This window comes from Hymenobacter gummosus (genome assembly GCF_003970915.1).
In the GTDB taxonomy this organism is placed as follows: Bacteria; Bacteroidota; Bacteroidia; order Cytophagales; family Hymenobacteraceae; genus Solirubrum; species Solirubrum gummosum.
On sequence record NZ_RXOF01000002.1, the window covers coordinates 170,328 to 226,956 of the forward strand.

At 66.4% G+C, this 56,629-nt stretch carries 49 protein-coding genes, 1 other RNA gene and 1 riboswitch (1 of these 51 running past the window's edge); of the genes, 25 read left to right on the forward strand and 25 right to left on the reverse strand.

From position 1 onward, the window contains the following. From dgt to EJV47_RS04065, 5 genes are all read right to left on the reverse strand, one after another. Positions 1-706, reverse strand: partial view of a dGTP triphosphohydrolase gene (gene dgt, locus EJV47_RS04045; protein ID WP_126691864.1) — the 5' portion only. 695 nt of this gene lie to the left of the window's left edge; 706 of the gene's 1,401 nt are visible here — the first part of the coding sequence; its start codon is at positions 704-706; the stop codon falls past the left edge of the window. A 31-nt stretch (positions 707-737) separates the two neighbouring features. Beyond that, the gene (locus EJV47_RS04050) at positions 738-1,058 is read right to left on the reverse strand and encodes a hypothetical protein (RefSeq protein ID WP_126691865.1); all 321 of its coding nucleotides are present in this window, start codon (positions 1,056-1,058) and stop codon (positions 738-740) included. A 17-nt stretch (positions 1,059-1,075) separates the two neighbouring features. After that, positions 1,076-1,552 (reverse strand): DUF6705 family protein, encoded by a 477-nt coding sequence (locus tag EJV47_RS04055; protein WP_126691866.1) that lies wholly within the window; start codon positions 1,550-1,552, stop codon positions 1,076-1,078. 184 nt (positions 1,553-1,736) lie between these two features. Continuing rightward, the gene (locus EJV47_RS04060; RefSeq protein WP_126691867.1) at positions 1,737-2,057 is read right to left on the reverse strand and encodes a hypothetical protein; all 321 of its coding nucleotides are present in this window, start codon (positions 2,055-2,057) and stop codon (positions 1,737-1,739) included. Between the two features lie 184 nt (positions 2,058-2,241). After that, positions 2,242-2,931 carry a DUF1361 domain-containing protein gene (locus EJV47_RS04065; RefSeq protein ID WP_126691868.1) on the reverse strand — a complete coding sequence of 230 codons (690 nt, stop codon included), beginning with the start codon at positions 2,929-2,931 and terminating at the stop codon, positions 2,242-2,244. 207 nt (positions 2,932-3,138) lie between these two features. Between EJV47_RS04065 and EJV47_RS04070 the strand changes: the two genes are divergently transcribed. Both EJV47_RS04070 and EJV47_RS04075 read left to right on the forward strand, forming a co-directional pair. Next, positions 3,139-5,169 carry an ABC transporter substrate-binding protein gene (locus EJV47_RS04070; RefSeq protein ID WP_126691869.1) on the forward strand — a complete coding sequence of 677 codons (2,031 nt, stop codon included), beginning with the start codon at positions 3,139-3,141 and terminating at the stop codon, positions 5,167-5,169. A 333-nt stretch (positions 5,170-5,502) separates the two neighbouring features. Continuing rightward, positions 5,503-7,389 (forward strand): DUF4153 domain-containing protein, encoded by a 1,887-nt coding sequence (locus EJV47_RS04075; RefSeq protein WP_126691870.1) that lies wholly within the window; start codon positions 5,503-5,505, stop codon positions 7,387-7,389. 68 nt (positions 7,390-7,457) lie between these two features. Here the strand turns inward: EJV47_RS04075 and EJV47_RS04080 are convergent, their stop codons facing one another. Both EJV47_RS04080 and guaA read right to left on the reverse strand, forming a co-directional pair. Further along, the gene (locus EJV47_RS04080; protein WP_126691871.1) at positions 7,458-7,940 is read right to left on the reverse strand and encodes a hypothetical protein; all 483 of its coding nucleotides are present in this window, start codon (positions 7,938-7,940) and stop codon (positions 7,458-7,460) included. A 271-nt stretch (positions 7,941-8,211) separates the two neighbouring features. After that, positions 8,212-9,744, reverse strand: a complete 1,533-nt coding sequence (guaA, locus tag EJV47_RS04085) for a glutamine-hydrolyzing GMP synthase (protein ID WP_126691872.1) — start codon at positions 9,742-9,744, stop codon at positions 8,212-8,214. A gap of 213 nt (positions 9,745-9,957) precedes the next feature. On the opposite strand from guaA, the gene EJV47_RS04090 reads away from it, so the two are divergent. The 9 genes from EJV47_RS04090 (at position 9,958) to EJV47_RS04130 (ending at position 16,568) form a co-directional block, all read left to right on the forward strand. Then, on the forward strand, positions 9,958-10,695 hold the full coding sequence (locus EJV47_RS04090; RefSeq protein WP_126691873.1) for a hypothetical protein: 738 nt from the start codon (positions 9,958-9,960) through the stop codon (positions 10,693-10,695). Positions 10,696-10,782: 87 nt separating this feature from the next. Continuing rightward, positions 10,783-11,640, forward strand: a complete 858-nt coding sequence (locus tag EJV47_RS04095) for a T9SS type A sorting domain-containing protein (RefSeq protein ID WP_126691874.1) — start codon at positions 10,783-10,785, stop codon at positions 11,638-11,640. 439 nt (positions 11,641-12,079) lie between these two features. Further along, an RNA gene (gene ffs, locus EJV47_RS04100) (signal recognition particle sRNA small type) lies at positions 12,080-12,177 on the forward strand. A gap of 138 nt (positions 12,178-12,315) precedes the next feature. Next, complete coding sequence (locus tag EJV47_RS04105) at positions 12,316-13,206, forward strand: T9SS type A sorting domain-containing protein (RefSeq protein WP_126691875.1); 891 nt, start codon at positions 12,316-12,318, stop codon at positions 13,204-13,206. A 184-nt stretch (positions 13,207-13,390) separates the two neighbouring features. Next, positions 13,391-14,047: a fructose-6-phosphate aldolase gene (gene fsa, locus EJV47_RS04110; protein ID WP_126691876.1), complete on the forward strand. Its 657-nt coding sequence runs from the start codon at positions 13,391-13,393 to the stop codon at positions 14,045-14,047. Positions 14,048-14,136: 89 nt separating this feature from the next. Continuing rightward, positions 14,137-14,340 carry a fructose-6-phosphate aldolase gene (locus EJV47_RS04115; RefSeq protein WP_126691877.1) on the forward strand — a complete coding sequence of 68 codons (204 nt, stop codon included), beginning with the start codon at positions 14,137-14,139 and terminating at the stop codon, positions 14,338-14,340. 114 nt (positions 14,341-14,454) lie between these two features. Next, positions 14,455-15,162 (forward strand): cell division ATP-binding protein FtsE, encoded by a 708-nt coding sequence (locus tag EJV47_RS04120; protein WP_126691878.1) that lies wholly within the window; start codon positions 14,455-14,457, stop codon positions 15,160-15,162. After that, complete coding sequence (locus tag EJV47_RS04125) at positions 15,162-15,653, forward strand: hypothetical protein (RefSeq protein WP_165903611.1); 492 nt, start codon at positions 15,162-15,164, stop codon at positions 15,651-15,653. Before EJV47_RS04120 ends, EJV47_RS04125 begins: the two co-directional genes overlap by 1 nt. 18 nt (positions 15,654-15,671) lie before the next feature. After that, a complete protein-coding gene (locus tag EJV47_RS04130; protein WP_126691880.1) occupies positions 15,672-16,568 on the forward strand; it encodes a glycosyltransferase family 2 protein in 897 nt (298 codons plus the stop codon). Between the two features lie 185 nt (positions 16,569-16,753). On the opposite strand, the gene EJV47_RS04135 is transcribed toward EJV47_RS04130, so the two are convergent. Further along, a complete protein-coding gene (locus tag EJV47_RS04135) occupies positions 16,754-17,659 on the reverse strand; it encodes a hypothetical protein (protein ID WP_126691881.1) in 906 nt (301 codons plus the stop codon). 230 nt (positions 17,660-17,889) lie between these two features. On the opposite strand from EJV47_RS04135, the gene EJV47_RS04140 reads away from it, so the two are divergent. The 5 genes from EJV47_RS04140 to EJV47_RS04160 all read left to right on the forward strand — a co-directional run bounded on the left by EJV47_RS04140 (position 17,890) and on the right by EJV47_RS04160 (position 22,875). Next, a complete protein-coding gene (locus tag EJV47_RS04140; RefSeq protein ID WP_243650999.1) occupies positions 17,890-19,062 on the forward strand; it encodes a DegT/DnrJ/EryC1/StrS family aminotransferase in 1,173 nt (390 codons plus the stop codon). A gap of 247 nt (positions 19,063-19,309) precedes the next feature. After that, on the forward strand, positions 19,310-20,149 hold the full coding sequence (locus EJV47_RS04145) for a M48 family metalloprotease (protein WP_126691883.1): 840 nt from the start codon (positions 19,310-19,312) through the stop codon (positions 20,147-20,149). A 383-nt stretch (positions 20,150-20,532) separates the two neighbouring features. Continuing rightward, entirely contained in the window at positions 20,533-21,579 is a 1,047-nt protein-coding gene (locus tag EJV47_RS04150) for a Gfo/Idh/MocA family protein (protein ID WP_243651001.1), read from the forward strand. 6 nt (positions 21,580-21,585) lie between these two features. Beyond that, the gene (locus EJV47_RS04155) at positions 21,586-22,110 is read left to right on the forward strand and encodes a hypothetical protein (RefSeq protein ID WP_126691885.1); all 525 of its coding nucleotides are present in this window, start codon (positions 21,586-21,588) and stop codon (positions 22,108-22,110) included. Positions 22,111-22,131: 21 nt separating this feature from the next. Further along, positions 22,132-22,875 carry an EcsC family protein gene (locus EJV47_RS04160; RefSeq protein WP_126691886.1) on the forward strand — a complete coding sequence of 248 codons (744 nt, stop codon included), beginning with the start codon at positions 22,132-22,134 and terminating at the stop codon, positions 22,873-22,875. Positions 22,876-23,138: 263 nt separating this feature from the next. Here EJV47_RS04160 and EJV47_RS04165 read toward each other — a convergent pair whose 3' ends face one another. Both EJV47_RS04165 and EJV47_RS04170 read right to left on the reverse strand, forming a co-directional pair. Continuing rightward, positions 23,139-24,671: an alpha/beta hydrolase family protein gene (locus tag EJV47_RS04165; RefSeq protein ID WP_126691887.1), complete on the reverse strand. Its 1,533-nt coding sequence runs from the start codon at positions 24,669-24,671 to the stop codon at positions 23,139-23,141. A 99-nt stretch (positions 24,672-24,770) separates the two neighbouring features. Next, positions 24,771-25,733 (reverse strand): fasciclin domain-containing protein, encoded by a 963-nt coding sequence (locus EJV47_RS04170; protein ID WP_207895823.1) that lies wholly within the window; start codon positions 25,731-25,733, stop codon positions 24,771-24,773. 253 nt (positions 25,734-25,986) lie between these two features. On the opposite strand from EJV47_RS04170, the gene EJV47_RS04175 reads away from it, so the two are divergent. The 3 genes from EJV47_RS04175 (at position 25,987) to EJV47_RS04185 (ending at position 29,981) form a co-directional block, all read left to right on the forward strand. Then, positions 25,987-26,874: a hypothetical protein gene (locus EJV47_RS04175; protein ID WP_126691889.1), complete on the forward strand. Its 888-nt coding sequence runs from the start codon at positions 25,987-25,989 to the stop codon at positions 26,872-26,874. Between the two features lie 205 nt (positions 26,875-27,079). Further along, a riboswitch (SAM riboswitch) is annotated at positions 27,080-27,193 on the forward strand. Between the two features lie 306 nt (positions 27,194-27,499). Continuing rightward, positions 27,500-28,984, forward strand: a complete 1,485-nt coding sequence (locus tag EJV47_RS04180; RefSeq protein WP_126691890.1) for an amino acid permease — start codon at positions 27,500-27,502, stop codon at positions 28,982-28,984. Positions 28,985-29,084: 100 nt separating this feature from the next. Next, on the forward strand, positions 29,085-29,981 hold the full coding sequence (locus tag EJV47_RS04185; RefSeq protein ID WP_126691891.1) for a CPBP family intramembrane glutamic endopeptidase: 897 nt from the start codon (positions 29,085-29,087) through the stop codon (positions 29,979-29,981). Here EJV47_RS04185 and EJV47_RS04190 read toward each other — a convergent pair. The 8 genes from EJV47_RS04190 to EJV47_RS04225 form a co-directional block, all read right to left on the reverse strand. Then, the gene (locus tag EJV47_RS04190) at positions 29,970-31,451 is read right to left on the reverse strand and encodes a lipopolysaccharide biosynthesis protein (RefSeq protein WP_126691892.1); all 1,482 of its coding nucleotides are present in this window, start codon (positions 31,449-31,451) and stop codon (positions 29,970-29,972) included. The genes EJV47_RS04185 and EJV47_RS04190 overlap by 12 nt on opposite strands. Positions 31,452-31,542: 91 nt before the next feature. Then, the gene (locus EJV47_RS04195; protein ID WP_126691893.1) at positions 31,543-32,925 is read right to left on the reverse strand and encodes a DUF7033 domain-containing protein; all 1,383 of its coding nucleotides are present in this window, start codon (positions 32,923-32,925) and stop codon (positions 31,543-31,545) included. 9 nt (positions 32,926-32,934) lie between these two features. Continuing rightward, a complete protein-coding gene (locus EJV47_RS04200; RefSeq protein ID WP_243651002.1) occupies positions 32,935-34,242 on the reverse strand; it encodes a glycosyltransferase family protein in 1,308 nt (435 codons plus the stop codon). Beyond that, on the reverse strand, positions 34,242-35,285 hold the full coding sequence (gene pseI / locus EJV47_RS04205; protein WP_126691894.1) for a pseudaminic acid synthase: 1,044 nt from the start codon (positions 35,283-35,285) through the stop codon (positions 34,242-34,244). Before pseI ends, EJV47_RS04200 begins: the two co-directional genes overlap by 1 nt. Before the next feature lie 360 nt (positions 35,286-35,645). Beyond that, positions 35,646-36,227 carry a GNAT family N-acetyltransferase gene (locus tag EJV47_RS04210; protein ID WP_126691895.1) on the reverse strand — a complete coding sequence of 194 codons (582 nt, stop codon included), beginning with the start codon at positions 36,225-36,227 and terminating at the stop codon, positions 35,646-35,648. Between the two features lie 29 nt (positions 36,228-36,256). Then, a complete protein-coding gene (gene pseG, locus EJV47_RS04215) occupies positions 36,257-37,309 on the reverse strand; it encodes a UDP-2,4-diacetamido-2,4,6-trideoxy-beta-L-altropyranose hydrolase (protein WP_126691896.1) in 1,053 nt (350 codons plus the stop codon). Positions 37,310-37,336: 27 nt separating this feature from the next. Beyond that, positions 37,337-38,077 carry a cytidylyltransferase domain-containing protein gene (locus tag EJV47_RS04220; protein ID WP_126691897.1) on the reverse strand — a complete coding sequence of 247 codons (741 nt, stop codon included), beginning with the start codon at positions 38,075-38,077 and terminating at the stop codon, positions 37,337-37,339. Next, positions 38,062-38,859: an SDR family oxidoreductase gene (locus EJV47_RS04225; protein ID WP_207895824.1), complete on the reverse strand. Its 798-nt coding sequence runs from the start codon at positions 38,857-38,859 to the stop codon at positions 38,062-38,064. The genes EJV47_RS04220 and EJV47_RS04225 overlap by 16 nt, the downstream gene beginning before the upstream one ends. A 196-nt stretch (positions 38,860-39,055) precedes the next feature. On the opposite strand from EJV47_RS04225, the gene EJV47_RS04230 reads away from it, so the two are divergent. Then, a complete protein-coding gene (locus EJV47_RS04230; RefSeq protein ID WP_126691898.1) occupies positions 39,056-42,058 on the forward strand; it encodes a T9SS type A sorting domain-containing protein in 3,003 nt (1,000 codons plus the stop codon). A gap of 78 nt (positions 42,059-42,136) precedes the next feature. On the opposite strand, the gene EJV47_RS04235 is transcribed toward EJV47_RS04230, so the two are convergent. Both EJV47_RS04235 and pseC read right to left on the reverse strand, forming a co-directional pair. Continuing rightward, positions 42,137-43,027 (reverse strand): aldo/keto reductase, encoded by an 891-nt coding sequence (locus EJV47_RS04235; protein WP_126691899.1) that lies wholly within the window; start codon positions 43,025-43,027, stop codon positions 42,137-42,139. Beyond that, a complete protein-coding gene (gene pseC, locus EJV47_RS04240; protein ID WP_126691900.1) occupies positions 43,024-44,193 on the reverse strand; it encodes a UDP-4-amino-4,6-dideoxy-N-acetyl-beta-L-altrosamine transaminase in 1,170 nt (389 codons plus the stop codon). The genes EJV47_RS04235 and pseC overlap by 4 nt, the downstream gene beginning before the upstream one ends. 238 nt (positions 44,194-44,431) lie before the next feature. Between pseC and EJV47_RS04245 the strand changes: the two genes are divergently transcribed. Further along, positions 44,432-46,150, forward strand: a complete 1,719-nt coding sequence (locus EJV47_RS04245; RefSeq protein WP_126691901.1) for a T9SS type B sorting domain-containing protein — start codon at positions 44,432-44,434, stop codon at positions 46,148-46,150. 84 nt (positions 46,151-46,234) lie between these two features. On the opposite strand, the gene pseB is transcribed toward EJV47_RS04245, so the two are convergent. Then, on the reverse strand, positions 46,235-47,254 hold the full coding sequence (gene pseB / locus EJV47_RS04250) for a UDP-N-acetylglucosamine 4,6-dehydratase (inverting) (protein ID WP_126691902.1): 1,020 nt from the start codon (positions 47,252-47,254) through the stop codon (positions 46,235-46,237). Between the two features lie 213 nt (positions 47,255-47,467). Here pseB and EJV47_RS04255 point away from each other — a divergent pair, with 213 nt between their 5' ends. Beyond that, positions 47,468-49,336, forward strand: coding sequence for a hypothetical protein (locus EJV47_RS04255; protein ID WP_126691903.1), 1,869 nt, complete (start codon positions 47,468-47,470; stop codon positions 49,334-49,336). Between the two features lie 22 nt (positions 49,337-49,358). Here the strand turns inward: EJV47_RS04255 and EJV47_RS04260 are convergent, their stop codons facing one another. Further along, on the reverse strand, positions 49,359-49,832 hold the full coding sequence (locus tag EJV47_RS04260) for a hypothetical protein (protein ID WP_126691904.1): 474 nt from the start codon (positions 49,830-49,832) through the stop codon (positions 49,359-49,361). Between the two features lie 36 nt (positions 49,833-49,868). Beyond that, a complete protein-coding gene (locus tag EJV47_RS04265; protein WP_243651003.1) occupies positions 49,869-51,173 on the reverse strand; it encodes a glycosyltransferase family 4 protein in 1,305 nt (434 codons plus the stop codon). A gap of 112 nt (positions 51,174-51,285) precedes the next feature. On the opposite strand from EJV47_RS04265, the gene EJV47_RS04270 reads away from it, so the two are divergent. Both EJV47_RS04270 and ffh read left to right on the forward strand, forming a co-directional pair. Next, positions 51,286-51,669, forward strand: a complete 384-nt coding sequence (locus EJV47_RS04270; RefSeq protein ID WP_126691905.1) for a hypothetical protein — start codon at positions 51,286-51,288, stop codon at positions 51,667-51,669. Between the two features lie 45 nt (positions 51,670-51,714). Continuing rightward, on the forward strand, positions 51,715-53,055 hold the full coding sequence (ffh, locus tag EJV47_RS04275) for a signal recognition particle protein (protein ID WP_126691906.1): 1,341 nt from the start codon (positions 51,715-51,717) through the stop codon (positions 53,053-53,055). 110 nt (positions 53,056-53,165) lie between these two features. Here the strand turns inward: ffh and EJV47_RS27900 are convergent, their stop codons facing one another. After that, positions 53,166-53,729 carry a hypothetical protein gene (locus EJV47_RS27900; RefSeq protein WP_165903612.1) on the reverse strand — a complete coding sequence of 188 codons (564 nt, stop codon included), beginning with the start codon at positions 53,727-53,729 and terminating at the stop codon, positions 53,166-53,168. Positions 53,730-53,747: 18 nt separating this feature from the next. Further along, entirely contained in the window at positions 53,748-54,224 is a 477-nt protein-coding gene (locus tag EJV47_RS04280) for a nucleoside deaminase (protein WP_126691907.1), read from the reverse strand. Between the two features lie 185 nt (positions 54,225-54,409). Between EJV47_RS04280 and EJV47_RS04285 the strand changes: the two genes are divergently transcribed. Then, entirely contained in the window at positions 54,410-56,278 is a 1,869-nt protein-coding gene (locus EJV47_RS04285) for a CHRD domain-containing protein (RefSeq protein WP_126691908.1), read from the forward strand. The last annotated feature ends 351 nt before the right edge of the window (positions 56,279-56,629 follow it).

Consider the following 56,629-nt stretch of genomic DNA (forward strand, 5'->3'; position numbering starts at 1 on the left):
CCTGGAAGCGGGCGGCTTCGGCCTGGAAGTAGCCGCCTTTCCGCTCACTGGCCCCGCCGTGGCGGTCGGCCTCGGGCAGCAGGGAGGGGCGCGGGTACTTGGTGAAGGCGCCGAGGGTGGCGTAGGTGAGGCCTAGGCCGGCGGTGCCGGTGCTGTGGGCGGCGTAGGTGTGGGTGAGGACGCGGAAGCCGGCGGCGTTGCCCTCAAAGCGCTGCAAGTCGGCGCGCTGGGCGGCGGTGAGGGTGCGCACGAAGGGCTCGGCGGCGGGGCTGAGGAAGTAGGCCGAAATGGCGTCCTCGCCGGAGTGGCCGAAGGGCGGGTTGCCGATGTCGTGGGCCAGGCAGGCGGCGGCCACGATGTCGCCGCAGTCGGCGTCGAAGTAGGGCAGCTGCTCGGCCAGCTCCTCGTCGGCTTCCATGAGCAGGCGCCCGCCCAGGCGGCCCAGGGAGCGGCCCACGCAGGCCGTTTCGAGGGAGTGGGTGAGGCGGGTGTGCACGAAGTCCGTCTCGGGCAGGGGCATGGTCTGGGTGCGGCGCTGCAGGCGGCGGAAGGCCGAGCTGAACACGACCCGGTCGTAGTCCTGCACGAAGGCCCCGCGCACCGGGGCGGTATCGGAGACGATGTGCAGCTGGGGCTGCTGGGGGTAGCGGCGGCGCGAGAGCAGCCGCGGCCACGACATGGATTCGGGGGCGGAGGCGAGGTGCATGGGAGGGGCAAGATACGCAGGGCGGGGCGCCTCACCCCCCGGCCCCTGCTCCAAAGGGAGGGGGAGCCGGACGAGTAACGGTTGCCACCGTTTCGACCAGGTGAATCAGTGCCAGTTGGCCCTGTACCGTTACCGTCTGGCAGTACACGTTGAGTACGCCGTCGAGGCTGACGGGGGCTTCCTCCGCCAGCCTCTTTTGCAACTGCTGCCAGGAAGCCGAATCGAGGCCGGGAATTAGCTGATAGTCCAGCTGGGCCGCCCATTGCTGCAGAGCTAGGTGCGCGTCGGGGGCTGAAACCTGGGCTACGTAGTTGCCGCCGCGGTAGTCGAGCAGGGCGGTGTAAAGGGGCATAGCAGAGGGTACAGCGTTTATTCCACCCGCGTCAGCTCGAAGCGTTCGGGCAGCTGAAAGCGCCGGGGCCGGTTATCGTTGATGCGGACGGTTTCCAGCTGTTCGAGCTGGGTCCAGCGCAGCAGGTTGCCGTTGCTGGCGTCGGGGCGCAGGGCGGCTTTGACGTGGTTGTAGCCGGCCTGGTCCTGAAAAATCACGTGCTGCTCGCTGCTGGGCCGCACGAAGCCGAACGGGGAGCCGCCCTGCCGGGGCCGGGCGCAGGTTTCGTCGACGACCCGGCCGCGGCGGGTGAAGCGGTAGCAGCCGAGCATGACGGGGTAGGGGCTGGGCTTGCCGTCGGGCAGCAGGTAGTTGCGCACCTCGCGCAACTGAATGCGGAAGACGGTAGAATCGGTGCGGTATTCCCAGGCGCCCACGTAGGGGTTGGGCGTTTGGGCCGGCGCGGGGCCGAAGGGCAGCAGCGCGGCCCAGCTAAGGGGGAAAAGAAGCAGCATTGGGGAGAAACCGGGGAAGAGACGGTGGGCGTCTTCCACACGGATTTCCGGGGCCTGAGGTTGCTGCCGGGGTGGGCGCCTCACGGGACCCCCACGGGGCACGGCCCCCTCTCCGAAAAAGGAGAGGGGGAGCCTGACGACTGGGTTATGGGTAGGGGCGTAGAGAAGGGAGGAACCGTTGGGGTTACAAGGTATACTCCAGATAGTAGGCCCGCTGCTGTTGGGCGTCGTACCAGATGTACTGAAACCACCGGCCCTGCTCGGTGCGCCAATGGGCGGTCAGGCCCCGCTCGGCCCCGGCGGGCCACCAGGCGAAAGGCTGCAACAGGCCGGACGGGTCGGCGCGCACGGAGTCGGGGCGGAGGTGGTTCTGTGCCACGAGCTGCCGGAACGTAGCCGGGCGGCAGCGGAAGGAAAATAGGTACTTCGAATCGGCGCCCAGCTCATCGGCAAAGCAGTAGAGCTGCTGCACGTCGGGCGGGCAGGGCAGGTTTAGGTGTTCCATGAACCGCCGGCGGTTGAAGCGGGTATCGGGCTGGTCGGCGTCGTAGTGGTGGAACAGCCGGTCGGTGAGGGTGCGGGTGGTTTCAGCCAGCCGGTGCTTTAGCCGGCCGCAGCCCGTGCTGCCAAGAGCAGGGCGCTGCCCAGCAGCCCGATGGTCAGTCGGCGGTGAATCGGGAACATGGTCATTACTCCTCCGCTGCCACCTGCAGCCGCCCGAGGGCCCGCACGGTGAGGTAGCCGAGCAGCAGGAACACGCCCAGCAGCAGGGTCACGCCCCAGGCGCGGGGGTGGTGGGCCGGGCGCAGCAGGGTGTCGAGGATGTCGTAGGCCAGGGAGAAGGGGTTGGTGACGATGTCCCAGCTGTTCCAGCGCAGGAAACGGCCCAGGTACACCCCGTAGGCGCTCAGCATCAGCGTAAAGGTGCTGAAGGCCCAGCCGGCGGCCCAGCTCAGGCGCTCCTCCACGAAGCGCTGCATATCGAGCAGGGAGGCGTAGCCGAGCATGAGTCCGTTCCAGGCGGCGGTGAGAATGAGCGTGAGGTCGTACCAGCGCGGGCTGCCGGGGTACTCGCCCAGGTGCAGCAGGTCGGTGAGGATGTAGGGCGCGTTGGGGAAGAACAGCAGCCAGAGCGCGCCCACCGGCAGCAGCCAGCGGCGGCGCGTCTCGGGCGTCATCAGGCCCAGCAGTAGGGTAAGGCCCAGCGGAATGGCGGCCAGGAACAGGTTCCAAAGCAGGAAGACGAAGGAGACGCGGTGGGTGAGAAATACCCGGAATACGATGAGGGCCAGGCTCAGGGCCAGGGAGGCGCCGAGGATGAGCACCAGGCCGAAGCGCTGCCGCTGCTGGGCCGAAACGGTAGGGAATAAGGTGGTCATAAGGGGTAGTAGGGGTTGGGCGAGGCGGCTTAACGCGCCGGGGCCGGTGAAACGTATGGCGGGGCCCGCTAAAATTAAGCCATAACGCCAGCCGGGCAAGCCGCCGGGCGCGGGGGCTGAATCATGGCCCCGCCCAACTACGTACCTTTGCCCGCCGGGCCGTCGGGTAACGGCCCGCTTGTCCTCCCCGTTGACCACTTTTCCCCTATGCGGTCCTCTCTCGCGTGTGCATTGCTGCTGACGGCGCTGGCCGGCCCGGTCCGGGCCCAGCAGCCGACTCCGGCCAAACTGACTACCGCCAAGCCGGCGCAAACCAAGCCCACCGCCCCGCCGGCTAAGCCGGCGGCTACGCCCGCCAAGCCCGCTACCACCGGCACCGCGCCCAAGCCTGCGGGCACCACCGGCACCAAACCCGCCGCGGCCACGCCCGCCAAGCCCGGCATGACGAGCCCGGCCAAGTCCGCAACCGGCGCGGCGGCCAAGCCCGGCACCACCACGCCCGCCAAGACCCCGGCGGCTACCCCGGCCACCTCCGCCGCGGCTACGGCCAACCCGCCCGCGCCCAAGCCCGCCGCCAAGCCCGCCCCGCCGCTGCCGGCTAATCTTGGTTCTCAGGACCCCGACACCCGCTACCGCAACGGCAAAACCCTCATCGACCAGGGCCGCAACGACCTGGCCCTGGAGGAGCTGCTGCCGCTGACCGCGCCCAGCGCCAAGTACCGCCGCGGCCCCGAGGCGGCTTACCTCTACGCCGTGGCCGCCAGCCGGGCCCGCAAGTGGGCCGAGGCCGAGCAGATGCTCAACCTGCTGCGCAACGAGTACTCCCAGTGGCCCGGCCTGCCCGAGGCGCTGTTTCTGCAGGGCCAGGTGTCCTTCGAGCAGGGCGACACCGACAACGCCCTGAAGGTGCTGGGCCAGCTGCCGCCCACGCAGCTGCGGGCCCAGCGCGTGGCCATGGAAACCAGCTACCTGGCCCGCCTGCGCGACAAGGCCCTCTGGCAAAACCTGGTGCGCCGCTACCCCCAGGACACCACCCTGGCCCGCGCCTACGCCGAGCAGCTGGTCTTCGGCGGCCTGTACACCGACGCCGACCGCGGGCAGCTCGACCAGCTAGTGCAGCAGTACGGCCTCGACCGCACGCGCTACACCCCGCGGCCCCGGCCCCAGAAGAAAAACAGCTACAACGTGGCCGTGCTGCTGCCCTTCGAGTTCGACGACCCGAGCTGGGAAACGCGCCGCCGCCTGCAGTTCGTGACGGACCTGTACGCCGGCCTGAAGCTGGCCCAGGACTCATTGCAGCGCGAAGGGCGGCTGCTCAACCTCTACGCCTACGACACCGGCGCCGACACCCTGCAGCTCAAGCAGCTCCTGCAGCAGCCCGAACTGGCCGGCATGGACCTGATTATCGGGCCGGTGTATAAGTCGGGCGCCAAGATTCTAGCCCGCTACGCTCAGCAAAACCAGATTGTGGCCGTGAACCCCCTCTCGCAGGACGGGGCGCTGGTGCAGGACAACGCCTGGTACTACCTCTTCGAGCCGAGCACCGCCACCCAGGGCCGGGCCGCGGCCGAGTACGCCTACCGCACTTTCGCCGGGGGCCGCCCGGCCGTCATCTTCCACGAAGACACTAAGGACGAAGCCGCCTTTGCCGAGGCCTACAAGAAAACCTACGAGGCCCTGGGCGGCAAGGTGCTGGCCGTGCGCCGCATCGACTCCGACAACCCCGAAAGCCTCAACGCCGGCTTCGGCGGGCTGGACCTGAAAAGCGCCGGGCACCTTGTGGTGGCCTCCGACCACCGCAAGGCCGGGCCCTACGCCCTTAGCCTGATGCAGAGCCAGGCCCTGACCATGCCGCTGATTGCCTACGCCTCCTGGCAGGAAAACCCCAGCATCAGCCTCGGCCAGCTCGACCGCCGCGACATTCACTTCCTGCAGCCCAAGTACCTCGACCCGCTGGCCCCCGGCGTGCGGCGCTTCCGTCAGCTCTACACCCAGCAGCAGAACATTCCGCCCTCGGTGTTTGCCGCCTCGGGCTTCGAGCTGATGTACTACTTCGGCTCCCAGCTGCACCAGAACGGCCCCGCCTTCCAGCAGCCCCTGGCCAATTCCGGCCCCGTGTCGGGCATGCTGTTCCAGGGCATCGGCTACCCCCAGCAGGCCCACGACAACCAGTACGTGCCCATCACCAAGCTGGAGCGCCTGGAAGTGCAGGTGCAGAACCCGGTGGGGATTCGGTGATTTGGTGAGTTGGTGAAATGGTGAGTTTGACGTTCTGGCTGCGCGACAAGCTCAGTACTGGCCTCCCGAACACCAAACTCACTATTTCACCACCTCACCATTTCACCGCCTAAACGGCCCCGGCAGCATCTGTTGCCGGGGCCGTTTAGCTTTGGGGCTGATAAATCGGGTGCCGGAGCCGTCCGGGCGGCTCATTCTTCGCCGCTCACCGGATGCGTAACCGGCTCGTAATACCGCGCCGGTTGTGTTGTTTTGATAACGTTCCGATATAGCTGTCAGAGTTGCGCCGTTTGAACGGCCACTCACCATTTCACTATTTCACCATCTCACCGGATGCGTTTACCCTCCGTGCAAGCGGCGCTGGCCACGGCCGCCGCGGTGCTGCGCCGCTTTCCGCTCACCCTGCTCTGGGCCTTCGTGCTCGGCGGCGCGGCTATCCGCCTGATTCACTTCGACTCCGACCGCATACCCAACAACGAGCCCGCTTGGGCGTTTCCGGTGCTGTCGACGGCGGGGCTGGGCCTCTCGCTCACGCTGGCCCTGGCCTTGATGGCCGAGCGGTACCGCTGGACCGCTGCCGCCCGCTGGGGGGCGCAGGCCGGGGGCGCCGCCCTGCTGGCCGCCTGGTACGCGCTGGCCCCGACCGAGCCCGACCTCAGCTGGGGGCTGCGCCTGTTTCTGCTGGGGCTGGGGCTGCACTTGGTGGTGGCGGCCGGGCCCTACCTCTCGGAGCTGCGCCGCCGGGCCGATACGCCGGGCTTCTGGCGCTACAACGAGACGCTGTTTCTGCGCTTCCTGCTGGGCGGAGTGTACTCCGGGGTGCTGTTCGTGGGCTGCGCCCTGGCCCTGGTAGCCGTCAAAAAGCTGTTCGACGTGGATGTGCCGGAGTATTGGTTCGGCTACCTGTTCGTGACGCTGGGCACCGTGTTTAATACCTGGTTTTTCCTGGCCGGCGTGCCGCAGGACTTCGCCGCGCTGGAAGCCGAAACCGGCTACCCCAAGGGCCTGAAGCTGTTCACGCAGTTTGTGCTGCTGCCGCTGGTGGTGCTCTACCTGGCCATCCTCTACGCCTACCTGGCCCGCATCCTCGTCACCTGGACGCTGCCCCAGGGCTGGGTGTCGACGCTGGTGCTGGCGCTGGCCGTGGCGGGCATCTTCGCCCTGCTGCTGATTCACCCCATCCGCCACGCGGCCGAAAACGCCTGGATTCGCACCTTCGCCCGCTGGTTTTACCGGGCGCTGTTTCCGCTGCTGGGGCTGCTGGCCGTGGCCATCGGTACGCGGGTGCGGGCTTACGGCATCACCGAGGAGCGGTACTTCGTGCTGGTGCTGGCGGGCTGGCTGCTGGGCATGGCGGTGTACTTCCTCTGGCGGCGCGGGCAGGGCATTATCTGGATTCCGGCCTCCCTGGCGGTGGTGGCGTTCCTATCAGCCGGCGGGCCCTGGGGCGCCTTTGCCGTGGCCCAACGCAGTCAGCTGGCCCGCCTGCGCGCAACGGCCACCCAGTACGGCCTGCTCACCAACGGCCGCTTCGACGCCCGCCGCGCCGCCCAGCTGCCGGATGAAGCCCGGCGCCGCCTGTGGTCCGGCTTCGACTTCTTCGTCGACCGGCGCGAAACGGCGGCGCTGCAGCCCCTGTTCACCGCCCGCCTGGCCCTGCCCGATTCGCTGCGGGGCAAACCCCGCTGGTGGCAGAAGGAGGAGCTGCAGGAGCAGCTGGAGCGGGCCACCGGCATTACCCGCTACGGCACCGCCGAAGACGGGACAACCACCGTGCGGTGGCACACCTTCCAGCTCCGCAACCCGCAGGTGTGGCCGCTGGGCCCGGGCCGCTACTGGCTGAACGGGTTGGACATGCGGTACGGGCAGTCCGGCGACCAGCAGCTCGGGACGGCCGCGCTGCCCGAAGGCACCTTCCGCCTCCAGGCCAGCCGCTACGGGCGGCAGCTGCAGCTCCAGCAGCTGGCCGCCGATAACCGCTGGCGGCCGCGCATCACCCTGCAGCCCGGTCGCCTGGCCGATTCGCTGGTGGCGGCCCACTCCGCGCCGGGCGAGGTAGAGCCTAATAAGGAGCTGCCCGCCGCCACGCTCACCCTGCGCGGCCAGCAGGGCCCGCTGCGGCTGCAGGTGTTTCTGCGTCAGCTCAATCACCGGCAGCAGGATACCCAGCGCGTGGAGCTGCACTACGAAGCCCAGGCCCTGCTGGAATTCGCCCAGTAGCCGTCAGCCCGACGCCCGCAACTGAAAAAGGCCCCCGGCAACAAGTGTTGCCGGGGGCCTGTATACTATCAGCCAGCAGTGGGCAGCCGCACGGCCCGGGGCGCCGCCGACCACGCGGCGGCCCGGGGCAGTTCGGCCCAACCCGGCCGCTGCGGCGCCTGCAGGCCCAGGCCGTTGCCGTTGTCCGGCGGCAGCGGGTCCGAGAGCTGGTCGGGCAGCAGGCTCAGCTGCGAAGGCGTGAGGGCGCGTTGCCGCTCCTGCTCGAAGAGCACCTGCACCTCGTGCAGCAGCACCGGCCGCACCGGGCTGTCGGGGGCATATTCGCGCAGTACTTGCTCGCGGCGGGTCAGCAGGCGTTCCTGGGCGTGGCGCAGGCGCACGTACTCCGCCTCGTTGAGGTGGGCAACGGCAATGAGCGGGTGCACCTCGCGGGTGGCCTCGTAGGCTAGCTGCAGGTAGTGGGGCGGCTGCTGCCCCTGCAAGTAGGAGGTCTGCGCTGCGGCGGGCACGCCGATGCCGCCCAGCAGCAGCAGGGAAATGAATCGTTGCATTAGGTGGTGGTAAGGGGGTGGAAGCAGGGGCACCGGTAGTCGGATTGCACCGTGCCAAGAATAATACTGTCGGCCAAACCGTGAATCTTCGCTGATTTGTTTCCTGAATCGGGAAAAATTTCCCGATTTGGGATAACTGCGTAGCGCCGCGCTTCCACCCCAATTCCTCCTCATTGCTCGCAAAAAAAGGCCGCTCCGGGGCTGGAGCGGCCTTTTTTTGCCGAAACAAAGGCGCAGGTTTTTCGGGGGGCGTCCGTATTTATTCGGGGGACTATTCCCACTCAATCGTCGCTGGCGGCTTCGACGAAATGTCGTAGACCACGCGGTTGATGCCGCGCACCTGGTTGATGATGCGGTTCGACACCTCGGCCAGGAACTCGTAGGGCAGGTGGGCCCAGTCGGCGGTCATGCCGTCGACGCTGGTGACGGCGCGCAGGGCCACTACCTGCTCGTAGGTCCGCTCGTCGCCCATCACGCCCACGCTCTGAATGGGCAGCAGGATGGCGCCGGCCTGCCACACCTTCTCGTAGAGGCCGTGCTGGTGCAGCGCGTCGATGAACACCGCGTCGGCGGCCTGCAGCAGGCGCACTTTCTCGGCGGTGATGTCGCCCAGGATGCGGATGCCCAGGCCGGGGCCGGGGAAGGGGTGGCGGTGCAGGATGTGGTGGGGCAGCCCGAGCGTTTCGCCCACTTCGCGCACCTCGTCCTTGAAGAGCATGCGCAGCGGCTCCACGATTTTCAGGTTCATCTGCTCCGGCAGGCCGCCCACGTTGTGGTGGCTCTTGATGGTCACCGCCGGGCCCTTCACCGACACCGACTCGATGACGTCGGGGTAGATGGTGCCCTGGGCCAGCCACCGGGCGCCCTCCACCTTGTGGGCTTCGCGGTCGAACACCTCAATAAAGGTGCGGCCGATGGCCTTGCGCTTCTGCTCGGGGTCCGAGAGGCCCTTCAGCGCGTCGTAGAAGGCCTCCGAGGCGTCCACGCCGGTCACGTTCAGGCCCAGGCCCTGGTAGGAGTGCAGCACGCTCTCGAACTCCTCCTTGCGCAGCAGCCCGTTGTTGACGAAGATGCCGTGCAGGCGCGGCCCGATGGCCCGGTGCAGCAGCAGCGCCGCCACCGACGAATCGACGCCGCCCGAGAGGCCCAGGATTACCTGGTCGTCGGGGCCGATGGTGCGCTGCAGCGCGGCCACCGCCGTGTCCACGTAGTGCTCGGGCGTCCAGTCCTGGGCGCAGTGGCAGATGTCGACCACGAAGTTGCGCAGCAGCTGCTTGCCCTGGGTGGAGTGCGTCACCTCGGGGTGAAACTGGATGCCGTAGGTGGGCTGGCCCTGGATGTGGTAGGCGGCCACGGCCACTTCCGGGGTGCTGGCAATGATGTCGTAGCCGGCGGGCAGGGTCTTAATCGTGTCGCCGTGCGACATCCACACCTGCGAATCCAAGCTCAGCCCGTGCATCAAGGGCGACGCCTGCTCGATGTGGTGCAGGCGGGCGCGGCCATACTCGCGGATGGTGGCCGGTAGAACTTCGCCGCCGCCCTGCTGGGCCAGCAGCTGGGCCCCGTAGCACACGCCCAGCACCGGCACCCGGCCCAGGTACTTCGAGAGGTCGGGGTTGGGCGCCTCCGGGTCGCGCACCGAGCAGGGCGAGCCCGAAAGCACAACGCCCCGGATATCCTCAGTGAGGTCCGGGGCGTGCGTGTATGGATGAATTTCGCAGAAAACGTTCAGCTCGCGGATGCGCCGCGCAATGAGCTGGGTGTACTGCGACCCAAAATCTAGAATCAGAATCTGTTGAGGCATGGGCAAAGGTAGGGCCGCAAACCCTTGCCATCCAAGCCGCCGCCCGGGCCGGCCAGTAGGGCCGGGGCCACCAGCGGGCCGGAGTTGCACCCGGATAAGCCCGGCTTACACTTTCCCGCTAAATACTGCTAAACGCTGATATAGAGTTGCTTTGAATAGGTGGAATTCGCTTTCTTACACCAACGTCCTGAATACTGCTCTCCCCTTACCTGCGTGCAAAAACTTTTACTCCTACTGCTTCTGGCGGCTCCGGCCGCGTATGCCCAGCGCCCCGATGCCCCCCGCGCCACGCCCGTGGCGCGCCCGGCCTGGCAGGGCGGCCTGCTCCTCGGCCACGACTTGTTTCGCGTCACCAACCAGCGCCCCGGCTTTGCGGTGGGCCAGTACCGGGTGGTGCCGCGCATGAGCACCCCGTCGCAGGGCTTCCGCATCGGCTTTTGGGGGCGCTACAACTTCGGCGCGGGCCGCCGCTGGCTGCTGCAGCCCGAGCTGAGCTACTCCCGCAACCAGAGCTGGCACCACGTCACCAATAATGCTCCTCCGCCCCCGGCCGGCGCGCCCGCCACCACCGATTTCGCGGTGATGTCGACCGGGCAGGACTGGCAGCGGCTCAACCTGGCCCTGCCCGTGGGCTACCGCCTCACCGGGCGCTGGCTGGTGCTGGGCGGCCCGGTGCTGGCCTGCCGCATTCCTACCGCCTACGAGCGGCTCGACCAGGATTATTCCCGCCGCATCGTGGGCAGCATCAACCACAGCATGCGCCGCACGGGCCTGGCCTGGCAAGCCGGCGTGGGCTACGAGGTAGGGCGCGTCCTGCTCACGGCCCGCTACGAGCGCAGCGTGCTGCGCGTGGCCCAGCGCATCGAGCTGGATGGCGAGCAGTACCCGTTCCGGCACTTCGCCACGCAGGTGAGTTTCGGCATGGCGCTGCGGGTGGCGCCGCTGCGGTAAGTGGGGATTGACGCGCCTTGAGGCCCGCCGGGGATTTCGTGCGTAGTTTTCAGGCCACCTATTGCACACCCTGCTTTTCCGCCCCCCATGCACAAACCTTTACTCCTCTGGGCCGGCCTCGGCCTACTGGCTCCCGCGGCCGTACACGCGCAGGTGGTTACCGTCAGCGTCGGCACCTCGTCCTCGGTCCTGAGCCCCATCAACCACAATGCCCCCTACCAGGCGCAGGAGTTTATCTACCTGCAAAGCCAGCTCAACCAGGCCGGCTCCATTACCCGGCTGGCCTTCGAAAAGGCCAGCGGCAGCGACACGAACCCGATTACCAACACGGTTATCTACCTGAAAACCGTCGCCGCCACTGCCTTTACCACCGGCGTGCTCGACACTACCGGCTACCAGCGCGTGTGGGCCGGCTCGTTCCCGAACGCGGGCACCTCGGGCTACCAGGAAGTCACGCTGCGCACCCCCTTCCGCTACAACAACACCGATAACCTGGCCCTGCTCGTCATTCGCAACAACGGTAACGTGGCCTCTTCCTCCGCGCGGGCCCTGTGGCGCTACGACTTCATCAACACCCGTAACTCATGCCGGCGCTACTCCGGCGCCAACCCGCTGAGCGCCGCCACCTCCCTGGCCCAGACCGACGTGCTGGTAAACCTGCGCCTGACTTTCGGTAACCCCACGGCCTCGGCCAAGGAGCACTACCTCAGCGCCTCGCAGCTCTACCCCAACCCGGCTAAGACCGAGCTTTACCTGGCGGCCGAGCAGCCCGCCCGCCTCTGGGTGAGCGACCTGGCCGGCCGCACCGTGCGCGCCGCCCAACTGCTGCGCCCGGTAGGGGGCCGCATCAGCCTGCCCGTGGCCGAGCTACCGGCGGGCGTGTACCTGCTGCACCAGCAAGCCCCCGATGGCACCGCTATTACCCAGCGCTTCGTGCGCGAGTAGTGCCCGGCAAGTGGGCCCGGTGCCGCAAGTCCGGCTCCGAAGCCGGGTTTAAGCCGCTGCCCAGACTGGCGCCGCTGCGTTGCCACTCCTTGCCTGATTATGCCAGGAGTGGCAACGCAGCGGCGCGGTACTTTTTTGTGGTGTATGCGGGCACGACCAGCGTCGGCAGCTGTGCCTGAGTGCCGCGCACCCGGTGGAAGTGATGGTTGCGGATGGGGTGGGGTGGTTGGTCCGGCCCGGGGCGGCAGCCCGTGGGCGGGCAGATCAGCCTTTGCGGAGCCGATTTGCCTGCCGGGAATTATTATTTGCGCCCCCGCACGGCCAATGGAGCCGTTATCATTCAGCCGTTTGTGGGCAACTAACCCGCGAAAGGGCCGCTCAGAACAAGGTTTTTTGCGCTGACACTTGTTTTAGCTCTGGGCGCCGCCTTATCTTTGCACCGGCGAATCAGTACGACCAGCTCCCGCTGAACTCCCCCAGGACCGGAAGGTAGCAAGGGCAGGCGGTTGTAGCGGTGCGATACTGGTTCGCTTTTTTTTGCCCCTGCCATAGCGGTAAGCCGGGTTTCTGGCGCAGAGTCCGTATCTTAAGGTACCACGGCGGCACGGCTTTCGGGCCGGCCCCCCGGCCCGGGCAGGACTAGCCTGCGCCTCGGCTACCTAAGATCGTACTGCTATGCTGCTCCCGCTGAGTGCCCGCGCCCTGTGCTTATCCATGGCCTGCTCGCTGGGCCTTGCTCTGCAACTGCGCGCCCAGGGCGGCGGGCAAGCTACGTTTGGCACCGATACGGGACCGGAAGTGGTAGTTAACCACGCCGACGCCAACGGCGTGTACGAGGCGCTGTATCTGCGCAGCGCCTTTCGCAGCATCACCCAGGGCGGGCATATTGTGCAGCTGGCCTTCGATAAGGGCAGCGGCACGGATACCAGTCCGCTCACCAACGTGGTGCTGTACCTGCGCAACGCCAACGGCTTTAACGGCGGCACGCTGGACACCACCGGCTACCAGCGCGTGTTTCAGGGCAGCTTCGCCAATACCAGCAGCGCCATTCAGACCGTGCGCCTGGACCGCTCCTTTTACTACGACTATGCGGGCGGGCTGAGCGTGCTGATTCTGCGCCGCGGGGGCAACGTCAACAACGTAGCCGGGCAGCGGGCCTTGTTCCGGGGCGGCTTCGGCCAGGGGCAGGCCACCGCCCGCGCGGGCAGCGGCGCCGCGGCGTTTCCCGCGGCCAGCACCGTGCTGACTACCTCCACCACGGTGGCTAATCTGGCCGTGTTTTACGGGCCGGCCACGGCCGCGCGCCCGGCCCGGGCGGCACTGGGCACCCCGCCAAGCCCGCAGCCTGCTACCGACGTAGTAGCGCTGGATTTGCCCGATCTGGCCGGGGGGCCGGTGCGCGCCCAGCTGACCGACGCCTGCGGCCGGGTGGTGACGCCGCCGCGCGCAGTAGCCGCCCGCGGGCAGCGCTGGGAGCTGCCCCTGGCCGGCCTGGCGCCGGGCCTGTACCTGCTGCAGCTGCGCAGCGGCCAGCAGCACACCACTTGGCGGGTGCTGAAGCAGTAAGACCTTCTAAGAAGAAGGCGGGCAATTATTTCGGCCGACCGGCGTCGATGCCGATGAGGTGAAGGTGGGCTCTAGCGGCCATAACCGAAGGAAAGCGGAGCTAAAATCCGGGTAATCCTCAACATCCGCCCTAATCCGTGATTAGCTTTGCGCCACATTTCGTTTCAAGCGTTTACTTCCCCGGATGAAATTTTTCATTGACACCGCCAACCTGAAGGACATTCAGGAAGCCGTAGAGCTGGGTGTGCTCGACGGCGTAACCACCAACCCCTCGCTGATGGCCAAGGAAGGCATCGGCGGCGTGGACAACGTGATGGCCCACTACAAGCGCATCTGCGAACTGGTGGACGGCGACGTGTCGGCGGAGGTGATTGGCACGACTTACGAGGAGATTATCCGCGAGGGCGAGGCCCTGGCCGAGCTGCACCCCAACATCGTGGTGAAGGTGCCCATGATCCGCGACGGCGTGAAAGCCATCAAGTACTTCTCGGAGAAAGGCATCAAAACCAACTGCACGCTGATTTTCTCGGCCGGGCAGGCCCTGCTGGCCGCCAAAGCCGGCGCTACCTACGTGTCGCCCTTCGTCGGCCGCCTCGACGACATCGGCCACGACGGCGTGCAGCTCATCGAGCAGATTGTGCAGATTTTCGGCAACTACGGCTACCCCACGCAGGTACTGGCCGCCTCGCTGCGCCACGTGCCGCACCTGATTCAGTGCGCCGAAGTGGGCGCCGACGTGGTAACCTGCCCGCTCAACGTCATCACCGGCCTGCTGAACCACCCCCTGACCGACAAAGGCCTGGCCACCTTCCTGGCTGACCACAAGAAAGTAAATGGCTAAATGGTTATAATGGCTGAATGGTTGGTTGTTCAACGACTCGTGTGAACAACCGGCCATTTAGCCATTTAACAGTTTGACCATTCCTCCCGATGTACATCATCAAAGTCAAAGGCAAGGCGAAGATTCCGGACTACATTCAGCTGCGCGACGCGGATTTCGTGCTCATTGCCTACTTCCGCGCCGACCGCCCGCTGAAGGACTTGCACCGCTACGGGTTGGAAGGCAAGGAAACCGAGTTGGCCGCCGTTATTGAGCAGCTGGAATTCGGCAAGCTGCAGCCGCTGAACATCTAGAGTATTAGGAGCTTGGGGTCTTGGGGGCGTGGTACACCAAGCTCCCAGGGCCCCAAGCTCCTTTTGCTGACGTAAGGGCTCCAGAACCCAGGACCCTAAGCCCCCACGCCCCCAATGGAAACTCTCCCCGCCGTAATTGAGCTGCGCGACGCGCGCATCATGCAGGACTTTCACACCATCCTGCAGGGCGTGACGCTGGAGCTGGCGAAAGGAGAGTTTGCCTACCTGGTGGGCCGCACCGGCTCGGGCAAAAGCTCCCTGCTCAAGACGCTGTACGCCGATTTGCCGCTGCCCGAGGGCATGGGCACGGTGGTGGGCTACCCGCTGCAAAAGCTGGCCCCGGCCAAGGTGCCCTACCTGCGCCGCAAGCTGGGCATCGTGTTTCAGGACTTTCAGCTGCTCTACGACCGGAGCGTGGCCCAGAACCTGTTGTTTGTGCTGCAGGCCACCGGCTGGCGCGACGGGGCCAAAATGAAGCAGCGCGTGCAGGACGTGCTCATGCGCGTGGGCCTGAGCAGCGTCACGACCAAGATGCCGCACCAGCTCTCGGGCGGGGAGCAGCAGCGCGTGGTCATTGCCCGGGCTCTGCTCAACGAGCCCGCCCTGCTGCTGGCCGACGAGCCCACCGGCAACCTCGACCCGGACGTGACCGACGGCATCATGCGGCTGTTCCTAGAAATCAACAATGCGGGCACGGCCGTGCTCATGGCCACGCACAACTACGAGCTGATTCACCGCTACCCCAAGCGCGTGTTCCGCTGCGAAAACGGCCGCGTCAGCGTCATCGACAACGAGGCGCTGCGGGTGAAAGGCAACTGGTAATGGCGGCTCCGAAGCGGCTGATGGCCGTGGCAACCTACGGCGCGACCGGGCTGCTCGGGGCCTTGCTGGTGCTGGCGTATCAGCGCCTGGAGCGGTGGACCTGCGCTGAGGCCCGGCCCATGAATACCCCGTCGCACTCGTTCGTGGAGCTGCAAAGTGGCGTGTCGCGCGGCAACGTGGCCGCCTACCACGAGCTGCGCACGGCTTACCTGGATATGGAGCCGGGGGCTTTTCTGCCCTGGGCGCTGCTGATGGCCAACCGCCACCGCTACCGGCCCGCTTACCTCGACGTGTACTACGCGCTGGATGGGCCCGTTGATAGCAGCAGCGTGGCCCGGCACTGGCTCAGCATCGACCCCGATACGCGCCAGCTGATGCGGCACTACCTGCGCAAGGCCGCCGGGGCCGGCGACGCGACGGCGCCCAAAATCCTGGCGGCGCTGGATAGCCGGGAAAAGCTCGGCCCCGCGCCGCCCGATACCGCCAACTAACTTCAAACCGCGCTGCCCGTGTCGTCGCAGGGACTTTCCGTGCTGATTCCGGTGTACAACTGGCCCGTGCGGGGGCTGGTGCAGGCCTTGCTGGCGCAGATGCCCGCCTGGCCCGGGCCGGTGGAAATTCTGCTGCTCGACGACGGCTCGGCGGCGGAGTACCAGGCGCAAAACCAGCCGCTGAGCGGCCTTTCCGGGGTGCAGTACCGCGAATTGGCGCAGAACGTGGGCCGCGCTGCCATCCGCAATCAGCTGGTGGCCTGGGCCCGGCACCCCTGGCTGCTGCTGCTCGACAACGACTCCTCCGTGCCCGATGCCGACTTTCTGCGCCGCTACGCCGCCGCGCTGCCCCAGGCGCCGGTGCTGGTGGGCGGCACTTGCTACGAAGCCCAGCCGCCCGCCGAGGCCAGCCTGCGGCTGCGCTGGCACTACGGCCGGCAGCGGGAGCAGCGCCCCGCCGCCCGACGCCAGCACGACCCCTACGCCCAGCTGACCATCAACAACCTGCTGATCCGGGCCGAGGTGTTCCGCCGCTTCGGCCTCGACGAGACGCTGACGCGCTACGGCCACGAGGACACCAAGTTTGGCTGGCGCCTGCGCGAAGCCCGGGTGCCCGTCGTGCACCTCGACAACCCCGTGCGCCACGACGGGCTGGAGCCGACCGAGGTGTTTCTGCGCAAAACCCACGACGCGGTGCGGAACCTGGCCGCCCTTTACCGCGCCGAAGGCCTGGGCACCGATTCGCGCCTGCTCCAAACGGCCCTGCGCCTGCGGCGCCTGGGCCTGGCCGGGGCGGCCCGCGCCGCGCTGCACGCCGCCGCGCCGCTGCTGCTCCGCCGCATCCTCAGTCCCGCCGCCCCCGATTTGCGCGCCTTCGACCTGCTCAAGCTCGGCTGGCTGCTGCAGGAGCTATAAAAAGGCGGCGCCACGACTTTAGGAGTCGTGGCGCCAGCACGCTTACTAAGCATTACGCCAGCCTTGACCAGCCGCTTAAAAATAATGGTGCCACAGCTTCGAGCCGTGGCACCACTGGGAACGAGATTCGTCCGCTAAGCCGAACGAAACGAAGTTCAGCGAAGCTAATCCGCCGAAATCCGGGATTAGTCGTTGTCGGTGTTTTTCACCTCCGACTTCACTTCCTTGTAGCCTTCCTTGGTTTTCTCGCCTACTTTCTTGGCGGCGTTACCGATTTTCTGACCGACGGTCTTGCCGGCGTCTTTCACGTCGGAGGCGGTGTTGCTGGCGGCCTGGCCTACTTTGCTCCGCTCGTCGCGGGTTTCCACTTCGGCTTCGCGGGCTTCGCCTTTCACGGCTTCGGCGCCCTGCTCGGCGCGGATGGCCGTTTTATTGGCCGACTTGATGCCGGCGTACTTCAGCTTTTCCTTCTGGATTTCGGCCAAATCCTTGGCCGGAATGTCGCCCTTCACCTTGTCGTAGGCTTCATCGAGGGCGCGCCACTCCATGTTGATGTACTGCCAGTCTTCCAGGTCGTACTTGCCGGCGTTGTCGTTGACGTTCTTCACGAACGACTCGTAGGTCTGGCGGGCATTGGCGGCCGTAATCTGGGCGGCGGCGTTCGAGGCGGTGTAATACTTGCCGGGCTTGGTGGGCATGGCGGCCGCTCCGCCGGCACTCATCGAGCCGCTGCCGTAGGCGGTGCTACGCTTGTCGTAGGCGGTGGTGTAGCGGGTTTTCAGCTGCTCGTACTCGGTTTTGCGGGCCTCATCCCAGCTGTTCATGTTGGCTTCGGCGGCGGCTACCTTGGCGTCGTAGTCGTTTTTCAGCTGGGTGGTTTCTTCGTCCCATTCGGCCTGGGTTTTGTTGCCCACGGCTTCAGCGTTGGCCTCGGTGTTGGCCACGAAGGTTTTGAAATCCTCGTAAGCCTGGTCGGTTTCGGCGGCGGCTTCCTGCTGGTCGGCGCGGTTGCAGCTGGTGGTGGTCAGCGCCGTGCCGCTGCTGAGCAGCACCAGGGCCAGGGCGTGGAGGGCAAAAGACTTTTTAAGCATGGTCGTAGCTAGGTTACGGTGGGGAAGGAATGAGCCCGCAGATTGCGGCAGCGGGCATTTGGGGCGCTAAACGCAAGCCCTACATAGCAGGTTACGCATACAGCGGCCGGGGCGGCTGGTTTTTTTGGCATTTTGCCGGTCCAAACCGGGCCGCCGCTACTGTTGGGCTACCCGCCCGCCTATCTTTAGGCCCGTTTCCCGGTCTGCGGGCCATTTTCTGCTTTGCTGTCGTGCCTGATTTTTCGCCCTTGTCCGCGCCGCCCGCGCCCATCCGTCTGCTCGATTTGCCCGCCCAGCACGCCCCTATTCAGGCCGAGCTGGATGCGGCCCTGCGGCGGGTGATGCAGGAAGGCGCCTTCATTCAGGGGCCCGACGTGCAGCACTTTGCCGCCGAGCTGGGCCACTTCCTCGGCGGGGCCCACGTGGTGCCCTGCGCCAACGGCACCGACGCCCTGCAGCTGGCCCTGATGAGCCTGGATCTGCAGCCCGGCGACGAAGTCATCGTGCCGGCCTTCACCTACGTAGCTACGGCCGAAGCCGCCGCCGTGCTGGGTTTGCGCCCCGTGCTGGCCGACGTCGACCCCGCCACGTTCAACCTCGACCCGGCCGCCGCGGAAGCTGCCATCGGCCCGCGCACCCGCGCCATCCTGGCCGTGCACCTCTACGGGCAGTGCGCCGACCTGACGGCCCTGCGCCAACTGGCCGATAAGCACGGTCTGGCCCTTATCGAGGACAACGCCCAGGCCATCGGGGCCACCTGGCAGCAGGCCGACGGCGCGCTGGCCTACGCCGGCACGGTGGGGGAGGTAGGCACCACTTCGTTTTTCCCCTCCAAAAACCTCGGCTGCCTGGGCGACGGCGGCGCCCTGCTCACCCGCGACGCGGCCCGCGCCACCGCGCTGCAGGAGCTGGCCAACCACGGCCAGCCCCGCGGCCGCAAGTACCTGCACGCGCGCATCGGCCTGAACTCCCGCCTCGATACCCTGCAGGCCGCCCTGCTGCGCGTGAAACTGCCCCAGCTAGCTGCCTGGACGGCCGCCCGGCAGCGCGTAGCCGCCCGTTACGACGCCCTGCTGGCCGCGGTGCCCGGCCTGCACATCCCAGCCCGGCAGCCGGGCAGCACCCACGTCTTTCACCAGTACACCCTCACGCTCGACGCCGAAACCCGCCGCGACGCCCTGCAGCAGCACCTGCAGCAGCGGGGCGTGCCGTCGGTGGTGTATTACCCGGTGCCGGTGCACTTGCAGCCCGCCTATGCCCACCTGGGTTACCGCGCCGGGCAGTTTCCGGTGGCCGAGCAGCTCTGCCGCACGGTGCTGTCCGTGCCCATTCACCCGGGCCTGACCGACGAGCAGGTGGCCTGCGTGGCCGAAGCGGTGAAAACCGGGCTGGCGCCGGTTTAGCGAAACGAAGTGGAGCGTAACCGGTGCCCAACATAAGGCAGGCTTTCAGCCTGCGGGCGGCGCCCGAACGAGCGGCCCCGGCCCGTCGCCACAACGCTGCACTCAGGTTGAAAACCTGCTTTATTTCGGGCACCGGTTACGCCGTCTTCGACGGCTAAACCGGCGCCAGCGGCCGATTTGCCTTCTGCCTAATACCGTTTTTTCTTCGTGCCGTAGAAGGCAACTACCGCACCTTTTCCTCCGAATTATGTCCCGCCGTTTCCTGACCCTTGCCGTGGCCCTGACGGCTGCGGCCGGCCTGAGCGCCGCCATTATCAAGCCCGCTGCCACGCCCGAGCCCATCGAGCCCGCGCAGGGCTTCAACATCTTTTCCGTCGACCAGGACGTGGCGCTGGGCAACCAGGTGGCCCACCAGACCGACTCCATGTACCAGGCCAAGGGCCAGCTGATGGCCCGCAGCAACAATGCCCGCGCCTACCAGCTCCTCGACGCGGTGGTGAAGCGCGTGCTCGACAACGGCAACCTGAAATACCGCACCCAGTTTCCCTGGGACGTGAAGCTTATCAAGGACGACGCCACCCAAAACGCCTTTGCCACGCCCGGCGGGCACATTTACGTGTTTACGGGCCTGGTGAAATTCCTCGATAATGAAAGCCAGCTGGCCGGCGTGCTGGGCCACGAAATTGCCCACGCCGACCGCCGCCACAGCACCCAGCTGCTGCAGCGCCAGTACGGCATCGGCATGCTGGCCAGCGTGGTGCTGGGCAAAAACCAGGGCATGCTGGCCCAAATTGCCAACGGCCTGGCCGGCGTGACCTCGCTCAAGTTCAGCCGCACCTTCGAGCAGGAAGCCGATAAGTACTCCACCATCTACCTGAACGGCACCAAATACTACGCCTGCGACGGGGCCGCCGGCTTCTTCATCAAGGCCGAAAAGCAGGGCGGCGGCAATCCGCCCGAATTCCTGAGCACCCACCCCAACCCCGGCTCCCGGGTGCAGGCCATTCAGGGCAGCGCCCGGCAGCTGGGCTGCACCAACCGCAACCCGGGCAACAACAACTTCGCGGAGCTGAAGCGGCTGCTGTAACCGGTGCAGCGCGGTTGTGAACTATTCAAGAGAAATCGAAAAATAGTCTACACAAAAGGGCCCTGAGCGTGTGGACTATTCTTCGATTTCTCCTGAATAGTCCACACGCTTGTCCTAATAAAATGCCCCGGCCGCGTAGCGGTGCCACGTCAATAGCACAGGAAAAGAAAGACCGAGCTCCGTAGGAGCGGCACCTTGCCTGCGCGGACAGAGTGCCGCTCCTACGGAGCTCGAAACATTCTTATCTACCGGTTTGGCTATTGATGTAGTGCCCCTACGCGGCTGGGGCAGTTGGCGGGAACAGCATCCAAGGCTTGGGGCGGTAAGGTGTCCGGACCATCGTAGTTGACCGCGCATCCGCCGCTTTTTTCGCAGCTTGCGGCGTGTTGTCTCCCGACCTCCATTCCGCTTCCGCCGGGCCCGTCCGCTTCGTTATCTGCGGCGTGGGCCACATCGGCCGCCGCCACGCCGCGCTGGTGGCCCGCCACCCCGGCGCCCAGCTCACGGCCCTGATTGATACCAACGAGCAGCTGCGAGCCGGCCTCGAAGCCGAGTTTGCGGGCGTGCCCTTCTTCGCCTCCCTCGACGACTACCTCGCCCACGGCCCCGCGGCCGACGTGCTGACGGTGGCCACGCCTAATTACCTGCACGCCCCGCAGGCCCTCCGGGGGCTGCGCCACGGGCTGCACGTGGTGGTCGAAAAGCCCATTGCCCTGCGCAAAGCCGACGCCGAAGACCTGGTGCACACCGCCCTGCAAACCGGCCGGCTGGTGTTCGGAGTGATGCAGAACCGCTATTCGCCGCCCGCCGCCTGGCTGAAACAGGTGTACGACGCGGGCCGGCTGGGCCAGATTTACCTGGTGCAGCTGAACTGCTTCTGGAACCGCGACGCCCGCTACTACCGCCCCGGCTCCTGGCACGGCACCCGGGCGCAGGACGGGGGCACGCTGTTTACCCAGTTCAGCCACTTCGTCGATTTGCTCTACTGGGTGTTCGGCGACATTACCAACATCACGGCCCGCTTCCGCGACTTCAACCACCAGCAGCTCACCGAGTTCGAGGACTCCGGCCTGGTGATGTTTGACCTAGTGCGCGGCGGCGCGGGCACCTTGCAGTACAGCACCGCCGTGTGGGACCGGAACCTGGAAAGCTCCCTGACGGTCATTGCCGAGCACGGCAGCCTGCGCCTGGGCGGCCAGTACCTCGACAAGGTGGAGTACTGCCACCTGCAGGGCTACGAGCTGCCCCCGCTGCCGCCCACCAACCCGGCCAACAACTACGGCCCCTACCAGGGCTCGGCCGCCAACCACGTGCAGGTTATCGAGAACGTGGTGGACACGGTGCAGAAGCGGGGCTACGCCACCACCAACGCGCTGGAAGGGCTGAAAGTGGTGGATATCATCGAGCGGATTTACAGTCTAAAGTCCTGAGTTGGTATGCGGGTATTATCGGGTAGCGGCCTGGTCGTCGGGCGCCTGCGCTGGGATGAGTGGCTGCTGCTGGGCGGCTACGCGGCCGTGGTGTCGTGGCCCGAATGGCCGGCGGGGCCGGAGCAACAGCCGGCGGGCGACACCAGCGGCCTGGTGTCGTTGGCCCTGGTGGGGGCCGTGGTAGGCGCGACGATGCTGGTCTTTTCGCCGGGCACGCGGTTTCGCAACGTGTACTTCTCGGCGGGCTGGCTGGTCATCAGCGGCTGGCTGGCGGTGCGAAGCCAGGCGCTGGCGCTGGAGCCGCTGGCCTTGTTCGGGCTGTATCACGCCGTGCGCTGGCACTACTGGCGGCGCAACCGGCGCGAGCTGGTGCCGGGCAGCGTGAGCCGGGCCGGGTACGAGAAGGACTATTACCGCCTGGAAAAGCGCCGCGGTACTTCGGAAGACATTCGCTACACCAAATTCCTGTTCCGGGCGGGGCTGCTGCTGTTTTTTCTGCTGCTGTGGCTCTGCATCCGGCGGCTTCCCTAACGTCCCCCGACCCATCCAGCCATGATACCCGCCCAAGCCTACCAGGAGCTGCGCCGCTGGCAGCAGAAGATGCAGGCCGCGCCCGGCCCGCTCGACCGCCTGACCCGCGGCGTGCAGGTGCGCCTCAACGCGCTGCTGCCCGAAAAGCTGCACCAGGCCATTACCGCCACCATCAAGCAGATGGTACGCGGGGTGCTGTTCGGCTCCACCCATCTCACGCGCCGCCCGCTGCTGGAAGGTTCCCTGGCCGAGCGGGAGGAGATTGTGCGCACCCGTATCCGGCGCTACCGGCACGTGGCCGTGGTGGAGGGCGCCGCTACCGGGGCCGCCGGCTTCTTCGTGGGCCTCACCGATTTTCCGCTGCTGCTGGGCATCAAGCTCAAGCTGCTCTTCGACGTGGCCGCCCTCTACGGCTACGACGTGCAGGATTACACCGAGCGGCTCTACCTGCTGCACGTATTTCAGCTGGCCTTCAGCAGCCAGCACACCCGCAACCTCACTTACCAGCGCCTGGCCCACTGGGACGAATACCGCCAAAGCCTGCCGCCCGACGCCGCCGACTTCGACTGGCGCACCTTTCAGCAGGAGTACCGCGACTACATCGACCTGGCCAAGCTGGCCCAGCTGATACCGTTTATCGGTGCGGCCGTAGGGGCGGTGGCCAACTACCGCCTGCTGGAGCAGCTCGGCGAAACGGCCATGAACTGCTACCGCATGCGGTACTTCGGCGCAATGAGCATCGAGGAAGCAACCGGGGCGCAATAGCGGCTCCCCCCGCTGTCATTGCGAGAAGGCACGACATTCCGCGCATCAAGCGGCGTCAATCCTTCCTCTCGAGGCACAATGGCTCAACTGGCACTAAACCGGCCCCGCTCGAAACCACAAATGCTGGTTTCGAGCGGGGCCGGTTTCGTTCTGATAATTTTTCGTTTCTACCGGCTGTGTCGGCGGCGCTACTAGAGGAAGGATTGCCGCGCTTCGCTCGCAATGACCGCCACCCGAACCGTCGGCCAGTGCGGCCAGTCTTGCTACCCTTTCACCTGCCGGCGAATCCACTCCAGCACCGTCAGCTGCACCTGGGGCGACATGACGGGCGTCTGCTGGCCGTTGATGAGCGGCCAGTCCTGGGGCAGGGCCTGGAAGGTGTGGTTGAGCCCGTCGAGGCGGCGCACTTCGGCGCGGCGGTTGTCCTTGAAGGCCTTTTCCAGCGCGCCCAGGTTGGCTGGCAGCAGGTGCTGGTCGTCGGTGCCGTGGAGCAGCAGCACGGCGGTGCGCACCTTGTCCAGCTCCAGCGTGGGCACGTAGGTAACGAGGGCGCGGTAGCCCAGGGCGGTCATGTCGGCGGCGGTGGCCTGGGCGGCGGCGGGCTCCAGGTTAGGATTCTGCTGGCGCACCATGTTGGCCAGGATGGCCTGGGCCTGGGCGTTGTCGGGCATGTTGCGGATGATTTCCATCATCAGCTTCTGGCGCTTCACGCGGGCGTCGAGCTGCTTTTTGTCGGCGGCGCGCTGGCGCATCTGCTGTTGGCCCACGTAGGTGTCAATCTGGGCCGCGTTGGCGCCTTTGCTGCGCAGCTCGGCCACTTTCTCCGTTAGCTGCTGCTGCTGGCGCAGCTGGCGGCGCGAGCGGTTTTCCTGCGCCGTATCGGCCTGGCCGGCCTGCAGGAAGCCGGGCATGGGGCGCTGGGCCATAAACTCGGTGCCCGGCAGCCCGGCCGCGCCCAGCACCACCACGAAGGCCGGCGGCAGGGGCTGGGCCGCCACCTGCAGGGCCACGTTGCCGCCGAGGCCGTGGCCAATGAGGCCGAGCTGGGCAATATCGATGCGCGGGCGGCTGCGCAGAAAGTTCAGCGCCACCTGCGCGTCCTTGGCCAGGTCCAGCGGGGTGGCCGCCCGCCAGTCGCCGCCCGAGAGGCCCACGCCCCGGTCGTCGAGGCGAAGCACGGCCACGCCGTGGCGGGTGAGGTAGTCGGCAAAGGCGCCAAACAGCTTGTACTCGCCCTGGGCGGCGTCGCGGTCCTGGGGGCCGAGGTCGGAGAGGAGCACCACGGCCGGGAAGGGCCCTTCGCCGGGCGGCACCGTGAGCGTGCCGCTGAGCTTGGTGTTGTCGTGCACGCTGGTAAACGACACCTCGTCGACGCGGTAGGGCGGCGGAAACTTAAACGTCTTGGGCTGGGCCGGCTGGGGCTTGAAGGTCAGCGCCAGCGGCGTCTGGAAGCCCTGCTGCCGCCACTGGCCCTGCAGCTGCTGCCCGTCGGCGGAGCGCAGGCAGGTGTAGCTGCAGCCCAGCTCCTGCGAGTCGAAAATGATGGTGTCGGCCTTGAGGTCGACGGTGAGCAGGGCGCGGTTGATGCGCTGGGCCGGTACGTCGAGCACGGCAAAGCGGGTGCCGTTGGGCAGCTCCGTGACGGTAATCGTGAGCGGCAGGGAGCCGCCGGGCATGGTCAGCGCCCCTTTCCAGTCGCCCTCGAGCGAAGCTTTGGCCGCCGGGGCCTGGGCGGCCGTCAGCAGGGGCAGCAATAGTAAAAGCCAGCTCCAGCAGCCGGCAATCAACTTCTTCATACTGACAAAGGTAACGGCAACCGGCTACGGCCGCCGGCTACCCCGCCCAAGCAGGGAAGCCAGCGGCCGAAACCGGGTAATTTCTGGCCGAAAGGCGGGCTAGGGCAGCAGCACCCGGTCGATGACGTGGACCACGCCGTTGGTGCACAGCACGTCCGGGATGACCATGTTGGCCACGCTCGTCCCGTTGCCGCCGCCCTTCACCGTCAGGGTGCCGTCGACGAAGGGACCGAAGGTGACGGGCGCGCCGCCGGCCGAGCCCGTGCTGCTGCTTTCGGGCAGCTCGGGCGTGAATTTCGAGCCCGGAATGACGTGCTGCAGCAGCACGGCCGTGACGGTGTTCACCGGCAGCTTGCGCACGTCGGCGGGCACGTAGCCGGCGGGCGAACCGGGCGTAACCTGCAGGGCCGTGAGCAGGGTGCGGAAGGCCTGGTCGTTGGGGGCGAAGACGGTGAAGGGGCCGGGGCCCGACAAGGTGCCCTGCAGGTTGGCGTAGAGCACGGCTTCGACCAGGAAGGTCAGCTCGGGCTGCACGAATACCTGCCGGTTGTTCAGCGCCAGGGCCGACTGCACGATGTCGGCGCCGGTGGCCAGCAACACCTTGTCGACGGCGTGCACGGTGCCGTTGGAGGCCTTCACGTCGGTGAGCAGGATGCGGGAGCCGTTGACGTAGAGCGTGCCGTTGCGGTTGATGATGCGCCGGCCGGGGCCCAGGGCCGAGGGCGACACCAGCCCGTTTTGCAGGGCGCTGCCACTCACGGTACCGCCCGTCACGTGGTAGTACAGGGTGCTGGTGAGAAAGTCCCGGTTGAGCACGTTCAGGTCGGCGGCGCTGCGCAGGCCCAGGCGGGCAAAGGCCGCGTTGTTGGGCGCGAAGACGGTGTAGTTGCCGGCCGGGTCGCCCGGGTTGCGATTGGACAGCACGCCCACCACGCCCCCGCGCACGGCCGCGTCTTCGAGCACGCTGAAGTCGTCGTTGGCTACGGCAATGCCGGCAATGGAAGGTTCAGATTCCGTGTTTTTGTCGCAGCTGCTCAGCAGGCTAACTGCGAATATTCCCATTATGGGAAGAAGGTGGCGGAGAAGTGGGCGCATAGGTGTGAGATGAAAACGGGGCGTTTCGGCGAAGCCGAGAGACAAACGGAGGCAGTTGAACGAGCGGATTTACCAGTTCAAAGAAAATTTTTCCCAGCCTGGGAATCCAAAGGTAGAATTGCACTCGTAGCTACCGCGCCGGAATTCGACCACAGTCGCTAACTGCTTGGTCAACGGGTCGATTGACTCGCCAAAGCGCCTCTACTCCACTACACACCGCATGCAAAACTCCTACTTCTCCCTTTTGGCCGGGGCCGCGCTGCTGTGCGCCGCCGCGCCCGCCCATTCCCAGAGCCTGGTCAGCGGCTTTATGGCCGGCAAGGGCCACGGCTCCGTCGTGTTCAGCGGTACGGCCGAGCGCTACCGCGACGTGTTCCTGGTGCCCGAAACGGTGGACGCCGTGCCCATTTTCAAGGAAGTGCGCGTGTCCTCGGTGAGCGTGTACGCCAACTACGGCATCAGCGACAAAGTGGAAGCCGTGGTGGCCTTGCCCTACATCCAGTCGACGGGCCGGGCCGACAAGCCGGTGCTGACCGACCTGGGCTACACCAACACCCGCCGCGGCCTGCAGGATTTATCGTTTCTGCTGAAGTTCAAGTCGTTTTCGGCGCCGGTGGGCAACAGCCAGCTCGATTTGCTGGGCGTGGTGGGCGTGAGCACGCCGGCCAGCAACTACCAGAGCAAGGCCGATTTGGGCTACATCATTGCCATCGGCAACCGGGCCACCAAGCTCACCACCCTGGGCATTGCCCAGCTGCGCACGCCCTCGGGCGTGTTCTTCACCGGGCAGGCCGGCTACAGCGTGCGCACCGGCCCCGTGCCCAACGCCTTCGTGGCCGATGCCAAGGTGGGCTACGCTGGGCTGAAGCTCTACGGCGAGGCCTGGCTGGCCTACCAGCAGTCGAGCAGCGCGGGCACCGACATCCTGCAGCCGGGCTTCACGGGGCTGTTTACCGAAACCCGCGTGAACTACACCCGCGTGGGCGTGAGCCTCTACAAGCCGGTAGCCAAGGGCTTCGGGGTGGTGGCCGGCGCCAGCCGCTACGTGGCCGGCCGCAACGTGGGCCAGTCGACGGGCGTCTCGCTGGGCGTGTCGTACAACTACTAGGCGGTGAGATGGTGAAATGGTGAACTGGTGAGTTGACGTTCGGGAGGCGCTCCTCAGCGTCAACGTAGCACGAACGGCCCCGGCAGCTTCGGTTGTCGGGACCGTCTGCGCGTTTAGGGCCGCCCTGGGGGCAAGCTCACCATTGCGTCAGTTCACCATTTCACCGTTACCTTTGTGGCATCAATTCTTTACTGCTGAAGGATTGTTTTTATACAGAGGCGTGGAGAGACAGGCTCCGTGAAGCGCCGGCAACCCCCGGGAAACTCCCGAACGGTGCCAACCGAAGGTCAGCGGCAGCTAAGTCCTGACCATATAAAAACAAGTTGCTGTGGGCTTTTTGCGCATTTTCTCCGCTTCGATTCTCCACCACGCTGCCACCGCTGCGCGGCCGTGTTGCTGTTGTTGCTGAGGTCCCGGGCCGGCGCTGCGCCGGCCATTTTTCGCTGCTGACCGCCCGTAGCCGCTGAGCGCCGCGCGGGCCGTCCCGTTTGCCGTTTTCATTTTTTCCTGATTTCCGCCGAAGAACCCGGGCCGCTGCGTGCGCCTGGCTTGGCGCGGAAGGCCGCCTCGTTGTTGGGGCGGTGCTGCTTTCGGGGCCCGCTGCGGCGGGCGCCACCCTCTTATTATGCTCAAAAAATCATTGGAGCTGCTGCGGCAGGAAGCCGCGGAAAGCGGCTCGCACACGCTCAAGCGCAGCCTGGGTCCGCTCAACCTCATTGCCATCGGCGTCGGGGTTATTATCGGGGCGGGGCTGTTTTCGCTCACCGGCATTGCGGCCGCCAACAACACCGGCCCGGCCGTGACCTTGTCCTTCGTGGTGGCGGCCGTCGGCTGCGCCTTTTCGGCTTTGTGCTACGCCGAGTTTGCCTCCATGGTGCCGGTGGCCGGCTCGGCCTACACCTACGCCTACGCCACCATGGGCGAGCTGTTTGCCTGGATTATCGGCTGGGATTTGGTGCTGGAGTACTCGGTGGGCGCCGCCACGGTGGCCATCAGCTGGTCGCAGTACCTGGTGAAGTTTCTGGCCAAATACGGCCTGCACCTGCCCCCGCAGCTGGTGATGTCGCCCTGGGAAACGGCGGTGCTGAGCCCGGGCGCGGCGCCGGTGCACGGCTGGCTGAATCTGCCGGCCGTGCTCATCGTGCTGGCCATTACGGCCGTTATCATCCGCGGCACGCAGGGCTCGGCCTGGTTCAACGCCGTGGTGGTGGCCCTGAAAGTGTCGGTGGTGCTGGTGTTCATTGCCCTGGGCTGGCAGTACATCGACCCGGCCAACTACCACCCCTTCATCCCCGAAAACACCGGCAAGTTCGGCGAGTACGGCTGGAGCGGCATCCTGCGCGGGGCCGGGGTGGTGTTCTTCGTCTTCATCGGCTTCGACATCGTGGCCACGATGGCGCAGGAGGCCAAGAACCCGCAGCGCAACATGCCCATCGGCATCATCGGCTCCCTGCTGGTGTGCACGGTGCTGTTCGTGGTGTTCGGCTACGTGATGACCGGGCTGGCGCACTACACCGAGTTCAAGAACAGCGCCGCCCCGGTGGCCGTGGCCATCGAAAAAACGCCCTACGGCTGGCTGGCTACGGCCATTATCGGGGCCATTCTCATCGGCTACACCTCGGTTATCTTGGTCGATTTGCTGGGCCAGAGCCGGGTGTTCTTCTCCATGAGCCGCGACGGGCTGCTGCCGCGGGTATTCTCGCAGATTCACCCGCGCTTTCAGACGCCGCACAAGTCTAACCTGCTGCTGGGGGCTTTTATCAGCCTGTTTGCCGGCCTGGTGCCCATTCACGTGGTCGGCGAAATGTGCAGCATCGGCACCCTGCTGGCCTTCGTGATGGTGTGCGCGGGCGTGCTCATCATGCGCAAGCGGGAGCCGAATGCCCCGCGGGCCTTCCGCACGCCCTGGGTGCCGGTGGTGCCCATCCTGGGCATCGTCACCTGCCTGGTGATGATGCTGAGCCTGCCCCAGGACACCTGGATTCGCCTGTTCGTGTGGCTGGGGCTGGGCCTGCTGATTTACTTCGGCTACGGCAGAAAGCACAGCAAGCTGGGCCGCGGCATCAGCGTGAATCCGATGGTGGAGCCGGCGGGTAGTCAGATATCGTAAGCAAAGGGCGCCGACAAAAAAGCCGTTGCCCGGACTGGGCAACGGCTTTTTTGTGCGGTGAGGCTCGGTTTGCGTAGCTTGCCTGCTCTTTTGTATAGCTATGGAAACCGTTTATTCCGAGTCCAATTCTGCTATGCCGGAGCCGTCGGCCGCGGCTCTGGCAGGTGAGCCGCAACCCTCGCCGTGGTACCCAACCTACAAGGAAAGCTGGGCGGTGCTCGGGTGGTATTTGCTGTCGATGCTTCCGGTTGTGGTCGGGGCTGTTGGGCTGATGCAGTGGCTGCCCAAGTCCTGGCAAACAGGGGTGATGTTATTGCTGGGCACGCTCATGCAGGTGGCCCTGGTGCTGTGGCTGCGCCGCCGGGCCGGCCCGCGCCTCGCGCCGGTAGCGTGGAGCGGACCTTACGACCAGACCTGGCACGTGCCGCTGCTGCTGGTGCTGCTCACGCCCTGCCTGGCCGCCAGCCTCGCGCCGCTCACGTGGCTGCACCTGCCGCACTGGGGCGTCGACAAGACCTTCGACAAAATGCTGCAGACGCCGGCGTTGGTGCTGTTGCTGGCCTGTGGTGCCGCGCCGGTGCTGGAAGAATGGCTGTTTCGCGGCACCGTATTGCCCGGGCTGGTTCGCAATTATGGCGTACGGCCGGCGGTGCTGCTGTCGGCGGTGCTGTTTGCCGTGTTTCACATGAACCCCGGTCAGGCGGCCCCGACGTTCTTCATCGGGTTGTTCCTGGGGTGGCTGTACGTGCGGTTGCAGTCGTTACGAGTTTGTGTGCTGGTCCACTTCACCAATAATTTTATGGCGGTGCTGGCGCTGCTGTTAAGCAAAAAGCCCTACGGCGGCATGGAGTCTGTTGCCCAGACCGAGCCTGCCACACTAGCCGTAATCGGCGTGGGTATGGTGCTGACAGCCTTGGGTATCCGCTACCTGCACGGCCTCACGCGTCCCGCCGCGTTTTCGGCCCAACTGCCCACCGGAAGAGACTTAATGGCGTAAGCGGCGCGTCAATTTTTGAATTATGGGCTGGGCCTCCGGCACGGCCCGCGTGAGCAGCACAACGGCCGCGTACACCAGCGTCAGCACGGCGGAGCGCAGCAGCATGGTGACAAACAACGAGTGCACCGGGGGCAGCAGCCAGCCGGCCAGCGCGGCGGCGGCGGCGGCGCCCAGGATGAGCAGGATGCGGTAATCGAAGGGCTGCAGGCGGTAGGCGTGCCACACAAACCAGGTGCGGGCCACGTTGATGCTGGTGAGGGCCAGCAGGGCCGCCCAGGCGGCGCCCACCATGCCCAGCGGCGGGATGAGCAGCAAATTCAGCCCCACCGTGCCCAGGGCCAGGGCCACGTTGAAGACCAGGTCGAAGCGGTAGCGCGGGGAGGTGACGACGATGAGCCCGTTGACGCCGGTAATGCCGTCGAGCAGGCGGCCGGCCAGCAGAATCCAGACGATGGTGGTGCCGGCGGCGTACTCGGGCTTCATCAGCGAGTAGATAAAGTCCAGGTTCAGGCCAATGCCCAGGGCCAGGTAGCAGCCCAGCACGGTGTTGAGGCGGGTGGTGCGGCGGTAGAAATCGGCCATGCGGGCCATGTCCTGCTGCTTCCAGTAGTCGGCCAGCAGCGGGAAGGCAATCTTGTAGAGGGAGCGGAACGGGATGGTCAGCGCCGTGCTGATGAAAAAGGCGGTGGTGTACACGCCGTTGGCGTCGAAGCCCGAATGCGAGCTGACCATCCACGAATCGATGGAGCTGATGACGGTGCCGGAAATATTCGAGAGCAAGGCAAAGGCCCCAAAGCGCAGCAGCTCCCCCACGGGCCGCACTTGCAGCGCCGCCCGGGTGGGCCGCAGGTGCAGCTCCCCGATGTAGGCCAGGTAGGCAGTCAGCAGCAAAGTCAGCGCGCTGTTGACGGCTATATAGCCGAGCACAAACTGGTGAAACGTGAGGTAGCCCATGCCGAAGGCCAGCGTGACGCCCGCCACCAACACCCGCAGCAGCACTTCCTGCAGAAAGGACGAAAACGCCGTTTGGTAGAGACCCTTCAGGTAGGCATCCTGCAGGGAGTAGAGCAGCATAAACAACGCCAGCACCGCGCCCCAGCCGTAGTAGGTGTTCAGCAATACCGCGTCGGCCGGCTCAAAAGGGGCCAGCACCAGTGGCCGGCCCAGCCAGTAGCCCGCCGTGACAACCGCGAAACCTAGCATGGGCAACCCCAGCAGCAGCGGCAGAAAGCCCTGGTGGCCGGCCTCCCGGTTGCGGAAAAACGGGAAGTAGCGGATGCCCATGCTGGCAAACCCAACGGCCGCCAGCTGGGCATAGATGGTCGCCACGCTCAGCAGCAGGCGCGTGAAACCCACCTGCGCGGGGTCCAGAAAGCGCGGCATCAGCAGGGCCGTATTGACGAAGCCCAGCCCCAGCCCGAAGTAGGAAATAACGGTATTGCGCAGCCCCTGGCGCCGAACGATGCCCAAGCGGAAATAGGGTGTGAGGGTAGGAGGGTAGGAGGGCAGGAGTTGATAAAGGGCTGGTTCAGAAGTTATTGTGCATATAACTCCTAAACGCTTACCCTCCTAAACTCATACCCTCAACAATCTGCCTCCCCGTCAGAAAGGCGGTTTGGCGGCTGCGAAGGTAGGCCATGATGCGGTGGAACTCCCGGGGGCCGTTGTGCTCGTTGGCCGGGTCGAAGTTTTCGTTGTGCCAGAGCAGGGTGAACACGCCGCCGAACCGCTCGATTTCCCGCAGCATGGGCTCGATGGCCGGCATGATTTCCGCGGGCGCCAGCTGCAGGTAGCGGGGGTGGTGCAGGGTGGCGTCCATCAGGCTCAGCGGAATTTCGAGGAAGTGGCAGGCGTCGCCCTCCTCAAAGTTGAACGGGTGGAAGGGCCGGCAGTACGAGTTGCGGAAGCCGAAGTGCTCGGCGAAGCCCAGAGTCGAATCGTAGTCGAAAACCCACCCGTCGAGCAGGCCGGGAGTGCGGCGGGGCTCCCAGTACAGGTAATGAAAGCGCAGGCCCGCTGGCGAATCGGAGGCACGGGGCAGGTCTTGGGTTTCCGCGCCCAGCCGCTTAGAGTCGGTGGACGTGCCGATGCTGCCGTGCAGCTGAATTTCGGCGCCGGCGGCGCGCAGAGCGTCAATTTTAGGGGCAATATCGGGCAGAAAGTAGTCCGCGTTGGGCGTGCCATTCGCCGCCCGCCGATGCTCCGGAATAAAAAAAAACGTGCTGGCGGCTCCGTATTGGGCCACGGCCTGCTGCACCGTTTCCAGGTTGTCCCAGGCGTCGGGCTGGGTGAAGTGCCGGCCCAGCTGCCGCAGAACATTTCCTACCTGGCCCCGCCGCAGGGCCTGCTTCGCCGGCTCCTTCCAGGCGCTGCGCAGGTTGTCGATGTCGTGGGTGATGAAGGTGGCGAAGGGCGCACCACCCAGCCAGCGGCGCGGATGCAGCATCTGGCCCGAGACGTGCTCCACGGCCACGCGCAGCACCTCGAAGTAGTAGTTGACCACCGGCACCGTCACGAAGCCGTAGCGCTGCTGCACGCTGGCCGAGTAGGGGAAACGGCCGTACTGGTCGCGCTCCTCCGAGTAATACTCCTGCCAGCCGCTGAGCAGGTAAAAAGCCGCCGAAACGACGTCGGCGTGGATTTCAGCCCGGCTTGGCGACAGGGTAAGCAGCGGGCCGGTGAAGCCCGAGGCGAAAAAGAACGGCAGTTCCCGCCCATTCCAGATTAGGAAAACAGGGGCCGGCGCACACGGCTCGGTGCGGCTGAAAAACCCAGCGTCCCCAGCCGCTACTTCGATGCTCGGCTGCGTGGTGGCGTAGCCGATGCTGGGCAATTCGCCCTCGAACTCGTAGGCCATGCGGAAGTGCCGGAGCACGTAGGCCAGCCGGGTTTCGGGCGAAACCGGCCGGGCATTCAGCGGCGGCAGCGACGAGGAAGTAGCCATGCCCGCAAATTACGCCTTGGCAGTGGTTGCCAGCCAGGCATCCAGCTCCCGCAGGGCCAGCTGCTGACTGCGGCCTTCGTCAGGCGTGCCCAGGGTGGCGCAGTAGTATGCGGCGCGCTGGTAGTGGTCGGCGGGCTTGTGGGCCACGTAGCGGCGCAGCAGCTGGCCCAACTCGTCGAGCGTAAAAGCGCGGTCGACCAGGCCGTGGGCGGCGTAGCCATAGTAGTCGTCGGCCACGCCGTGCTGGCCGAAGCGGTAGTAGAGGCTCACCAGGTTCAGCAGGGTGGCTTCGAGGTGAGTGGACGTGTCGGCCGCCACCAGCGCGTCGTGCCGCTGCAAAAACTCGAACACCGACTCCTGCCGCGCATCCGAAAATGCGAGCTGCGGAAAACGGGTGCGCAATGCCTCAAAGCGGCGTAAGTCGCTGGGGTGGGCGCGGTAGGTGAAGCTGAGGTCGGGAAATTCGGTCAGCAGGTAAGTCACCGCCGCCTCAATACCGGCCGTGTCGTCCAGCGTGTTCGTGGCCAGAGCCACGCGCTGCACCCGGGGCTGCTCGTTGCGCTGGCGCACGAAGTTGTCGGCCTTGGGCATACCTACCAGGCGCGTTTGCCCGCGTACCGGGCCGCAGTGGCGGTACTTGTCCAGCGCGTCCTGGCCTTCGAGCAGGCTCAGGTCGAAGCCCAGGGGCGGAAAGTTGGTGCTGACGCTGGCGTGCTGCACGTAGGCCGTGGGCACGCCTTCGGCCACGCAGGCCAGCAGCAGGGCGCGGGCGTCGTCGTTGTGGTCGTTGGCGAAGACGACGGCCCGCGGCCGGTAGTGGCGCAGGGCCCGGCAATACACCTCGTAGTAGCCGACGGCGTTGAAAATCAAATCGAAAAACCGCCAGGCCCGGCGGCCTTCGCTCTGCAGCAGCCCGAAGAACACCAGCGGCAGCTGCCAGTAATAGAGCAGCTTGCGCCGCAAGGACAGGCGGTTTACCTGCCCGTTGTAGCGCCCGATCTGCTTGGCCTGCCCCGCCAGCAGCACGGCATCCGGGCGGTGCTCCTTGATGAAGCGCAGCGAGTCGTAGTTGTTCTGGCTGACCACGTAGAGCCACACGGCCCCGCGCAGCTGCTCAGGGTTCCGGAACGGCTTGAACATGTTGCCCACCAGCCGCACGGCCGCGTAGCCCAGCACCTTGGCTAGGCGTTTGCCGGGGTTATTGGGCGAAATCGGCTCCAGCGTGGCGGGCGGCAGGGCGCTGAACAGCGGCGTAAAGCGCAACTGCAGCACGTCACGCAGCCGGCCCACGCGGGTGGTCGGGGGCCAGGCGGGCATCAGAGGGCTTCCCAGGTGAGCGGGGTGCCGGCGCGCAAATCGGTGCGGGCGGTTTTGCCCATCACCTCGGCGTAAAAGCGCGGGGCCAGCCCGTCGCCGGGGCGCACCACGCGCAGGTTGTCGGCCGTAAAGGCTTCGCCGGCCCGGATGTCGCGCGCCACGTAGATGGAGCGTTTGTAGAGGCGGCTCTTTTCCTCGGCCCGCTGCACGCCGTACTGAATGTGGCCCAGGGCCTGCCACACGCGCTCCGTCTCGGTCACGAGCTGGGCGACTTCCTCGGGCTCCAGCGAGAAGGCCGAGTCCACCCCGCCGTCGGCGCGGCGCAGGGTCACGTGCTTTTCCACCACTGTGGCACCCAGGGCCACGGCGCCCACGGCCGCGCCCACGCCCATGGTGTGGTCGGAGAGGCCCACCAGCGCGTCGGGAAACAGCTGCTGCAGGTGCGGAATGGTGCGCAGGTTGGTGTTTTGTGGGGTGGCGGGGTAGGTGCTGGTGCACTTGAGCAGCACCAGGTCGCGGCAGCCTTCGGCGCGCAGAATGTCCACCGCCTCGGCCACTTCGGCCAGCTTGCTGGCCCCGATGCTCATGATGACGGGCTTACCGGTGCGGGCTACGCGGCGCAGCAGCGGCCAGTCGGTGTTTTCAAACGAGGCAATCTTGTAGGCCGGCGCGTCGAGCGACTCCAGGAAGTCGACGGCCGATTCATCAAAGGGCGAGCTGAACGCCACCAGTCCGTGCTGCTTGGCGCGGTCGAACAGGGCGCGGTGCCAGTCCCAGGGCGTGTGGGCTTCTTCGTAGAGGTCGTACAGCTCGCGGCCGTACCAGAGCGAGTTCGGGTCCTCGATGCGGTGCACGCCGCGCAGCGTCATCGTGTCGGCGGTGTAGGTCTGCAGCTTGATGGCGTGGGCCCCGGCCGCCGCTACGGCGTCTACAATGGCTAGGCCGCGCTCCAGCGACTGGTTGTGGTTGCCGCTCAGCTCGGCGATGATAAAGGGAGCATGCGCCGGCCCTACCGGCCGGCCGCCAATCGTAATTTCCTGCATGGCGGAAGAAGATAACAAGGCGCAAAGGTCGGGCGCAGCCGGCAAACTCCCGCGGGCCGGCAATGGTTTTGCCGACCCCGGCCCAGGACCAAATTAAACCGTGCGGCCAAGCAAAGGCTAGCAGCTAGAGCAAAGGCTAGTTCCCCTCCTCAGTTGAGGAGGGGCTAGGGGTGGTTGACAATCGACCGGACGACGGAAATAGAACGTCATGTCGAGCCTCGCGAGACATCTCGCGTGCTGATGCCCCATAGTAATTTCTACTCCTAACCATTCAGCCACCCCTAGCCCCCCGCCGCTTGATGCGCGGAATCAGCTGAGGAGGGGAACTAGCCTTAGCCCCGCGCCTCTGGCAATAACCAATTACTGCCCCGCGCCTTCGGGAAAGTAGCGCGGGTTGAAGCAGGCCACCAGCAGGCGGTCCACCGGCTGCCCGTCCACGAGGTAGTGGCCCTTCAGGCGGCCTTCCTCCACCCAGCCGGCGCGGGTGTAGGCCTTGTAGGAGCTTTGGTTGGTTTCGAACATGCCCCCGAACAGCTTGCGGATGTCAAACTCCTCGAAGGCCAGCGCGTTGCCCAGTCGGATGGCCTCCACCGCCAGGCCGCGCCCGTGAAAGCGCCGGTCCCCAATGAGCACCACCAAATCGGAAATGCGGTGGTCGTGGTTGATGGGGCCCAGCTTGATGGTGCCGATGCACTGCCCGACGGCCCGCTCGACGATGGCGAAGGTGTGGGACGTGCCCGCCGCGGCGCCCTGCGAAATATTCTGCCACAACGACTCGCGCGTGTGCTGCTGGCGCGAGTTGGTGTAGAAACGCATGAGGTCCTCGTCCTGAAACCAGCTCAGGAAATGCTCGTCGAGGTCGGTGGGCTGCAGGGGGCGCAGCAGCAGGTTTTCCGACTCGTAGGCGTGGCGCAGCTGCAGCGTGTGGGGGAAGGTTTCCATAGATGGCAAATGTAGAATTCCGGCCGACTTCAGCGCGGCCCCGCCGGCAAGGGCGCCGTAATGCGGGCGCGCAGCTCCTCGGGGCGCAGCTGCCGGGCGTAGGGCTGCCGCGGGGTAGCGGCCAGCCACTGCAGCCCCTCTGCCAGCCGGGCCGCCAGCTCGTCGTCATCGAGGCCGGTGAAGTCGCCGACGGAATAAGCCTGCTGCTGAGCCGCCACAAAGTCGGCCAGGTGGCGCTGGTTGTCGGCGTAGTAGCCCGTCAGGGCCGGCCGGCCGAGGATGAGGGCTTCGATGAGAATGGTGCTGGCCGGCCCCAGCAGGCAGTCGTAGTGGCCGAGCAGCTGCACCAGCTGCGCGGCCGGGGCCGGCGCGTGCAGCACCACCCGGCCCTGGGCCTGCGGGGCCGCTGCCAAGTGGTGCAGCGCGGGCAGGCCCGGGTTGGCCGGCCCCGGCAGCAGCCCGATTTCCCGCAGCTCGGGCCGCTGCAGCAGCAAAGGCAGGCAGCGGGCGGTGAGCTGCAGCGGGTCGGCCCCGCCGAAGCAGAGCAGCACCGAGCGAATGGGCTGCGGGGCCGCCGGGGGCGCGGCCGCGGCCCGCACCTCCGGCCGCAGCAGGGCGTATTCCGGCCCCAGCAGCAGTGTGGTATCCGGGTGGGGCGTCTGGTACAGGGCCGGCGTGATGCCCGGGCTGTGGTTGATGAGCACCTGGGCCTCGACCGGCCAGGCCCGCAAATCGTCCACGTACACCAGCCGGCCCGCGGCGGCGCGCAGCACGCGCTGGTAGTCCGCGTCGAAGCCGTAGCCGTCGAGCAGCAGCACGTCGGTGGGGCGCAGCAGCTCGGCGGCCAGCCAGCGGGCTTCGGCGGCCGCCGGCAGGTCGGCGGGCAGGGGCAGGGGCTGGCAGCGGGCCGCCGTGAGCAGCGGAGCCAGGGCTGCCGCGTCGCGCGAGGCCAGCAGGCACTCGTGGAAAGCGTCGCGCACCAGTTCGGCCAGGGCCAGCAGGCGCACCACGTGGCCCAGGCCGATGGTGGCGTTGCCGTCGGCGCGCAGCACGAGGCGGGGCAGGGGAGGAGCAGCGTTCATGGCGCAAAGAAACGGCCGGCCGCGGGCTCAGCGCTGCACGTTGCCGGCGTTGACGTCGGCCAGCCAGGGGCAGCGGGCCAGCAGGGCGGGCAGCTCGGCCAAGGACCAGTCGGGCCCGAGGGTGCCGAACAGCAGGCTGAGCAGGGCGTAGTCGCTGGGGTAGTCCACGGTCAGGCGCAGCGCGGCCAGGGCGGGCGGCACGGTCAGGGCCAGGGTTTCGAGGCGAAACCGCTCCGGGTGGCGGCGCAGGTAGGGCGTCACGTGCTCCCGCTCGTCGGGGGCGGTGGCCTCGGCGTGGGCGCGGGCCAGGGCCGGGGCTGCTACCACCTCCAGGTTGGTGCCCAGGGGCAGGCCGGTAGTCAGGGTGTAGTCGGCTCCGGCGGCCAGGTGGGCCCGCACGGCCGCGTCGATGTAGTGCGGGTCAATGGCGGGGTTGTCGGCCGTGAGGCGTACCACCACGTCGAGGCGGTGGGCGGCGGCGGCTTCGGCGAAGCGGCGCAGCACGTCCTGCTCATCGCCGCGAAACACCGACCAGCCCAGGGCCGCGGCCGCCTGGGCCAGGGCGTCGTCCTGGGGCAGCGTGCTGGTTGCTACGATGACCGTCTGCAGCGTGCTGGCGCGGGCGGCGCGGCTCAGTACCCGGCCGAGCACCGAGCTGTCGGGCTGGTGCAAGGGCAGGGGCAGCAGCACTTTGCCCGGCAGGCGGGTGGAGCCCAGGCGGGCCTGCACCAGCGCGCCCACCCGCAAGGGCGTTACTTGATGGTCCATCCGCCGTCGACTACTAAGTTGTGGCCCGTCACGAAATCGGCGGCGCGGCTGCTCAGGTACACGAAGGCCCCGGCCAAATCCTCGGGCCGGCCGATGCGCCCCAGCGGAATGCGCCGCTCCAGCTCCCGGATAAACGCGGGGTGCTGCTGCACCGGCGCGCTCGGGAAGGCGCCCGGCGTCACGCAGTTCACCTGAATGTTGTCGGGGGCCAGGTAGGCGGCGAAGTACTTGGTGAGCTGAATCACGCCGGCTTTGGCCGCCCCGTAGTGCGGCGGGTTGGTAAACTGCGGCGTGGCTTCGTAGGCCGTAAAATCGGGCGCTACCACGCCGTACATCGAGGCCACGTTGATGATTTTGCCCGCGCCCCGCTCGCGCAGGTAGGGCAGCACCTCGCGGATGCAGCGGTAAGTGCTGCCCAAGGCCCCGTCGAGGGTGCGGGCAAACTCCTCGTCGGTCAGCGCCTCGGGCTGGCTGCCCTGGCCGTAGGTGGCGTTGTTGATGAGCACCGCCGGCAGCCCGAACTGCACCCGCGCCGCCCGCAGCGCCTGCTGCACCGAAGCCGTATGGGCCACGTCGCCCTCGATGAAATGAATGCCGGCGGCGGCCGCCTGCGGGCCGAACGCGTCTTCAAAAGCCTCGGCGCGGCGGCCGATAACGACGACGGTGGCGCCGTGGGCGGCCAGGCCAGCGGCCACGGCGCGGCCCAGGTGGCCGTAGCCGCCGGTCAGCAGTACCACCTGCCCGCGCAGGGAAAAAAGGTCAGTAAAAGCGGTTGGCAACATAAATCCACGGCTGAAGCCACGAACTTAACAAGCCCGGGCGGAATGCGCCGTGGCCAAAGCCCCGGTGGGGTCGTCCGGGCGCGAAGCCCGGTACCACAAGCAGCGGCTTGTACATACGCTGCCGCGCTATATCTTCGTTGGACTGATTGGTTATTCCGTTGGATACGGCAGCCTTTTATCATCCAAAATCGATTTTATGAAACACTTCTTCGCGCTGGCTTTAAGCCTTTGCCTGGGTACCGCCTTCGGCCAAAACCAGGACCAGAACTGGTATTTCGGCGGCAACTCCGGCCTGCGGTTCAATACCGCTCCCGCGGCGCCCACGGTGCTGTCCAACGGGCAGCTGTTCAGCTACGAGGCCAACGCCACCATCTCGGATGCGGCCGGCAACCTGCAGCTGTACACCAACGCCGTTACCGTCTGGGACCGAAACCACACCGCCATGCCGGGCGGGCCGCTGGTGGGCGGCTTTCAGTCGGCCACCCAGGGCGCGCTGATTCTGCCGGCCCCGGGCAACCCCAGCCAGTACTACATCTTCGTGGTCGATGCGGCCGAAAACGCGTACGCCGGGGGGCTGCGCTATTCCATCGTCGACATGACCCTGCGCGGCGGGCTGGGCGACCTGACGGCCACCAAAAACGTGGTCGTATCCACGCCGAGCCCGCAACTCACCGAGAAACTGACGGCCGTGCGCCACGCCAACGGCCGGGACTACTGGGTGCTGGTGCACGGCTGGCAGGACAGTCGATTTCACGCCTACCTGCTCAGCCCGGCGGGCCTGGCGGCCACGCCGGTCACCACCACCATCGGCATAGTGCACACCGGCGGTGGGGGCGGTATTGCTAACGGGGTCGGCTACATGAAAGCCTCACCCAACGGCCAGCTGCTGGCCGTGGCCATCCGCGACGCCGCTTTCGAGCTTTTCGACTTCAGCAACAGCACCGGTCAGGTTTCCAACCTGCGCCGGCTCTACACCTCTTTCGGCGACCGAGTGTACGGCGTGGCTTTCTCGCCCGATAACACCAAGCTCTACACCACCGACCTCTCCACCGGCGTCTATCAGTTCGACCTCACGGCGGGTAGCACCACGCGGCAGTTTATCGGCAGCACGCCGGGCCAGAGCGGGGCCCTGACCCTGGCGCCGGATGGCCGTATTTACGTGGCGGCCCACAACACCAACCGCCTCTCCGCCATTACCAACCCCAACGGGGCGGGCGCGGCCAGCGGCTTCGTCAGCCAGTACGTCACGCTGACGGGAACCTCGCAGATTGGCCTGCCCAACTTCCCGAACGCCTTCCCGCTGGTCGTCAACGAGTGGACCGGGGCCGTAAGCACCACCTACACCGACCCGGCCAACTGGAGCGCCGGCTACGTGCCTATCGCCAGCGACGACGTGACCATCCCGGCCACGGCCATCCGCATGCCGGTGCTGAGCGCGACGGCCGCCGCCGCCAGCTTCACCGTGGCCAGCGGCGCGTCCATGACGGTGGCTACCGGCGGCGAGCTGACGCTGGGCCGGAGCCTGACCAACAACGGTACCTTCGGCGGCGACGGCACGCTGCGCATGGGCGCCAACAGCGCCACCCAGATGCTGGGCAGCAGCGCGGTGCGCATTGCCAACCTGACGGTGCCCCTGGGCCCGGCGCAGGTGGTGCAGAACCTGGACGTGCAGGTGCCGCTGTCCGTCACGCGGGTGCTGACGCTGAGCAGCAACCTGACCATGAGCGGCAACGGGACGCTCACGCTGACTTCCGACGCCACCGGCACGGCCATGGTCGTCAACAACAACGGCGCGGTGGTGGGCCGCGCCACCGTGCAGCGCTACCTCGACCCGAGCCTGAACCCTGGCCTGGGCTACCGCCACCTCGCGGCGCCGGTCAGCGGCACCACCATGGCCGATCTGGCCACGGCGGCTTTTGCGCCCGTCTTTAACCCCGCCTACAACACCAGCCCCACGCCCGGCACGGTGACGCCCTTCCCCACGGTGTACGGCTACGACCAGGGCCGCCTGACCACCAGCACCGCCACCGGCATGTCCGATTTCGACAAGGGCTGGTTTTCGCCCGGCGGTGCCACCGACGGCATGGTGGCCGGGCTGGGCTACACCGTGAACCTGGCCGCCGGGCAGACGGTAGACTTCGTGGGCACGCTGGGCAACGGCAGCCTGACGATGAGCAACCTGGGTCGGGGGCCGCAGGCCGAAGCCGGCTGGCACCTGCTGGGCAACCCGTACCCGGCGCCGCTTGACTGGACGACGCTGTTTGCCAGCTCCTCCGGCCTCACCAACGCGGTGTACGTGTACAAGTCGAGCGGGCAGTACACGGGGCGCTACGCCAGCTTCGTCAACGGCGTGGGGGCCAACGGCGGCACCAGCACCATTCCGCTGGGCCAGGCCTTTTTCGTGCGGACTCTCGCCGGCCAGACCGGCGGCGTCACGTTCAGCAACGCCGCGCGGGTGACCAGCTACCAGAACCCCGCGGTGCAGCGCGGCCAGGAAACGCGTCCGCTCATTGCCCTGGAACTGCAGGCCCCCACCGGGCAGCGCGACGAGGCCGTGGTGTACGCCGAAACCGGGGCCACCGCCGGTTTCGATGCCGCTTTCGACGCGCTTAAGATTACGGCCGGCGGCCTGCCGTTGCTGAGCCTGCCCGCCGGCAACGCCGACGAGCTGGCTATCAGCGGACTGCCCGCCCTGGGCAGCACGGCGCAGGTTATTCCGCTGACGGTGCGCGTGGCCGCGGCCGGCACGTATTCGCTCACGGCCGCCCGGCTGCTGAACCTGCCCGCCGGCTGCCGCGTGAGCCTGCTCGACGCCCAGACCGGCACCAGCACCCCGCTCACGGCCCAGGCCGCGTACTCGTTCAGCGCCGCCGCGGGCGCGCAGCCCGGCCGCTTCTCCCTGGTTATCGACCCGGCCCGCCCCACGGCCACGACCGGCGCGCTGGCCCAGCAGGTGAGCCTGTACCCCAACCCGGCCCACGGCCAGCTGTGGCTGACGCTGCCGGCCGCTTACGCCCAGCGCCCCGTGCAAGTGAAGATGCTGAACGCGCTGGGCCAAACCGTGCTGACGCAGACGCTGCCCGCCGGCCGCGCGGCCGCGGCGGCGCTGAATCTGCCGGCCACGCTGACCAAGGGCGTGTACTCCGTGCGCATTCAGCTGCCCGAAGCGGTGGTCGACAAGCGCGTGGTTATCGAGTAGCCTGCCAACCGGCTGGTAAAGCCACGGCCGTTCATCCTGCGGAGTGAACGGCCGTTTTGTTTGGTGCGCCTGGCGGGCTCAGATATTCTTCGGCCAGCGGTAGGGCAGCAGCAACTCCTCCGCCATTTCGGCCAGCTCCGCCAGGGCCGGCCGCAGCGCCCCAAAGGCCGGCAGGTGCTGCTCGGCCGCCACGTTGGCCTGCAGGTTGGCGGCCGTATCCACGCCCACTACCACACGCGCCACGCCCGGGGCCGTAGCCGCGAAGAGCAGCAGGGCGGCTTCCAGCGGCACCCCCGCCTGAGCGGCCACGGCCCGCAGCCGCTCCAGCCGCGGGCGCAGCGGCTCGAAGTAAGCCGGCAGCGTAGCCAGGGGGCGCAGCAGCAGGCCCTGCAGGAAAGCCGAGCGCACGTGCACTTCCACCCCACGGGCGGCCAGCTCGGGCAGCAGCGGCCCGAAACGCTGGTCGAGCACGTTGTAGGGCAGCTGCACCAGGTCGAAGTCCCAGCCGCGGCGGTCGAGCAGCCACTGGGCCTGCCAGGGATGGTAGAGCGAGACGCCGATGCGCCCGGTCAGGCCCGCGGCGCGGCTGTCCTGCAGGCCCTGCCAGGCCGCTGGCTGCAGCTGCAGGGCGTTGAAATCGTGAAACAGCACCCCGTACACCCGCGGCAGCTGCAGCCGCGCGAGGCTGGCCTGCACGGCCGCCCGCACTACGGCCGGCGCCGCGGCGGCCACTTTGGTCACCACCTCAAACGTGCCGGGATGCTGGGGCAGCCACTGGCCCAGCCGCGCCTCACTGTCGCCGTAGGCGGCGGCCGTGTCGAGCAGGGGGAGGCCGGCGGCCTGCGCTGCGGCCAGCACGGCCGCTACCGTCTCGTCGGCGGGGCGGCCCTGGGTGTTGTTGATGCCGTAGGCCAGGCCAAACTGCGCCGTGCCCAGGGCCAGCTTCCGCCGAAACTCCGCCCCCGTCATTGGCCCACAAATTCGAGCACGCAGTCGATAACGTACTGCTGCTCCTCGTCCGTGAGGCTGGGGAACATGGGCAAGCTCAGGCAGCGGGCGTAGTAGGCCTCGGCCCGCGGAAAGTCGCCCGGCTGCCAGCCCAGCTGCTGGTAGTAGGGCATGGTGTGGACGGGGATGTAGTGCACCTGGGCAAAAATCTGCCGGCTGCGCAGAAAGTCGTAGAGCCCGCGCCGGTCGGCCACCTGAATGACGTAGAGGTGGTAGGCGTGGCCCGCGGCCTCGGCCAGCGGCTCGACGGCGGGCACGGCGCCGAAGGCTGCATCGTAGCGGGCGGCCAGCTGGCGGCGGCGGGCCAGGCCCTCGTCGGCGCGCTGCAGCTGGCTGAGGCCCAAGGCGCAGAGCATATCGGGCATGCGGTAATTGTAGCCCAGCTCCTGCATTTCGTAGTACCAGCCGCCTTCGTCGGGGCGGGTGAGGCGTTGCGCATCGCGGGTGATGCCGTGGGTGCGCAGCAGCAGGAGCTGCTCGTACAGGTCGCGGCGGTTGGTGGTTATCATGCCGCCCTCGCCGGTGGCAATGTGCTTGACGGGGTGAAACGAGAAGATGGCCAGGTCGGCCAGCTGCCCGTTGCCGCAGCGCTGCTGCTGGCCCCGGCTGTCGGTGAAGAAGCCGCCGGGGGCGTGGCAGGCGTCCTCGATAATCCAGAGCCCAAACTCGTCGGCCAGCTGCCGGGCCGCTTCCAGGTCGACGGGCAGGCCGGCGAAATCTACCGGCACCAGGCCGTGGAAGTGGCCCCGGGGGTGGCTTTCGAGCAGGCGGCGCACGGCCCCGAGGTCGATAAGCGCCGTGGCGGGGTCGATGTCGACGAAGTGTACCTCGCCGCCGCAGTAGCGGATGCAGTTGGCCGAGGCGGCGAAGGTGATGGGCGTGGTGATGACGCGCTGCCCCGGCTGCACGCCCAAGGCCAGCGCGCACAGGTGCAGGGCGGCCGTGCCGTTGCTCACCGCCACGGCGTACTCCACGCCGATGTACTCGGCGAAGCGCCGCTCAAACTCGGCCACCTGCGGGCCCTGGGTCAGAAAATCGGAGTGCAGGGTGCGGATAACGGCTTGCACGTCGGCCTCGGTGATGTGCTGGCGGCCGTAGGGGATGGGGCGGGTGACGGACGAGTTCATAGCACGCAAAGGTAGATGCCGCCGGGGCTACAATGCTTGCCCGCCCGTACGATTCGGGCGGGCCCACCCCGCGCCTCGCCGGCACCGGCACAGCGCGGCCCCGTCGCGCCCGTCGGCAGCCCGGGCAGCAAGTGACAATGCCGGGGCTTTGTTGTAAATCGGGGGACGAGGGGCTGCCCGCCGATTACGGAATGATCATTGCGGGCGCGCCGGGTTCGGGAGTAGTAGCCGGTAGCCTATGAATAAATTAGTACGCGCAGGGTTGGTGGTGGTATGGATGGCCGTGGTACTGCCGGGCAGCTTGGCCCGGGCCCAGGGGCCCTGGTCGCGCTGGTATTTCGGGCGGCAGGCCGGGCTGTACTTCGGGCCCGATAGCGTCGAGCATGTGCCCCGCAGCCCGCTGGAAAGCAGCGAGGCCTGCGCCACCATCAGCGACAGTACGGGCAACCTGCTGTTTTACTCCGACGGGGAGCGGGTCTGGAACCGGCTGCACCAGCTCGTGCCGCGTGCCGATACCATTGGGGGCCACCGCTCCAGCACCCAGGGCTGCGTCATTGTGCCGGCCCCGCGCCAGCGCGGCCGCTACCTGATTTACACCCTCGACGGCATTGAGCACCTGCTGGCCAACGGGCTGCGCCTGACGGAAATTGAGCAGACGCCCGACGGCCGTGGCCGGGTAGTGCGCAAGCGCGTCGGCATCAATCTGACCCTGCCCGATACCGTCTACCACCCGCTAAGCAGCTACAGCCAGTTTACCGAGAAGATGGCCCTGGTGCGCCACGCCAACCGCCAGGATTACTGGCTGGTGACGCACCTGTGGCAAAGCGAAACGTACGTGAGCGTGCGGGTGGGCCAGTCCCTCAGCGACACGGCTACCTTCGTGTGCACCGACGCGGGCATGTACCACGGGGGTGGGGCGTATGGCGTCAACGCCAGCGGCTGGCTGGTGGCTTCACCCGACGGGCGCCGGCTGGCCTGCGCGGTCGGGGAGGCGGGCACCGAGCTGCTCGACTTCGACCCCGCCACCGGGCGCGTTAGCAATGCCCGCCGCCTGAACCTGCCCCCGGTTGCGGCCGGCCTGTATGCCTACGGGGCCGCCTTCTCGCCCGATGGCAACCTGCTCTACCTGTCCTACATGTCGCTTACGCGCCCGCTTTCGACGCTGCAGTACGTGGTGCAGTACGACGTGCGGCTGCCTGCCGCGCAGGTGGGCAGCTCGGGCATCGTGGTGGCGGCGCAGGAGAATCCGCTGGCCGCCCTGCAGCTGGGCAACGACGGGCGCATTTACGTATCGGTGTGGACGCGCACGGGCCTCGACCGCATCGAGTACCCCAACGTGCGCGGGCCGCTGTGCCTGTACCGCCCCCAGGCCTGGGGCCTCACGCCGGGCAGCAACGGCTGGCTGGGCCTGCCGCTGCGCCCCAACGACGCCCCGTACGCCACCTGGCTGCGCGCCGCTGCCGACTCCGTCTGTGCCGGGGAAGCCGCTACCGTGCGCGCCCTCAACGTGCCCCCGCTCAGCACCCTCGATACTTTGGTGTGGGACTTCGGCGACGGCACCCGCGCCCGCACCACGGCCGCCACCGCCCAGCACAGCTACCCGGCCCCGGGCCGCTACCAGGTGCGGGTGCAGTTGCGCCACGTCGGGCTCCAGGCCGAAGCCACCACCTGGGTGACGGTGCGGCCCGCTGGAGCCTGCGCGCCTCCGCAAGTGCTTATTCCGAACGTGATTACGCCCAACGGCGACGCCCGGAACGACCGTTTCGAGCTACGGGGCCTGCGCGCGGCCGAGTGGCGCTGCCGCATCTTCAACCGCTGGGGCCGGCCAGTGTTCGAGGTGGAAGCCTACCAGGACGACTGGCGGGCGGCGCAACAGCCGGCGGGCGTGTATTACTACCACCTGACCCACCGCCAGGACGGCCGCACGATCAAAGGAACCGTGGAGGTGGTGCGCTAAACCGGCGCCGGACGGCCAAAGAAAGATTGCAAAAAGCCTCGTGGGATTATCCCGCGGGGCTTTTTATGGTTGGGTAAAATGGGCTTACGCCACAAAACCAGCGTCGACGTGCAGGCGGATTTCCTCGCGCAGCTGCTCGGCCGACAGCCACTCCGTGTTGTTGGCCGAGTCGTAGTGGAAGCCCAGGGGCACGCGCTGGCCGTTGAAGTGGGCAATAAACTTGTCGATGTCCCAGGGCGGCGTGGCGGGCAAAATGACGTAGTAGCGGTCCAGCTCCACGGTGCTCAGCGCGTCGGTTTCCGTTATCATTTCCTCGTGCAGCTTCTCGCCGGGCCGGATGCCCACGATTTCCTGCCGGCACTCCGGGGCAATGGCCGTGGCCAGCTCGGTGATGCGGTAGGAGGGAATTTTGGGCACAAAAATCTCGCCGCCCCAGGAGTGCTCCAGCGCGTACAGCACCAGGTCGACTCCCTCTTCCAGCGAGATGTTGAAGCGCGTCATGTCGGGGTGGGTGATGGGCAGTACGCCCTTGCTGCGCTGCTGCAGGAAGAAGGGCACCACCGAGCCGCGCGAGCCGATAACGTTGCCGTAGCGCACCACCGAGAAGCGCAAGTCACGGGCGCCCTTCATGTTGTTGGCGGCCACAAACAGCTTGTCGGAGCAGAGCTTGGTGGCCCCGTACAGGTTGATGGGCGCCGCGGCTTTGTCGGTGCTCAGGGCCACCACGTCCTTCACCCCGCAGTCGAGGGCGGCGTTAATCACGTTTTCGGCCCCGAAGATGTTGGTCTTGATGCACTCCATCGGGTTGTACTCGGCCGCCGGCACCTGCTTCAGGGCCGCGGCGTGCACGATGATGTCGATGCCTTCGCAGGCGCGCTTCATGCGCTCCGGGTCGCGCACGTCGCCGATAAAGTAGCGCATGGCCGGAAACTTCTCCTGCGGGAAGTGCTGGGCCATTTCGTACTGCTTCAGCTCGTCGCGGGAGAAGACGACGAGGCGGCGAATCTGCGGAAACTTCTCCAGTACCGTCTGCACGAACTGCTTGCCGAACGAACCGGTGCCGCCGGTTACCAGGATGGATTTATGGTTGAGGTCGAGGGCCATCTGTGAAATCAATGCCAGCCGCCGGGGTAGGTCGGCAGCAAGGGCGCAAAAGTAGGCAATCGGGGCGGGCTTTGCGTAGTTTTGCCGCGTCGTGCCCGCGTCGTTTGTCATCCTGAGTGAAGCGAAGGACCTTACCCCGCCTGAACGACAAGCGGCAGATAATTACTATCTGAAATAATAAGGTCCTTCGCGTTGCGTACGCTAGATAATAGGATGACAGAAGTTCAGCATTCCTTTTCCGACTCCGTCAAGCTCATCATCTGGGACCTGGACGACACGTTCTGGCGCGGCACGCTCTCGGAAGGCGAAATCGAGGCCCTGGAAGACAACGTGGCCCTGGTGCGCGCCACGGCCGCCCGCGGTATTATTCACACCGTGGTCAGCAAGAACGACCTGGCCCCCGTGGAGGCCAAGCTGACCGAGCTGGGCGTGCGCGACCTGTTCGTGTTTCTGCGGGTGAGCTGGCAGCCCAAGGGCCCGGTTATCAAGCAGCTGCTGGAGGACATGCAGCTGCGCGCGCCCAACGCCCTGTTTCTCGACGACAACCCCATCAACCGGGCCGAGGCCCTGCACTACAACCCCACCTTGCAGGTGGCCGACCCCGTCGAGCTGCCGCGGCTGGCGCCCGCGCTGCTGCAGCTGGGCAAGCCCGACCCCACCTATGCCCGCCTGGAGCAGTACCGCCTCCTGGAGCGGCAGCAGCAGGCCCGCGCCGACTACCAAGGCGACAACCTCGCCTTTTTGCGCGACGCCCAGGTGCGGGTGGAGCTGCGCGAAGGCAAAGACGCCGTGTGGCCCGACTTCAACCGCATCGAGGAGCTGATTAACCGCTCCAATCAGCTGAACTACACCAAGAAGCGCGTGGTGTATCAGGAGCTGGAAGCCCGGCTGGGGGCCACCGGCCTGCGCTGGGGCACCGTGCGCGTGCGGGACCGGTTCGGCGACTACGGCCTGGTGGGCGTGTACGCCCTGAACACCGTCACCAACGAGCTGGAGCAGTTCACTTTCAGCTGCCGCATCCTGCACCTGGGCGTGGAGCAGTGGACCTACGCCCACCTGGGCTTCCCGAAGCTGGTGGTGCAGGGCGAGGTAGCCACCGCGCTAAATCCGACCGAAACTCCCGACTGGATTACGCTCGACACCCCGGCCGAAGCGGAAGCAGCCGCCCGCGCCGTGACGGCCCTGCCGCCCGACGCGGCGCAGGGGCGGCGGCTGCGCATCCTGCTCAAAGGCGGCTGCGACCTGGGCCAGCTCACGCCCTACCTGCAGACCTACCAGGTCGACGTGACCGAGGACTTCAACTACGTCAACGACAACCAGGTGCCGGTGCACACCGAGCACACCGAATTGCTGCGCCTGAGCCGGGAGCTGCCGGTGGAAGAGCAGCGCCGCCTCGCGCAGGCCCTGCCTTTCTTAGACGAGGAAGCCTTCCGGCCCCGGCTCTGGCTCCCCGGCTACGACGCCGTGGTGTACAGCCCGCTGATGGACTACACCCAGGACCTGTACCGCGAAAACAGCAGCGGCTACCTCATTCCCTTCGGCGGCTACCAGGACCTGACGCAGCTGGACCCCGTCGAGCAGGCCCAACGCTACGCCCAGCGCAAGTTCCGGGGCATGGACGAAGCCTTTCTGCGCCGCTTCCGCGAGGAGTTTTCCTACGCCGGCCCGCTCACGCCCGAGCGGTTCCAGCAGAATCTGCAGTGGCTGCGCGGGCAGCTACCGGCCGCGGTGCCGCTCATTCTGCTCACCGGGGCCGAAGTGGAAGTGCCCGAGTCGCCGGAGAAAGGGGCCGTGCAGCGCCACCAGCGGATGAACGCGGCCCTGCTCGACTTCGCCGCCCGCACCCCGAACGTGCTGGTGGTGGACGTGCGCAGCACGGTGCGCAGCCGCGCCGACGTCACGAACAACCTGCGCCACTACCAACGCCCGCTCTACAAACAGCTGGCCGACCAGCTGGCCGCCGAGCTGGCCCGGCAGCAGGGCGCCCAGCTAGGCCGCTCCACCATTGGGCAGCTACGCGCCGCTCTGCTGGATGCGCTGCCCCGGCCCGTGCGCAAGGTCTGGGACCGGCTGACGCAGTAGCGCGGGCTTTAGCCCGCGTCCGTCAGTGCCGCTTGGGTATTTTAGGTCCGTGGCGGTAGTTGTTGATGTTGGTGGGGCGGCTGAATTCGAAGAGCAGCACATCTTGCGTGTGCTGATCCTCATCCGATAGCTCTTCTCGGTTCTGCGTCGCCAAGGCGCGTGGAATGCCCAGGTACTGACTGGTCGGGCTGCCAATCAAATGATGGGTCTGGCCGCGCGAGTGGAGCACGAAAACGGTCGTGCCCATATCCACCGACTTCAGCTGCCGGCCTCCGCCTGGTTCGTAGCGCATGGCGCCGAACCTGCTTTTGAAGTCTTGCAGCTCCGCGGCGCTCAGCCAATGCTGCCCCGAATAGTTGTAGGCTTCGACTGATTCGATTTCCTGCACCCGCACGAATTCCTGCAGCGTATGCGCCTGTTGCTTTTTGGATTGGCAGGCAGCAGCCACGACCAGCGCCGAGAGCAGGCATCTGCTAATAGAGCGTGTAAGGCACATTGGTGGCGAGGGATTAGGCATAAGGGATAGGACTGACTACCGTCGAATCAGCCCCACCAATTGCTCCGTCAGGCCGCGGCGGGAGTAGCGGCTGCGGCCGGTGGCGGGAACCGGCACCGTGGGGTTCTGCTGCCAGGCGGCCACCAGCTCGTCCAGGTAGCGGCGCATGGCGGCGCGGTCTTCGTATTCGAAGCTGCGGCCAGCCTGGCAGCCTTCCAGCACCTGGGCCGCGTCGGAGCCCTCGGGGCCGATGCAGATGACGGGGCGCCCGGCGGCCAGGTATTCGAACACCTTGCCCGGCAGGATGCCCCGGTTGTGGGCCACGTCGGGGATGCCCAGCAGCAGGGCAGTGCAGCGCTGCATGTAGCCCACGGCCTCGTCGTGGGGTACGAACTCCACCAGCTCGGTGCGCCCGGTCAGGCCCGCCGCGGCCAGCTGCTGCTCGATTTCCTTGGCCACCCGTCCCACGAAGCGCAGCCGCAGCGGCACCGCGGGGTGCCGGGCCGCGCAGGCCGCCACTTCCGCAAAGAACGGCCCCACGTGGTACTGCCCGGTGATGGTGCCCACGTAGGTCAGGAGCAGCGCATCCGTCGGTGGGACTTCAACCTGCTGAAAGTCTGATTCATCGTAGCCGTTGGGCAGCACCGCAAACTTACTGGCCGGCAGCTCGGGCACCTTACCCTGCAGCAGGCGGCCGGTGTCGGCGCTGGTGGTGATGACCACGTCGGCGGCCTCGAGCACCTGCCGCTCGTAGCGCTGATCCAGCCAGCGGGCCACGGCGGTGCGCATCAGCGTCTGGGTGTAGTAGATGTCGGTCCACGGGTCGCGCAAATCGGCCAGCCAGCGCCAGCCGTAGCGCCGCTTCAGCTCCAGGCCGATGAGCTGGGTGGAGTGGGGCGGGGAGGAAGTCAGCACCGCGTCGAACTGCTCGCCGGCGGCCACCAGCGCGGCTACCTGTTTCAAGACAAAGCGGTTCCAGCCCCGGCGCGGGTCGGGCAAAAACACGTTGCCGCGCACGAAACGGGCCACCCGCTGCGCCACCGACACCCGCCCTTCGTTGGCAAAGCCGCCGTGTGGAATGGGCCGGTTGGTGAGTTTCTGGTAGGCCCCGAACGGCTCCACGGTGCTCGTGCGCAGCACCCGCACGCCGGGCGGCACGTCGGCTTCCAGCGAGTAGTCCAGCACCGGGTAGGCCGCCTGGGCCGCATCGACGGTCACGACGGTGGGCTCGACGCCCAGGGCGGGCAGGTGCTTCACCCACTTCAGGCAGCGCTGCACGCCGGCCCCACCCGAGGGCGGCCAGTAGTAGGTAATGACCAGCAAACGAAGCGGCTTGGGCACGGCGGGGCGGTTTTGGGGGGTATCGGACAGCGAAAGTAAAGCGCAGAGCCGGCTTTCGGGGTTTTGTGGCTATTTTTGAAGCTAAATCCGGCCCGGCCGCGTTTTCAGCGTTATGGCAAACGACAATTCCGACATCCTGGCCCTGCTGGGCGACCTTCTGCGGGCCACCGACCGGCAGACGGAGGCCAATACCAAAGCCATTGATGAGCTGCGCCAGGAAATGCGCCAAGCCACCGTCGAGATGCGCCAGGCCAACGCCGAAATGCGCCAGGAGTTTACGGCCGTATTCGACCGCTTCGCCACGGCCGTCGCCGACGGCTTCATCCGCGTCGAAGGGAAAATCGACGGCGTCAGGCAGGAAGTAAGCGACCTGCGCCAGGACGTGCAACGCATCGACCAGCGCCTGGAACGGGTGGAGAAGGCTCTGCCCGGCTATGAGGACATCGTGCGGCGCCTCATCATCCTCGAAAACATCGTGCTGCCGAAAGCTTCCTAAGCCGGGCGCAGCCTCACCATTTAGTCATTCAGCACCCGCAACAGGATGTTTGATAATTTATCTACCAAGCTCGACCGCGCCTTTAAAACCCTCAAAGGCCAGGGCAGCATCACCGAAATCAACGTTGCCTCGACGGTAAAGGAAATCCGCCGGGCCCTGGTTGACGCCGACGTGAACTACAAGGTGGCCAAGGAAGTCACCGACAAGATCAAGGACGAGGCCATGGGCCGCGAAGTCCTGACAGCCGTGTCGCCGGGCCAGCTCATGGTCAAAATCGTCTACGACGAGCTGACCGAGCTGATGGGCGGCGAAAAGAAGGACATCGTCATCAAGGGCGACCCGGCCGTGGTGCTGCTCTCGGGCCTGCAGGGCTCGGGCAAGACGACCTTCGCCGGCAAGCTGGCCGCCTTCATCAAGAAGCAGAACCGCAACGTGCTGCTGGTGGCCTGCGACGTGTACCGCCCGGCCGCTATCGACCAGCTCAAGGTGCTGGGCGAGCAGATCGGGGTGGAAGTGTACGCCGAAGTCGAGAACAAGAACCCCGTTCAGATTTCGCAGAACGCCATTGAGTACGCCCGCAAAAACAACAAGAAGGTCGTCATCATCGACACCGCCGGCCGCCTCGCCGTCGACGAGCAGATGATGCGCGAAATCGAGCAGGTGAAGCGGGCCATCAACCCGTCGGAAACCCTGTTCGTGGTGGACTCCATGACCGGCCAGGACGCGGTGAACACCGCCAAGGCTTTCAATGAGCGTATCAACTTCGACGGCGTGGTGCTCACCAAGCTCGACGGCGACTCCCGCGGCGGCGCGGCCCTCTCGATCCGGGCCGTGGTCGAGAAGCCCATCAAGTTCATCTCGACGGGCGAGAAGATGGAGGCGCTGGATTTGTTCTACCCCGACCGCATGGCCCAGCGCATCCTGGGCATGGGCGACGTTATCAGCCTGGTAGAGCGCGCCCAGCAGCAGTTCGACGAGGACGAGGCCAAGCGCATCAACGCCAAAATCCGCAAGAACCAGTTCAACTTCGACGACTTCCTCTCCCAGCTGGAGCAGATCAAGAAGATGGGCAACCTGAAGGACCTCGTGGGCATGATTCCGGGCATGGGCAAGGCCATGAAGGACGTGGAAATCGACGACGACGCCTTCAAGCCGATTGAGGCCATCATCCGCTCGATGACCCCGCAGGAGCGCCAGAACCCCGACATTCTCAACGGCAGCCGCCGCAAGCGCATTGCCGCCGGCTCGGGTCAGGGCATTCAGCAGGTCAACAACCTGATGAAGCAGTTCGACGAGATGCGCAAGATGATGCGCACCATGAACAAGATGAGCCAGACCAAGGGCGGCATGGCCCAGATGGCCAAGATGATGGGCATGCGCAGGTAAATCCCGGATTTAGACGGATTCGTCGGATTCCACGGCTTTTGTGGACGATTATAAGCAACAAGACCCGGCCGCTGACAGCGGCCGGGTCTTGTTGCTTATGCCAGAGTTGGTTAACGGCAGGGGAGGAGTTGAATAGTGTCGGGTGGGCCGGCGGGCTGCGGTACCACGAGGCGCAGGGGTTGGCCGCGCGGCGTTAGCAGCCGCATATCTTCGCCTGGTACCAATTCGTCAGCGGTTGAAGCGTGAAACCGGTTGATTTCCTCAGTGAAGGCCAGTTGGCTGGCTTGGCCCCTGGCATTTAGCAGGATTGCGGCTTCGTCGTCCCAGTGCCAGCCCACATCGTACCAGTGCATACGCAACAGCACCAGTTGACTGCCGCAGCCTACGTGTGTTACGCTTAGCACCTCCGGGGCCTGCCAGCTTTTGCCGGTATACGGCCCCACCAGCAGAGTATCGGGGCAAGGCTGGCCCGCGCAAACCGCATACACCCGGTGGGTGGATTCGGCGAAAAAAAGCTGCTGGATGCGGGTCGTGTCACCTTTGTACAGCTGTATGACCTCCCCTCGCAGTTCTACGCCGGCAAGTTGTCGGGGGCAGGACTGGTCAGGCGAGACGCAGGCGCCCAGCGCCAGGAGCCCTGCCCAAGCCAGGGCTGACGCGGAGCCGTGGGGCATACCCATCTAAACCCGGGATTAATACTCTGTTTTGCCTTCCTGGCTTTGCCAGGCGCGGAAACCGGCAATAGCCTCCTCGGCTAGCAACTGCGTCATGGGAATGCCGCGGTCGGGGAGGGGCTTCTCGATTTCATCGTAGATGAACTGGTCGTCGAAGCCAATGGCGGCTGCGTCCTGCTTGGTGTTGCCGTAGAACACGCGGCGCGGACGGGCCCAGTAGATGGCGCCCAGGCACATGGGGCAAGGCTCACACGAGGTATACAGGTCGCAGTCGGTCAGCTGGAAAGTGCCCAGCTCGGCGCAGGCCTTGCGGATGGCGTCGACCTCGGCGTGGCAGGTGGGGTCGTTGGTGCTGGTGACCTGGTTGAAGCCGCGGGCGATAATGCGGCCGTCTTTGACGATGACGGCGCCGAAGGGGCCGCCGTGGCCGGCCTGCATTTTCTCAACCGAGAGGCGGATGGCCTCGCGCATGAAGTCGGGGTTGGGGGATTCCATAGGCAAGTGGGGAAATGAACCGGCAAAAATACGCACCCGGCGGGCAACCATTACCGCCGGGCCTACGAGTTCGAAGCTAGCACTTTACGGCCTTCGGCCGGCGGCGGGCCAGACTGGCCCGCCGCCGGCCGGGGCTGACCCACAACCAACCCCCGATCCTTTTCCTCCAAACCAACCTCGTCCTTATGAATGCACCTCGTACGCTTTTGCACCTGATTGGCCTGCTGCTCATGGCCCTGGCCGGGCGCGCCGACCACCTGCGGCCCCACCTGCTGCTGGGCGCCCAGCTCACTGGCGCCCAGGAAGTGCCGGCCGTGACGACCACCGCCCGCGGCGCGGCCAGCTTCACCCTCAACGCCACCCGCGACACGTTGTTTATTACCGCCGCCTTCAACGGCCTGAGCGGCCCCGTCACCGCCGCCCACGTGCACGACGGCGCCCGCGGCGTCAGCGGCCCGGTCGTCACCAACCTGATTCAGTTCCTGCAGGGCAACCGCATGCAGGGCTTCCTCACCGGCGCCGACATCGACCGGGCCAAGCTCAGCAAGTACCTGCGCGGGGAGTACTACATCAACGTGCACACGGCCGCCAACCCGGCGGGCGAAATCCGCGGGCAGATTGAGGTGGAAACGGATGTGGAATACGCCGCCACGCTCAACGGGGCGCAGGAAACGCCGCCCGTCACCACCACGGCCAGCGGGCTGGGCACCTTCAACCTCAGCCAGGACCAGAGCAAGCTGAAGTTCCGGGTGGTGTTTTCGGGGCTGAGCGGGGCCGTGACGGCTTCGCACTTCCACGTCGGGGCCATCGGCGTGGCCGGGCCGGTGACTGTCAACCTGGCACCCTTCCTCAGCGGCAACGTCATCGAGGGCGAAATCACCCCCGACGCTGCCTTTCTGACGGCGCTGACCGCCGGGCAGATTTACGTCAACATTCACACGGCCGCCAACCCCGCGGGCGAAATCCGCGGGCAGGTGCTGGCTACCGTCCGCTCCCTGGCCCACGACGCCCGCCTCGACGGCAGCCAGATGGTGCCGGCCGTAACCACCAGCGCCAAAGCCGTGGCCGTGCTGCGCCTCAATACCACGCTCGACACCCTGCGCCTGGCCTTGTCGCACACCGGGCTGAGCGGGGCCCCGACCAACATTCAGCTGTTCGCCAGCGACGCCGGGGTGGCCAACTCCGCCGCCGTGCAGCTGACCACCGTCGCCATTCCTGCCGGTACACCCAATACCTTCGGCCTGACGCTGACGGGGCTGACGACGGCGGGCATCAATCTGTTTCTGAGCGGCACCGTCAACGTGGTGCTGACGACGGCGGCCAACCCCAGCGGCGAATTGCGCGGGCAGATTTACCGGCTGGCGCGGGAGGGCTACACCTTCTCGCTGAACGGGCAGCAGGAAGCGCCTAACCCGGTGCTGACCACCCAGGGCTACGGCGCCGGCTTCGTGTCCATCGACCGGGACCAGACCAACGCCCACTTCGCCCTGGTATGGGGTGGGCTGAGCGGCGCGGCCACCAACGCCCACTTCCACACCGGGCTGCTGCGGCAGGCCGGGCCGGTGGTGTTCAACCTGCCGCCCTTCTTCAACAATACCACCAACCCCTTCGAGGCCAACGGTTTCTGGACTGCCGGCGCCGCCCAGCCCTTCAACCTGCGCCGCTCCCAGCAGTTCCGCCGCGACAGTATGTACGTGAACCTGCACACGGCCGCCAACCCCGGCGGGGAAATTCGCGGGCAGGTATTCCGCGGGGCCCGCAACCTGAGCCGCATCCTGGCTGCCCGCGCCGCCGCGGTGCGGCCCGAGTCGTTCGTGGCCTATCCTAATCCGGCGCGCAACGAGCTGACCATCAATTTTGAAAGCAAAATTGCTGCTGCGGGCACTATTCAAGTGGCCGATGCGTTGGGCCGGCAAGTTCTTTTGCAGACGGTGCGCATGCAACCCGGGGGCAATTTTGCGTCTCTTGAGGTTAGCAGTCTGAAGGCCGGAATATATTTTGTTACCCTAAATGTTTCTGGCACGAAGATTGTCACTAAATTTGCGAAAGAATAGTTTTTAGGTGTTTTGGTTGTGGAAAAGAGGGCGGCTTGTAGCTGCCCTTTTTTTATTGTTGATAACCAATGACTTGTGTTGTTTTTCTACTTGCTCGCTACACCATTGTACCGACAAGGAGGCGTTTTTGTCGGCACAGTTGCGAGTCGACTTCGGTACAGTCAACAAAGGGAAGATACGGATCATGTTGCGTCGATATGCCCTGGACTACAGCAACCGGGAGCATGTATAGCATTTAATTGGCTGCATACGTGTCGATGCCCATGAACTAGGGCACCTCAGCGCTGTAAATACTTATAGTGGCCTCAAAGATCCGTAGACGTTGGGCAGTCCGTGCACTCCGAGCTTTTG

Bases quoted from the DNA above. Each gene is read 5' to 3' on its own strand.
- EJV47_RS04050 (WP_126691865.1), bottom strand. From the start codon at position 1,058: ATGCCCCTTTACACCGCCCTGCTCGACTACCGCGGCGGCAACTACGTA.
- EJV47_RS04055 (WP_126691866.1), bottom strand. From the start codon at position 1,552: ATGCTGCTTCTTTTCCCCCTTAGCTGGGCCGCGCTGCTGCCCTTCGGC.
- EJV47_RS04060 (WP_126691867.1), bottom strand. From the start codon at position 2,057: ATGGAACACCTAAACCTGCCCTGCCCGCCCGACGTGCAGCAGCTCTAC.
- EJV47_RS04065 (WP_126691868.1), bottom strand. From the start codon at position 2,931: ATGACCACCTTATTCCCTACCGTTTCGGCCCAGCAGCGGCAGCGCTTC.
- EJV47_RS04070 (WP_126691869.1), top strand. From the start codon at position 3,139: ATGCGGTCCTCTCTCGCGTGTGCATTGCTGCTGACGGCGCTGGCCGGC.
- EJV47_RS04075 (WP_126691870.1), top strand. From the start codon at position 5,503: ATGCGTTTACCCTCCGTGCAAGCGGCGCTGGCCACGGCCGCCGCGGTG.
- EJV47_RS04080 (WP_126691871.1), bottom strand. From the start codon at position 7,940: ATGCAACGATTCATTTCCCTGCTGCTGCTGGGCGGCATCGGCGTGCCC.
- guaA (WP_126691872.1), bottom strand. From the start codon at position 9,744: ATGCCTCAACAGATTCTGATTCTAGATTTTGGGTCGCAGTACACCCAG.
- EJV47_RS04095 (WP_126691874.1), top strand. From the start codon at position 10,783: ATGCACAAACCTTTACTCCTCTGGGCCGGCCTCGGCCTACTGGCTCCC.
- EJV47_RS04105 (WP_126691875.1), top strand. From the start codon at position 12,316: ATGCTGCTCCCGCTGAGTGCCCGCGCCCTGTGCTTATCCATGGCCTGC.
- fsa (WP_126691876.1), top strand. From the start codon at position 13,391: ATGAAATTTTTCATTGACACCGCCAACCTGAAGGACATTCAGGAAGCC.
- EJV47_RS04115 (WP_126691877.1), top strand. From the start codon at position 14,137: ATGTACATCATCAAAGTCAAAGGCAAGGCGAAGATTCCGGACTACATT.
- EJV47_RS04120 (WP_126691878.1), top strand. From the start codon at position 14,455: ATGGAAACTCTCCCCGCCGTAATTGAGCTGCGCGACGCGCGCATCATG.
- EJV47_RS04125 (WP_165903611.1), top strand. From the start codon at position 15,162: ATGGCGGCTCCGAAGCGGCTGATGGCCGTGGCAACCTACGGCGCGACC.
- EJV47_RS04135 (WP_126691881.1), bottom strand. From the start codon at position 17,659: ATGCTTAAAAAGTCTTTTGCCCTCCACGCCCTGGCCCTGGTGCTGCTC.
- EJV47_RS04145 (WP_126691883.1), top strand. From the start codon at position 19,310: ATGTCCCGCCGTTTCCTGACCCTTGCCGTGGCCCTGACGGCTGCGGCC.
- EJV47_RS04155 (WP_126691885.1), top strand. From the start codon at position 21,586: ATGCGGGTATTATCGGGTAGCGGCCTGGTCGTCGGGCGCCTGCGCTGG.
- EJV47_RS04160 (WP_126691886.1), top strand. From the start codon at position 22,132: ATGATACCCGCCCAAGCCTACCAGGAGCTGCGCCGCTGGCAGCAGAAG.
- EJV47_RS04165 (WP_126691887.1), bottom strand. From the start codon at position 24,671: ATGAAGAAGTTGATTGCCGGCTGCTGGAGCTGGCTTTTACTATTGCTG.
- EJV47_RS04170 (WP_207895823.1), bottom strand. From the start codon at position 25,733: ATGGGAATATTCGCAGTTAGCCTGCTGAGCAGCTGCGACAAAAACACG.
- EJV47_RS04175 (WP_126691889.1), top strand. From the start codon at position 25,987: ATGCAAAACTCCTACTTCTCCCTTTTGGCCGGGGCCGCGCTGCTGTGC.
- EJV47_RS04180 (WP_126691890.1), top strand. From the start codon at position 27,500: ATGCTCAAAAAATCATTGGAGCTGCTGCGGCAGGAAGCCGCGGAAAGC.
- EJV47_RS04185 (WP_126691891.1), top strand. From the start codon at position 29,085: ATGGAAACCGTTTATTCCGAGTCCAATTCTGCTATGCCGGAGCCGTCG.
- EJV47_RS04195 (WP_126691893.1), bottom strand. From the start codon at position 32,925: ATGGCTACTTCCTCGTCGCTGCCGCCGCTGAATGCCCGGCCGGTTTCG.
- EJV47_RS04200 (WP_243651002.1), bottom strand. From the start codon at position 34,242: ATGCCCGCCTGGCCCCCGACCACCCGCGTGGGCCGGCTGCGTGACGTG.
- pseI (WP_126691894.1), bottom strand. From the start codon at position 35,285: ATGCAGGAAATTACGATTGGCGGCCGGCCGGTAGGGCCGGCGCATGCT.
- EJV47_RS04210 (WP_126691895.1), bottom strand. From the start codon at position 36,227: ATGGAAACCTTCCCCCACACGCTGCAGCTGCGCCACGCCTACGAGTCG.
- pseG (WP_126691896.1), bottom strand. From the start codon at position 37,309: ATGAACGCTGCTCCTCCCCTGCCCCGCCTCGTGCTGCGCGCCGACGGC.
- EJV47_RS04220 (WP_126691897.1), bottom strand. From the start codon at position 38,077: ATGGACCATCAAGTAACGCCCTTGCGGGTGGGCGCGCTGGTGCAGGCC.
- EJV47_RS04225 (WP_207895824.1), bottom strand. From the start codon at position 38,859: ATGTTGCCAACCGCTTTTACTGACCTTTTTTCCCTGCGCGGGCAGGTG.
- EJV47_RS04230 (WP_126691898.1), top strand. From the start codon at position 39,056: ATGAAACACTTCTTCGCGCTGGCTTTAAGCCTTTGCCTGGGTACCGCC.
- EJV47_RS04235 (WP_126691899.1), bottom strand. From the start codon at position 43,027: ATGACGGGGGCGGAGTTTCGGCGGAAGCTGGCCCTGGGCACGGCGCAG.
- pseC (WP_126691900.1), bottom strand. From the start codon at position 44,193: ATGAACTCGTCCGTCACCCGCCCCATCCCCTACGGCCGCCAGCACATC.
- EJV47_RS04245 (WP_126691901.1), top strand. From the start codon at position 44,432: ATGAATAAATTAGTACGCGCAGGGTTGGTGGTGGTATGGATGGCCGTG.
- pseB (WP_126691902.1), bottom strand. From the start codon at position 47,254: ATGGCCCTCGACCTCAACCATAAATCCATCCTGGTAACCGGCGGCACC.
- EJV47_RS04255 (WP_126691903.1), top strand. From the start codon at position 47,468: ATGACAGAAGTTCAGCATTCCTTTTCCGACTCCGTCAAGCTCATCATC.
- EJV47_RS04260 (WP_126691904.1), bottom strand. From the start codon at position 49,832: ATGTGCCTTACACGCTCTATTAGCAGATGCCTGCTCTCGGCGCTGGTC.
- EJV47_RS04270 (WP_126691905.1), top strand. From the start codon at position 51,286: ATGGCAAACGACAATTCCGACATCCTGGCCCTGCTGGGCGACCTTCTG.
- ffh (WP_126691906.1), top strand. From the start codon at position 51,715: ATGTTTGATAATTTATCTACCAAGCTCGACCGCGCCTTTAAAACCCTC.
- EJV47_RS27900 (WP_165903612.1), bottom strand. From the start codon at position 53,729: ATGCCCCACGGCTCCGCGTCAGCCCTGGCTTGGGCAGGGCTCCTGGCG.
- EJV47_RS04280 (WP_126691907.1), bottom strand. From the start codon at position 54,224: ATGGAATCCCCCAACCCCGACTTCATGCGCGAGGCCATCCGCCTCTCG.
- EJV47_RS04285 (WP_126691908.1), top strand. From the start codon at position 54,410: ATGAATGCACCTCGTACGCTTTTGCACCTGATTGGCCTGCTGCTCATG.